47 protein-coding genes, 2 pseudogenes and 1 riboswitch (2 of these 50 running past the window's edge) are annotated in these 57103 nt (G+C 71.1%); of the genes and pseudogenes, 26 read left to right on the top strand and 23 right to left on the bottom strand.

Annotated elements, in window-relative coordinates:
• From ACZ4VF_RS02045 to ACZ4VF_RS02070, 6 genes are all read right to left on the bottom strand, one after another.
• Positions 1 to 1057 carry the 5' portion of an SDR family NAD(P)-dependent oxidoreductase gene (locus tag ACZ4VF_RS02045; RefSeq protein ID WP_467922554.1) on the bottom strand. The gene continues 461 nt to the left of window position 1, outside the view, so the window shows 1057 of its 1518 coding nt (coding positions 1-1057); its start codon is at positions 1055 to 1057; its stop codon lies beyond the left edge, outside the window.
• Between the two features lie 361 nt (positions 1058 to 1418).
• A complete protein-coding gene (locus ACZ4VF_RS02050) occupies positions 1419 to 2750 on the bottom strand; it encodes a wax ester/triacylglycerol synthase family O-acyltransferase (protein WP_467922555.1) in 1332 nt (443 codons plus the stop codon).
• A gap of 147 nt (positions 2751 to 2897) precedes the next feature.
• Positions 2898 to 5219, bottom strand: a complete 2322-nt coding sequence (locus ACZ4VF_RS02055; RefSeq protein ID WP_467922556.1) for a GH92 family glycosyl hydrolase — start codon at positions 5217 to 5219, stop codon at positions 2898 to 2900.
• Positions 5220 to 5438: 219 nt separating this feature from the next.
• Positions 5439 to 6659, bottom strand: coding sequence for a glucose-1-phosphate adenylyltransferase (gene glgC, locus ACZ4VF_RS02060; RefSeq protein WP_467922557.1), 1221 nt, complete (start codon positions 6657 to 6659; stop codon positions 5439 to 5441).
• A gap of 50 nt (positions 6660 to 6709) precedes the next feature.
• Entirely contained in the window at positions 6710 to 7861 is a 1152-nt protein-coding gene (gene glgA / locus ACZ4VF_RS02065; RefSeq protein ID WP_467922558.1) for a glycogen synthase, read from the bottom strand.
• A gap of 40 nt (positions 7862 to 7901) precedes the next feature.
• Positions 7902 to 8690 carry a (2Fe-2S)-binding protein gene (locus ACZ4VF_RS02070; RefSeq protein WP_467923747.1) on the bottom strand — a complete coding sequence of 263 codons (789 nt, stop codon included), beginning with the start codon at positions 8688 to 8690 and terminating at the stop codon, positions 7902 to 7904.
• 229 nt (positions 8691 to 8919) lie between these two features.
• Between ACZ4VF_RS02070 and ACZ4VF_RS02075 the strand changes: the two genes are divergently transcribed.
• Positions 8920 to 10197, top strand: coding sequence for a DMT family transporter (locus ACZ4VF_RS02075; protein WP_467922559.1), 1278 nt, complete (start codon positions 8920 to 8922; stop codon positions 10195 to 10197).
• On the opposite strand, the gene ACZ4VF_RS02080 is transcribed toward ACZ4VF_RS02075, so the two are convergent.
• Positions 10187 to 11341: a transglycosylase family protein gene (locus tag ACZ4VF_RS02080; protein ID WP_467922560.1), complete on the bottom strand. Its 1155-nt coding sequence runs from the start codon at positions 11339 to 11341 to the stop codon at positions 10187 to 10189. The genes ACZ4VF_RS02075 and ACZ4VF_RS02080 overlap by 11 nt on opposite strands.
• A gap of 272 nt (positions 11342 to 11613) precedes the next feature.
• Here ACZ4VF_RS02080 and gndA point away from each other — a divergent pair, with 272 nt between their 5' ends.
• On the top strand, positions 11614 to 13053 hold the full coding sequence (gndA, locus tag ACZ4VF_RS02085; RefSeq protein WP_467922561.1) for an NADP-dependent phosphogluconate dehydrogenase: 1440 nt from the start codon (positions 11614 to 11616) through the stop codon (positions 13051 to 13053).
• Between the two features lie 866 nt (positions 13054 to 13919).
• Here the strand turns inward: gndA and ACZ4VF_RS02090 are convergent.
• Together ACZ4VF_RS02090 and panD are read right to left on the bottom strand one after the other, a co-directional pair.
• Positions 13920 to 14264 (bottom strand): GNAT family N-acetyltransferase, encoded by a 345-nt coding sequence (locus tag ACZ4VF_RS02090; protein ID WP_467922562.1) that lies wholly within the window; start codon positions 14262 to 14264, stop codon positions 13920 to 13922.
• 52 nt (positions 14265 to 14316) lie between these two features.
• Positions 14317 to 14736: an aspartate 1-decarboxylase gene (gene panD / locus ACZ4VF_RS02095; protein WP_467922563.1), complete on the bottom strand. Its 420-nt coding sequence runs from the start codon at positions 14734 to 14736 to the stop codon at positions 14317 to 14319.
• Positions 14737 to 16006: 1270 nt separating this feature from the next.
• On the opposite strand from panD, the gene ACZ4VF_RS02100 reads away from it, so the two are divergent.
• The 11 genes from ACZ4VF_RS02100 to ACZ4VF_RS02150 all read left to right on the top strand — a co-directional run bounded on the left by ACZ4VF_RS02100 (position 16007) and on the right by ACZ4VF_RS02150 (position 29128).
• Positions 16007 to 16306, top strand: coding sequence for a hypothetical protein (locus ACZ4VF_RS02100; RefSeq protein WP_467922564.1), 300 nt, complete (start codon positions 16007 to 16009; stop codon positions 16304 to 16306).
• A gap of 107 nt (positions 16307 to 16413) precedes the next feature.
• Positions 16414 to 17484: a hypothetical protein gene (locus tag ACZ4VF_RS02105; RefSeq protein WP_467922565.1), complete on the top strand. Its 1071-nt coding sequence runs from the start codon at positions 16414 to 16416 to the stop codon at positions 17482 to 17484.
• A gap of 83 nt (positions 17485 to 17567) precedes the next feature.
• Positions 17568 to 17846, top strand: coding sequence for a hypothetical protein (locus ACZ4VF_RS02110; RefSeq protein WP_467922566.1), 279 nt, complete (start codon positions 17568 to 17570; stop codon positions 17844 to 17846).
• A gap of 209 nt (positions 17847 to 18055) precedes the next feature.
• Positions 18056 to 18343 carry a hypothetical protein gene (locus tag ACZ4VF_RS02115; protein ID WP_467922568.1) on the top strand — a complete coding sequence of 96 codons (288 nt, stop codon included), beginning with the start codon at positions 18056 to 18058 and terminating at the stop codon, positions 18341 to 18343.
• 56 nt (positions 18344 to 18399) lie between these two features.
• Positions 18400 to 19554, top strand: coding sequence for a thiopeptide-type bacteriocin biosynthesis protein (locus ACZ4VF_RS02120; protein WP_467922569.1), 1155 nt, complete (start codon positions 18400 to 18402; stop codon positions 19552 to 19554).
• A 16-nt stretch (positions 19555 to 19570) separates the two neighbouring features.
• Complete coding sequence (locus tag ACZ4VF_RS02125) at positions 19571 to 22237, top strand: lantibiotic dehydratase (RefSeq protein ID WP_467922571.1); 2667 nt, start codon at positions 19571 to 19573, stop codon at positions 22235 to 22237.
• Complete coding sequence (locus tag ACZ4VF_RS02130; protein ID WP_467922572.1) at positions 22234 to 24327, top strand: B12-binding domain-containing radical SAM protein; 2094 nt, start codon at positions 22234 to 22236, stop codon at positions 24325 to 24327. Before ACZ4VF_RS02125 ends, ACZ4VF_RS02130 begins: the two co-directional genes overlap by 4 nt.
• Entirely contained in the window at positions 24324 to 25904 is a 1581-nt protein-coding gene (locus tag ACZ4VF_RS02135; protein WP_467922574.1) for an MBL fold metallo-hydrolase, read from the top strand. The genes ACZ4VF_RS02130 and ACZ4VF_RS02135 overlap by 4 nt, the downstream gene beginning before the upstream one ends.
• A gap of 12 nt (positions 25905 to 25916) precedes the next feature.
• Positions 25917 to 26894 (top strand): prenyltransferase/squalene oxidase repeat-containing protein, encoded by a 978-nt coding sequence (locus tag ACZ4VF_RS02140; protein WP_467922575.1) that lies wholly within the window; start codon positions 25917 to 25919, stop codon positions 26892 to 26894.
• A gap of 62 nt (positions 26895 to 26956) precedes the next feature.
• Positions 26957 to 28210, top strand: a complete 1254-nt coding sequence (locus tag ACZ4VF_RS02145; RefSeq protein WP_467922577.1) for a tryptophan dimethylallyltransferase family protein — start codon at positions 26957 to 26959, stop codon at positions 28208 to 28210.
• Positions 28211 to 28975: 765 nt separating this feature from the next.
• Entirely contained in the window at positions 28976 to 29128 is a 153-nt protein-coding gene (locus tag ACZ4VF_RS02150) for a hypothetical protein (protein ID WP_467922579.1), read from the top strand.
• Between the two features lie 68 nt (positions 29129 to 29196).
• Here the strand turns inward: ACZ4VF_RS02150 and ACZ4VF_RS02155 are convergent, their stop codons facing one another.
• Positions 29197 to 30459 (bottom strand): vanadium-dependent haloperoxidase, encoded by a 1263-nt coding sequence (locus ACZ4VF_RS02155; RefSeq protein WP_467922580.1) that lies wholly within the window; start codon positions 30457 to 30459, stop codon positions 29197 to 29199.
• Between the two features lie 59 nt (positions 30460 to 30518).
• Positions 30519 to 30593, bottom strand: a complete 75-nt coding sequence (locus tag ACZ4VF_RS02160; protein WP_467923748.1) for a putative leader peptide — start codon at positions 30591 to 30593, stop codon at positions 30519 to 30521.
• Positions 30594 to 30771: 178 nt separating this feature from the next.
• Positions 30772 to 30881: riboswitch (SAM riboswitch) on the top strand.
• A 66-nt stretch (positions 30882 to 30947) separates the two neighbouring features.
• Here ACZ4VF_RS02160 and ACZ4VF_RS02165 point away from each other — a divergent pair.
• The 4 genes from ACZ4VF_RS02165 (at position 30948) to ACZ4VF_RS02180 (ending at position 33891) form a co-directional block, all read left to right on the top strand.
• Entirely contained in the window at positions 30948 to 31031 is an 84-nt protein-coding gene (locus ACZ4VF_RS02165; RefSeq protein WP_467923749.1) for a putative leader peptide, read from the top strand.
• A 198-nt stretch (positions 31032 to 31229) separates the two neighbouring features.
• A complete protein-coding gene (locus ACZ4VF_RS02170; RefSeq protein ID WP_467922581.1) occupies positions 31230 to 32054 on the top strand; it encodes a DUF1684 domain-containing protein in 825 nt (274 codons plus the stop codon).
• 47 nt (positions 32055 to 32101) lie between these two features.
• Positions 32102 to 33142 carry an LLM class flavin-dependent oxidoreductase gene (locus ACZ4VF_RS02175; RefSeq protein WP_467922582.1) on the top strand — a complete coding sequence of 347 codons (1041 nt, stop codon included), beginning with the start codon at positions 32102 to 32104 and terminating at the stop codon, positions 33140 to 33142.
• A gap of 491 nt (positions 33143 to 33633) precedes the next feature.
• A complete protein-coding gene (locus ACZ4VF_RS02180; RefSeq protein ID WP_467922583.1) occupies positions 33634 to 33891 on the top strand; it encodes a hypothetical protein in 258 nt (85 codons plus the stop codon).
• Between the two features lie 194 nt (positions 33892 to 34085).
• On the opposite strand, the gene ACZ4VF_RS02185 is transcribed toward ACZ4VF_RS02180, so the two are convergent.
• From ACZ4VF_RS02185 to ACZ4VF_RS02210, 6 genes are all read right to left on the bottom strand, one after another.
• Positions 34086 to 34328: a DUF5302 domain-containing protein gene (locus ACZ4VF_RS02185; RefSeq protein WP_467922584.1), complete on the bottom strand. Its 243-nt coding sequence runs from the start codon at positions 34326 to 34328 to the stop codon at positions 34086 to 34088.
• A gap of 211 nt (positions 34329 to 34539) precedes the next feature.
• The gene (locus tag ACZ4VF_RS02190) at positions 34540 to 35955 is read right to left on the bottom strand and encodes a DEAD/DEAH box helicase (protein WP_467922586.1); all 1416 of its coding nucleotides are present in this window, start codon (positions 35953 to 35955) and stop codon (positions 34540 to 34542) included.
• Between the two features lie 285 nt (positions 35956 to 36240).
• Positions 36241 to 37338, bottom strand: coding sequence for a metalloprotease (locus tag ACZ4VF_RS02195; protein ID WP_467922587.1), 1098 nt, complete (start codon positions 37336 to 37338; stop codon positions 36241 to 36243).
• Positions 37339 to 38817: 1479 nt separating this feature from the next.
• Positions 38818 to 39225, bottom strand: coding sequence for a TipAS antibiotic-recognition domain-containing protein (locus tag ACZ4VF_RS02200; protein WP_467922588.1), 408 nt, complete (start codon positions 39223 to 39225; stop codon positions 38818 to 38820).
• A gap of 167 nt (positions 39226 to 39392) precedes the next feature.
• On the bottom strand, positions 39393 to 39530 hold the full coding sequence (locus ACZ4VF_RS02205) for a hypothetical protein (protein ID WP_467922590.1): 138 nt from the start codon (positions 39528 to 39530) through the stop codon (positions 39393 to 39395).
• A 249-nt stretch (positions 39531 to 39779) separates the two neighbouring features.
• A complete protein-coding gene (locus tag ACZ4VF_RS02210; RefSeq protein WP_467922591.1) occupies positions 39780 to 40313 on the bottom strand; it encodes a MarR family winged helix-turn-helix transcriptional regulator in 534 nt (177 codons plus the stop codon).
• Positions 40314 to 40643: 330 nt separating this feature from the next.
• Here ACZ4VF_RS02210 and ACZ4VF_RS02215 point away from each other — a divergent pair, with 330 nt between their 5' ends.
• Positions 40644 to 40823 (top strand): hypothetical protein, encoded by a 180-nt coding sequence (locus ACZ4VF_RS02215; protein WP_467922592.1) that lies wholly within the window; start codon positions 40644 to 40646, stop codon positions 40821 to 40823.
• Positions 40824 to 40907: 84 nt separating this feature from the next.
• Here ACZ4VF_RS02215 and ACZ4VF_RS02220 read toward each other — a convergent pair whose 3' ends face one another.
• A complete protein-coding gene (locus tag ACZ4VF_RS02220; RefSeq protein ID WP_467922593.1) occupies positions 40908 to 41921 on the bottom strand; it encodes a YihY/virulence factor BrkB family protein in 1014 nt (337 codons plus the stop codon).
• Between the two features lie 1303 nt (positions 41922 to 43224).
• Complete coding sequence (locus ACZ4VF_RS02225) at positions 43225 to 43494, bottom strand: thiamine pyrophosphate-binding protein (protein ID WP_467922594.1); 270 nt, start codon at positions 43492 to 43494, stop codon at positions 43225 to 43227.
• Between the two features lie 226 nt (positions 43495 to 43720).
• On the opposite strand from ACZ4VF_RS02225, the gene ACZ4VF_RS02230 reads away from it, so the two are divergent.
• Positions 43721 to 43927 carry a hypothetical protein gene (locus tag ACZ4VF_RS02230; RefSeq protein WP_467922595.1) on the top strand — a complete coding sequence of 69 codons (207 nt, stop codon included), beginning with the start codon at positions 43721 to 43723 and terminating at the stop codon, positions 43925 to 43927.
• Here the strand turns inward: ACZ4VF_RS02230 and ACZ4VF_RS02235 are convergent.
• A pseudogene (locus ACZ4VF_RS02235) lies at positions 43928 to 44668 on the bottom strand (sigma-70 family RNA polymerase sigma factor); the annotation flags it as partial.
• Between the two features lie 967 nt (positions 44669 to 45635).
• Here ACZ4VF_RS02235 and ACZ4VF_RS02240 point away from each other — a divergent pair.
• The 3 genes from ACZ4VF_RS02240 (at position 45636) to ctaF (ending at position 49831) form a co-directional block, all read left to right on the top strand.
• Positions 45636 to 47417: a glycoside hydrolase family 15 protein gene (locus ACZ4VF_RS02240; protein ID WP_467922596.1), complete on the top strand. Its 1782-nt coding sequence runs from the start codon at positions 45636 to 45638 to the stop codon at positions 47415 to 47417.
• 306 nt (positions 47418 to 47723) lie between these two features.
• Positions 47724 to 49442, top strand: coding sequence for an aa3-type cytochrome oxidase subunit I (ctaD, locus tag ACZ4VF_RS02245; protein ID WP_467922597.1), 1719 nt, complete (start codon positions 47724 to 47726; stop codon positions 49440 to 49442).
• Positions 49439 to 49831 (top strand): aa3-type cytochrome oxidase subunit IV, encoded by a 393-nt coding sequence (ctaF, locus tag ACZ4VF_RS02250; RefSeq protein WP_467922598.1) that lies wholly within the window; start codon positions 49439 to 49441, stop codon positions 49829 to 49831. The genes ctaD and ctaF overlap by 4 nt, the downstream gene beginning before the upstream one ends.
• A gap of 122 nt (positions 49832 to 49953) precedes the next feature.
• On the opposite strand, the gene qcrB is transcribed toward ctaF, so the two are convergent.
• Complete coding sequence (gene qcrB / locus ACZ4VF_RS02255; RefSeq protein ID WP_467922599.1) at positions 49954 to 51576, bottom strand: cytochrome bc1 complex cytochrome b subunit; 1623 nt, start codon at positions 51574 to 51576, stop codon at positions 49954 to 49956.
• Positions 51577 to 51804: 228 nt separating this feature from the next.
• Between qcrB and ACZ4VF_RS02260 the strand changes: the two genes are divergently transcribed.
• Entirely contained in the window at positions 51805 to 52365 is a 561-nt protein-coding gene (locus ACZ4VF_RS02260; RefSeq protein WP_467922600.1) for a hemerythrin domain-containing protein, read from the top strand.
• 120 nt (positions 52366 to 52485) lie between these two features.
• On the opposite strand, the gene ACZ4VF_RS02265 is transcribed toward ACZ4VF_RS02260, so the two are convergent.
• On the bottom strand, positions 52486 to 54582 hold the full coding sequence (locus tag ACZ4VF_RS02265; RefSeq protein WP_467922601.1) for a SpoIIE family protein phosphatase: 2097 nt from the start codon (positions 54580 to 54582) through the stop codon (positions 52486 to 52488).
• A gap of 391 nt (positions 54583 to 54973) precedes the next feature.
• Between ACZ4VF_RS02265 and ACZ4VF_RS02270 the strand changes: the two are divergent.
• Together ACZ4VF_RS02270 and ACZ4VF_RS02275 are read left to right on the top strand one after the other, a co-directional pair.
• Positions 54974 to 55063, top strand: a pseudogene (locus ACZ4VF_RS02270) (hypothetical protein); the annotation flags it as partial.
• A gap of 459 nt (positions 55064 to 55522) precedes the next feature.
• Complete coding sequence (locus ACZ4VF_RS02275; protein ID WP_014670069.1) at positions 55523 to 55726, top strand: cold-shock protein; 204 nt, start codon at positions 55523 to 55525, stop codon at positions 55724 to 55726.
• A gap of 551 nt (positions 55727 to 56277) precedes the next feature.
• Here ACZ4VF_RS02275 and ACZ4VF_RS02280 read toward each other — a convergent pair.
• Positions 56278 to 56748, bottom strand: a complete 471-nt coding sequence (locus ACZ4VF_RS02280; protein WP_467922602.1) for an RICIN domain-containing protein — start codon at positions 56746 to 56748, stop codon at positions 56278 to 56280.
• Positions 56749 to 56939: 191 nt separating this feature from the next.
• Between ACZ4VF_RS02280 and fxsT the strand changes: the two genes are divergently transcribed.
• Positions 56940 to 57103 carry the beginning of an FxSxx-COOH system tetratricopeptide repeat protein gene (gene fxsT, locus ACZ4VF_RS02285; RefSeq protein ID WP_467922603.1) on the top strand. It continues 2110 nt past the right edge of the window, so 164 of the gene's 2274 nt are visible here — the first part of the coding sequence; its start codon is at positions 56940 to 56942; the stop codon falls past the right edge of the window.

The raw sequence follows: 57103 nt of genomic DNA on the forward strand, positions 1-57103 counted from the left end.
AGATCTGGTCGATGGTCTGCACCCAGGTGTTGCTCTCGACGACGTCGGGGACCAGGCCGCCCGCGTCGATGGCGGTGCCGTCGAGGTGCCGGGCCACGCTGGCGTTGCCCGCGACGAGGGCGAGGTCGGCGACCTTCTGGGCGTCGAGGCCGCTGGTGCCGACGGGCAGTGCGGCCAGGCCGTCGACCGCGCCGGAGTTGAAGGCGCCGATCACGTGGTGGGCGGGCAGTTCACCGGCGGGCAGCGGGGCGCTCTCGCCCTCGACCAGGGCGGCGTAGGCGGAGGGCAGGCGGCGTACGGTCTGTGTGGCGTTGTTGACCAGGATGTCCAGGGGGCCGGCCTCGGCGACCTGGTCGGCCAGCGCGACGGCCTGGGCCGGGTCGCGCAGGTCGATGCCGACGATCTCCAGGCGGTGCATCCAGTCCGCCGAGTCCTCCATCGCCTTGAAGCGGCGGATGGCGTCCTTGGGGAAGCGCGTGGTGACGGTGGTGTGCGCGCCGTCCCGCAACAGCCTGAGCGCGATGTACATGCCGATCTTGGCCCGGCCGCCGGTGAGCAGGGCGCGCTTGCCGGTGAGGTCGGCACGGGCGTCGCGCTTGGCCCGGTTGAGACGGGCGCAGTCGGGACAGAGCTGGTGGTAGAAGTAGTCGACTTCCACGTACCGGGTCTTGCAGGTGTAGCAGGAGCGCGGGCGCTGGAGTATGCCCGCGATCTTGCCGGTCTCGACCTTGGAGGAGGGCAGGATGCCCTCGGTCTCGTCGTCGATGCGCTCGGCGGACCCGGTGGCGGTGGCCTCGGTGACGGCGCGGTCGTGGGCGGTCTTGGCGGCGCGGCGCTCCTGGCGGCGGCGCTGCTTGACCACGCGGTAGAGGTGCGCGGTGGCCCGGCGCACCGTGATCGCGTCGGGGTGGTCGACCTCCAGCCGGTCCAGTTCCTCCAGCACGCTCAGGCAGACGGCCAGGCGCTCGGGGTCGATACCGGGCCCGTGGACCACCTCGTCCACGGAGGTGTCCGTGGGCATGTCCATGGACGCCGAGCCGTCCTCTGTCACCGTCATCGCGCTGCCGCTTCCCTGATACCCGCGCAGCGCTCCGACTCGCGCCCGCTTTCGAACAGCGGATTTTACGGACCTCGGCCCCCGGGAACCAAACCGCTGCCCCGACAGCCGGCGGTCTCCATGGCCGACGGGCGGGGACGGCCTCCCCGGAACGCGCCCGCCGGTGGGAGGGCGGCGCCCCATGGGGGGACGGCGGTGGTGGGACGGCTGTGGCGCACGCGCCGGGAGTGACGACTCCCCACCCCCGGCCCCCCATCCCCTCCCCCACGCGCCCGCGGCCGGCGAGCGCCCTTCGCAGGGCCCACCCGCGCCCGGCGCCGCAGTGGCACCGGGGGACGGATGGGCGCCGCGGTTCCCGGGCTCAGCCCTCGCACACGGTCAGCAGGGTCCGCACCTCCGCCGACACCGCGTACGCGAACCGGTCCAGGTCGGGTACGGCCTCCGCGTCGGCGACCAGGCCGTAGTGCACGCGTCCGCGGTACGTGGAGATCGCGACGGCCAGTGCCTGGCCGGGGGCCAGGGGCGCCAGGGGGTACACCTCGGTCAGCTCGTGGCCGCCGAGGCGCAGGCCGAGCCCGGGCAGGGGCACGCTGCTGACCAGGATGTCGAACCACAGCCGGGCCGCCTGGCCGACCAGCGGTCCGCCGAGCCGGTGGCCGAGCGCCGGTACGTGGTCGGCGAGCAGCGCGACCGCGCCGGCGCCCCGGTTCGGCCCCGCGTCCTTGTTGCGGAGCATCGCGGTCCGCACCGTTTCGAGGCGGCCGAGGGGGTCGGGCTCGTGGACCGGGAGCCGTATCAGGTAGCCGGAGAGCCGGTTCCCCTGGGGCTGGGCGGTGTGCGGGCGGCGCCGGGAGACGGGGATCAGGGCGCGCGGCGCCACTCCCTTGCTGCCGTCGCCGCGTTCGTCCAGCCAGCGGCGCAGCGCGCCGGCGACGACGGCGATGAGGACGTCGTTCACGGTGCCGCCGGCGCTCTTGCGCACCCGGTGCACGTCGTCGATGTCGAGCACGACCCCGGCGGTCCGGCGGGTGCCGCTGGGCGCGGAGGTCAGCGCGGCGGTCGGGCGCATGCCGAGCGTGGACAGGGCCAGGGAGGCGCCGATGTCCAGGGCGCGGCCCATGTCGGACAGTGCTCCCCGGACCAGCCCGGGGACCAGTGCGGGCAGCCGGCGCACGTCGGAGAGCAGGCTCTGCGGCGGCTCGGCGGCGCGGGGCGCGCGCTCGGGCAGGTCGACGGGGTCCAGGACCCCGGCGGCGAGCTTCAGGGCCCGCAGCCCGTCGGCGAGGGCGTGGTGGAACTTGAAGAGGACGGCGAAGGACGTCCCGTCCTCGCCGGGCAGGACGTGCGCCTCCCACGGGGGCCGGCCGCGTTCCAGCGGACGCTCCATCAGCCGGCCGGCGGCCGCGTGGAAGTCGTCGGTCGGGGCGTGCAGCCGTACGTGGTCGAGCGGGTCGAAGTCCGGGTCCGTCTCGCGGGCGGCGCCGCCGAAGGCGAGCGGCTGCCAGAGGTCGCGGATGCGCATGCGCAGGCCCGGGACGGCGGCGGCGCGGGCGGCGAGCAGGTCGGCGGCGTGGGCTCCGGCGGTGGGCGAGTGCGCGGCGAAGACGCCGAGCGCGCCGAGGTGCATCGGGTGCCGGTCGGACTCCATGTTCCAGAAGGCCAGGTCGAGGGGAGCGAGCAGGTCGGAAGTCAAGGGCTTGCCTCACGCGTCGACAAGGGGTGGATCAGCAGTCAATCCCCGCTGGGCGATTACGGTCAAGTACGATCAGGCTACGCTCAGTTAAGGTCCGGTTAAGTCCCGCCGCCGGTGACGGAGACGGGACGCGGGCGACGACCGGGGTCACCTCAGGACGGGCGGCGCCGCTTCGGGTGACGTACCCCACTCCGACGGGCGCGGGCCGACCGTGAAGGCGAGGGAGCGCACGGAGCGCAGGGCGCCGGTGGTCAGGTAGGTGCGGCCGTGCGGTCTGCCGTCCGTGTGGACGGCACGGACGTAGCGGTCGGCGGCCGAGGTGCCGGGCGCGGTCACCGTCAGCCGGCCGGCGGGCCAGTAGCGGCGGTCCAGGTTCAGGTCGACGCGGTCGAAGACGGGGGTGGTCAGGCCCCAGGTGTCGTAGCCGGGCTGGACCGGGAAGAGGCCGATGGACGACAGGACGTGCCAGGCGGACATGGTGCCCAGGTCGTCGTTGCCGGTCATGCCGGCCGGGCTGTCGGTGAACAGGCCGAGTGCCGCGTGCACCACGTCCGTGGTCTTCCAGGGCTGGCCGGTGGAGAGGTAGGTGTAGGGGGCGATGAGGTCCGGCTCGTTCATCGGGTTGTACACGGCGGCGTTGTAGTAGGCGTACGGGTCCCCGTGCACCCACACCTCGCGGGCGGTCCGCTCCGGGTCGGCGAGCAGCCGGTCGTAGGCGAAGAAGGCGTCCAGGCGGGCGTTGGCCGCGCGGGTGCCGCCGATCAGGCCGACCATGCCCGGGATGTCCTGCGGGACGAGCCACTGGTACTGCCAGGCCGTGCCCTCGTGGAAGCCGGTGCCGCGGGCCGGGTCGGGCGAGCCGGTGAAGGCGCCGGAGGTGTCGCGGGCGCGGAAGAAGCCGGTGGCGGGGTCGAAGATGTTCCGGTAGTTCCGCGAGCGGGCGGCGTACCGGGCGGCGTCGTCCCGGTGGCCGAGGTCGCGGGCCATCTGGGCGAGCATCCCGTCGGCGAGCGCGTACTCCAGGGTGACGGAGGCGCCGTGGTGGTAGTCGGAGTCGCCCATCTTGGCGTACGGCCGGTCCTTGTCGAACGGCGCGAAGCCGTGCGCGATGTACTCGGCGTTGGCTTCCCGCCCCACGCCCGGGTACGCGGCGGGCGGCACGCCGTCGGCGTTCTTCCGCAGTGCCCGGTAGGCACGCTCCTCGAAGCCCTTCAGCAGCCCCATCCGGTAGGCGGTGGTCAGGAACGGGGTGACCGGGTCACCGCTCATGATGTTCGTCTCGACCGGGCCGTAGCCCCACTTGGGCAGCCATCCGCCGTCCTCGTCGACCGCGACCACCGACCGGGCCATGTCCCGTGCCTCGCGCGGGGCGAGCAGCGCGAGCAGCTGGGCCTGGGTGCGGTAGGTGTCCCACAGCGACCAGTTCTGGTAGTAGGTGAAGCCGCGGGCGCGGTGGGTACGGCGGTCCCAGCCGAGGTAGCGGCCGTCGGCGTCGCTGCCGATGTTGGGCGCGAGGTACGACCGGTACAGCGAGGAGTAGAAGGTGCGCCGGAGCGTGGGCGTACCGCCGCGCACCCGGACGGCGGCGAGCCGGGCTTCCCACTCCTCGCGGGCCCGGTGGCGTACGGCGTCGAAGGACCGGCCGCCCTCGGCGCGCAGGTTGCCCTCGGCGCCGCGCGCGTCGACGTACGACAGGGCCGTGGTCGCCTCCACCGTGCGGTCCCGGGTGGTGTCGAAGCGGACGTAGGCGCCGCCGGACCCGCTGCGGGCGCCCGGGGTGACCGTGCCGCCGTCCCAGGTGCCGTAGGCGGTGAACGGCCGGCTGAAGCGGGTGATCGTGTGGACGGTGTAGGGGCCGGTGTCCCGGCAGAAGCCGTGGCCGGTGATCTCGGTGCGCACGGTGCGGTCGTCCAGGATGCGCACCGTGCTGCTCACCGGCTTGTGCAGCGACTGCGCGGCGTTCAGCAGGACGTTGGCCCGGTCGGTGGCGGGGAAGGTGTAGCGCTGCACGCCGGTGCGGGCGGTCGCGGTGAGCTCGGCGCGGATGCCGGAGTCGAGGCCGACCCGGTAGTAGCCGGGGCTCGCCTCCTCGTCGTCGTGCGAGAAGCCCGCCGCGTACCGGGCGTAGTCCGTCCGGGTGACGTCGCCGGTGGTGGGCAGCACCGGCAGGTCCCCGCCGATGCGGCAGCCCACGCCGGAGAGGTGGACCAGGGAGAAGCCGCGGACACGGTTCTGCGCGTAGTCGTAGCCGGTGCTGTGCCCGGTGTCCGGGGAGAGCTGCACCATGCCGAAGGGCACGGCCGCGCCGGGGAAGGTGTTGCCCTCGTTCTGGCTCCCGATGAACGGGTTGACCAGGTCGGTGAGGTGGCCGTCGGTCCGCTCGGCGGCCCGTGCGGCGGGGGTGGCGATCAGCGCCGACGCTGCCATCACCCCGGCCAGGCAGAGGCGCGTGCGCCGGGTCCCTCTCATGTCGGATGACCTCCGCAGGTTGGACATCGATGGCTGCATCCTGGACGGCGGAGGCCGAAAACCCGGGCATTCGTGGATATTTCCATGGAGCGCGTCGCGCGCGGGCGCGGGATTCCCGGGCTGAGGGGTGGTCAGAGGGCAGACACGTCGGGGCCCTGCGGGGCGCCGGACGGAACACGAGTGCGAAGGCGGCGGACGTGCCGTCGGCCCCACGGCCTGCTACGGCACCCGCTGACCCTTGCCCAGCGCGATGACACCCCCCTTGGAGACGGTGTACAGCTCGGCGTCGCGCTCCGGGTTGACACCGATCGTCGCGCCGGGCGGCACCTCGACGTTCTTGTCCAGCACGGCACCCCGCACGACCGCGCCCCGGCCCACGTGCACGTTGTCGTGCAGCACCGAGCCCTGCACGACCGCGCCGGGGTCGACCCGTACGCCCGGTGACAGCACGGACCGGGTGACCTGGCCGCGGATCAGGCAGCCCGCGCTGATGATGGACTCGCTCGCGATGCCGCCCGCGTTGAAGCGGGCCGGGGACAGCTGGTAGGAGTGCGTGTAGATGGGCCACTGACGGTTGTAGAGGTTGAACGCGGGGCGCTCGGCGATCAGGTCCATGTGCGCCTCGTAGTAGGCGTCCAGGGTGCCCACGTCCCGCCAGTAGCCCTGGTCGCGGCTGGTCTCGCCGGGCACGTGGTTCTCGCTGAAGTCGTACAGCTGCGCCTCGCCGCGCGCGGTCAGCTGGGGCAGGATCGAGCCGCCCATGTCGTGCACGGACTGGCTGTCCTCGGCGTCCCGGTGCAGCGCCTCGATCAGGGCCTTGGTGGTGAAGACGTAGTTGCCCATCGAGGCGAACACGCACTCCGGGTCGTCCGGCAGGCCCGGCGGATCGGCGGGCTTCTCCAGGAAGCGCTCGACGGTACGGCCGTCCGTGCCCGGTGTGATCACCCCGAAGGAGGAGGACTCCGCGCGCGGCACCCGGATGCCGGCCACCGTCACCCCCGCACCGCCCTCGATGTGCTGCGCGAGCATCTGCCGCGGGTCCATGCGGTAGACGTGGTCGGCACCGAACACGGCGACGTACTCCGGCTGTTCGTCGTGGACCAGGTTCAGGGACTGCAGGATCGCGTCGGCACTGCCCAGGTACCAGCGCGGGCCGAGGCGCTGCTGGGCGGGGACCGGGGTGACGTAGTTGCCGAGCAGGCTGGACATCCGCCAGGTGGTGGTGATGTGCCGGTCCAGCGAGTGCGACTTGTACTGGGTGAGCACGCAGATGCGCAGCACGTCGGCGTTGACGAGGTTGGACAGGACGAAGTCGACGAGCCGGTAGGTGCCGCCGAAGGTGACGGCCGGTTTCGCACGGTCCGCGGTCAGCGGCATCAGGCGTTTGCCCTCACCGCCCGCCAGTACGATCCCGAGTACGGAAGGCCCTCCACGACGCATGCCCGCTCCCCTCACCGTGGTTGAACCATGGTTGCCCCGAGCAGACCGGACTAAGCCTGCTTGAGCACCTCCTCGTACAGCCCCGCCGTGCGGCGGGCCACCGCGTCCCAGCCGAACTCCCCCACCGCGCGGGCCCGTCCGGCCTCCCCCATCCGCCGCGCCGCCTCCGGATCGGCGAGGACGGTGTCCAGCGCCCGGGCGAGCCCGGGGACGAAGTCCTCGTCCGCCTCGACCAGCAGGCCGGTACGGCCGTCCGCCACGACCTCCGGTATACCTCCCACCCGGGACGCGACGACCGGTGTGCCGCAGGCCATCGCCTCCAGGTTGACGATGCCGAGCGGCTCGTACACCGAGGGGCAGACGAACACCGCAGCCCTCGTGAGGAGTTGGATCACCTCCGTGCGCGGCAGCATCTGCGGGATCCAGAACACGCCCTCCCGGACCCGGCGCAGCTCCTCGAACAGCTCCTGGAACTCCCGGTCGATCTCCGGGGTGTCGGGTGCGCCCGCGCACAGCACGACCTGGGCGCCGGGGTCGATGTCCCGTACCGCGCGCAGCAGATGGGGGACGCCCTTCTGCCGGGTGATCCGGCCGACGAACAGGACGTAGGGACGGCCGGGGTCGATGCCGTGCCGGTCGAGCGCGTCGGTGCCGTGGTCGGGCCGGTACAGCCGGGTGTCGATGCCGTTGTGCACGACGTGCACCCGCGCCGGGTCGAGGGCCGGGTAGCAGGCGAGGATGTCGTCCCGCATGGCGCCGGAGACGGCGACCACCGCGTCGGCGGCCTCGACCGCGGTCCGCTCGGCCCAGCCCGACAGCGCGTATCCGCCGCCGAGTTGTTCGGCCTTCCAGGGGCGCAGCGGCTCCAGCGAGTGGGCGGTGACCACGTGCGGGATGTCGTACAGGAGCTTGGCGACATGGCCGGCGAGGCCCGCGTACCACGTGTGGGAGTGGACGAGTTCACGGCCTTCGAGGGCGGCGGCCATGGCGAGGTCCACGGAGAAGGTGCGCAGCGCGTCGTTGGAGCCGTCGAGGACGGACCAGGGGCGGTGGCGTACGACGCCGACCCCGCGGCCCTCGCCCCAGCAGTGCACCTCCAGGTCCACCAGGGCGGCCAACTCGCGGGCGAGGAACTCCACATGGACTCCGGCGCCGCCGTACACGTCCGGGGGGTACTCCCGGCTCAGCAGTCCCACTCGCACCCGGCAACCCCTTGGTTTCGGCGGCAGGTCCCCTTCATGGTCACCCAGATGCGCCGCCCGGGGAAGAGCGCGGGAAGGAGCGGGGGGACGTGCGCGGGGCGGGGCGGGGCGGGCGGGTCAGGCAGCAGTCGCCGCAGAGCCCGCCGCCGGGGACGCGGTAGTACAGGCAGCAGCTGCGGCGCCGGAAGGAGGTGCCGGTGCGGGTGCCGGTGGCGTTCAGCAGGGGGTGGGCGAAGAGTTCGGCGGCGAGGGCGCGGGCGCGGGCCGCGACGTCGGTACGGCCGTGGGCGCGGGCCCAGCGGCCCAGCTCCCGGGCGGTCGCGGCGAGCGCGGAGCCCGCGTTGCCCCACAGGAGGCCGGCCGGGACGCCGTAGCGGGCGGTCAGCGTAGCGGCCAGCGGCTCCAGATGGGCGTGCAGGACGGTGGCGGTGAGGGTGGCCGCGTTCCCGGGCAGCGGGCGCAGCCCGATGAGCCACAGGTCGTCGGGGGCGGCGGCGCGGGCGTCCCAGCGCAGCAGGCACGGGTCCAGGTCGGGCTGCCGGCCGTACAGGGCGGCGCAGCCGAGGGCCACCGACCAGAGCCGGGCGGCCAGCCCCTGGTGGGCGAGGGAGGCGGCGACCCGCGGCTCGGCGGTGCGCAGCCGCTCGGCGACGGTGGCGACGCGCGAGGCCACCGGATCGCCGTGACCGTCCCGGGCGCCCCCGGCATAGCCGTCCGCGAGGGTGGGCAGCCGCGGTGGCCCGGCGGCTCCGGCCGTCTCGGGGAGGGTGCGCAGGACGAAGAAGCCGCCCAGCGGGCGCAGCGCGGTGAGTTCGGGATCGAGGTCCACGACAGGTACTCGTACCAGGTGCTTCGCGGGGACGGCCGGGCGGGTGCCCGCACGGCCGTCCCCCCTCCTGGGGATGATCACCTGGCCGGTGTACTCCATCGGCAGTAGGACGCATTGCGTGCTCAGGGACGACGACGGGAAGTGCGCGGGCGGGCAGAGTGTTGGCCATGGAAGCCGACCGCACGCCGCACCGGGCCCAGGACGCCCGGCGCACGCAGAGGAGACACCGATGAGCGCCGTGGCGTTGTCCGTGCTCCTGTCGTTCGTCTCCGCCCTCGCCTACGCGGGCGGAGCGATCGTGCAGGAGCAGGTCGCGGTGTCCGGACCCGACAGCGGGTACCTTCCGCTGCGCCGGCCCGGCTGGTGGGGTGCGCTCGCGCTGAACGGTCTCGGCGGTGTGCTGCACGTCGTGGCACTCGCCTACGGTCCGCTCAGCCTGGTGCAGCCGCTCGGCGCGCTGACCATCGTCTTCGCCCTGCCGATGGCGGCGCTGTGCGTGGGCCGCCGGGCCGGCGCGACCGCCTGGCGGGGCGCTCTCATGGCCACGGCGGGGCTCGCCGGTCTGCTCTCCCTGGTCGGCTCCTCCTCCGCGCACTCCCTCGACCCGGCCCAGCGGCTGGTGGTCGCGCTGGCCACCGGCGGGGCGGTGGCGGCGCTGATGTGCGCGGGCCTGGCCGTGCACCGGCATCCTGCGGTGCGCAGCGTGCTGCTCGCCACCGCGTCCGGCATCGCCTTCGGCATGTCCTCGGTGTTCACCAAGACCGTGGCCGTCGACTGGACCGAGGGGATCGGCCTGGGCGGTCTCTCCTCGCTCGCGGTGATCGGCGCGTTCGCGGCGGCCGGCGTGCTGCTGTCCCAGGCCTCCTACCGGGGCGGCGGCCTCGCCGCCCCGCTCGCCACGCTGACGGTGGCCAACCCGGTGCTGGCGGCGGCCGTCGGCATCCTCATGTTCGGCGAGACGTTCCGCTACGGCGGCACGGGCACGGTCCTCGCGCTGGGCTGCGGAGTGGCGGCGGCGGGCGGACTGGTCATGCTGACGACCGAGCGGATGGGACCCGCGGGGACGCCGGCGGCCACCGCACCGGTCCCGGTCGCCCCGGTCACAGCCGTCCCCGCTCCGGCCGCGGTGGAGGCGGGTGCGGCGCCTGCCGTGCTCTTCCCGGCCGGCGCCTTCGCCGTAGCCGACGGGCCGGCGGTTGCCGAACCGTCGGCCGCACGGGGCGCGGCGGCGGGGCCACGCACCGCCGTGCCCAGGCAGCGCGGGGCCGCGCACGGCGCGGCGGGCCGGGCCGGGGCCGGCGCCGGGGCGGGCGCGGAGGCGGGTGCCGGGCCGGCCGCGACGGTGCCCGGCGGGACCGCGACGGTGCTCGGCGAGCTGCTCCTGCCGGCCCCGGCCGGGAGCGGGGCGGGCGCCGCAGCGCTCCCCGCTCCGTACATGCCGCTGTCCGCGAGCTTCCACGTGCCGCTGCCGGTCCGGGACCGGCGGCGCGCCCGCGTCAGATCCTGACGCCGCCGGCCCGCAGGTAGGCGAGCGGGTCGACGTCCGAGCCGAAGCCGGGTCCCGTCCGCACCTCGAAGTGCAGGTGCGGACCCGTGACGTTCCCGGTGGCGCCGGAGCGGCCGATGCGCTGGCCCGTGGCGACGGTCTGGCCGGCCCGTACGGCGATGGCGGAGAGGTGGGCGTACTGCGTGTAGCGGCCGTCGGAGTGCCGGATCACCACCTGGTAGCCGTACGAGCCGCCCCAGCCCGCGGCCACCACCCTGCCGGCCGCCGCGGCCTTCACGGAGGTGCCGGTCGGCACGAGGAAGTCGACGCCGGTGTGGTAGCCCTTCGACCAGTGCGAGCCGGCGACGTGGTAGCCGGTGCCGACGGACGCGGTCACCGGGGCGACGAGGGCGTGCCGGGCCGGGGGCGGCGTGCGGTGCGTGGTGGGGTGCTCCGAAGGCGTCTTCTTCTTCGGCGACTTGGGGGGCGCGGTGCGGGTGTGCGTGCCGTTCAGGCTGAGCCGCTGGCCCGGCAGGATCATGTCGGGGTCGGCGCCGATCGTGGCGCGGTTGCCCGTGTACAGCGCCCGCCAGCCGCCCGGCACACGGTGGTCGCCGGCGATGCCGGAGAGGGTGTCGCCGTGCACCACCGTGTACATCTCGGCCCGGCCGGCCCGGGACTGCGGGGTGGTCTGCGGCTGTACGTCCTTGACCGAGCGGGACCGGGCGGGCGCGGACTCCGCGGCTCGCGTGGCGGTGCTCTCGGTGTGCACGTCCGGGGCGCCGCCGCCCCGGGCCAGCCCGGCCCGTCCCGAGCACACCGGCCAGGCGCCCGGCCCCTGCCCGTCCAGGACCTTCTCGGCGACGGTGATCTGCTCGGCGCGGGTGGCGAGGTCGGCGCGCGGCGCGTACCGGGTGCCGCCGTACGCCTCCCAGGTGGACTGGGTGAACTGCAGCCCGCCGTAGAAGCCGTTGCCGGTGTTGATGCTCCAGTTGCCGCTGGACTCGCACGCGGCGACCTTGTTCCAGGTGGCCGCGTCGGCGGCGTCCGCGGTGCCGGCGGCGACCAGCGGCAGCGCCAGGCCGGCGCCGCCCGCCGTGACGGTGAGTGAGGCGCGGTTGATCCTGTTCGGCTGGTACCGGCGATGCCGGCCGCGTACGGCCATGTCCGAAATCCCCTCGGCATGCGTCAGGAGCGGCAAAAGTAAGCGCCACGAACAGGCCATGACAAGACGGAAAACCGGCCTGGCGCCAGGACCAGTTGGCCGGAAGCGGCCCCTGCCCGAGCCGACGGGCCGGTGACTGAGGCGGAAGGCGGTCGCGCCGCGTACTCATGCGTGGCGGGTCGGATGTGCGCTCGCCGTAGCGGCACGTCAGGATGGGCGAGGACCCGTACTGACGGAGTCGTAGGACACGAGGCAACCAGGGAGCAGGCGGTATGAGCACTTCAGCGCAGATCGGCGTGACGGGCCTCGCGGTCATGGGCCGCAACCTCGCCCGGAACTTCGCGCGCAACGGCTACACGGTCGCCGTCCACAACCGTACGGTGTCCCGGACGAAGGCGCTGGTCGAGGAGTTCGGGCACGAGGGCGACTTCGTCGCGGCCGAGACCGCCGAGGAGTTCGTGGCGGCCCTGGAGCGTCCGCGCCGCCTGGTCGTCATGGTCAAGGCGGGCGGGCCGACGGACGCGGTGATCGAGGAGTTCGCCCCGCTGCTGGAGCCCGGCGACATGATCATCGACGGGGGCAACGCGCACTTCGCGGACACCCGGCGCCGGGAGCGGGAGCTGCGCGAGCGGGGCATCCACTTCGTCGGCACGGGCATCTCCGGCGGCGAGGAGGGCGCGCTGCACGGCCCGAGCATCATGCCGGGCGGTTCGACGGAGTCGTACGACTCGCTGGGCCCGATGCTGGAGAAGATCTCCGCGAAGGCCGCCGACGGCGCGCCGTGCGTGACGCACGTGGGCCCCGACGGTGCCGGGCACTTCGTGAAGATGGTCCACAACGGCATCGAGTACGCCGACATGCAGCTGATCGGCGAGGCGTACCAGTTGCTGCGCGACGTCGCCGGGTACGAGCCCGCGCAGATCGCGGACATCTTCCGCACCTGGAACACCGGCCGGCTGGACTCCTACCTCATCGAGATCACCGCCGAGGTGCTGTCCCACGTGGACGAGGCCACCGGCAAGCCGTTCGTGGACGTGGTGGTGGACCAGGCCGAGCAGAAGGGCACCGGCCGCTGGACCGTGCAGATCGCGCTGGACCTCGGCGTTCCGGTGTCCGGGATCGCGGAGGCGGTCTTCGCCCGTTCGCTGTCCGGCCACGCGGAGCTGCGGGCCGCCTCGCGGGACCTGGCCGGGCCGAAGCCCGCCCCGCTGAGCGAGTCGGAGGCGGCGGCCTTCGCGGACCGGGTGGAGCAGGCGCTGTACGCGTCCAAGATCGTGTCGTACACGCAGGGCTTCCACGAGATCGCCGCGGGCAGCGAGGAGTACGGCTGGGACATCGACCTCGGCGCCGTCTCCTCGATCTGGCGCGGGGGCTGCATCATCCGCGCGGCCTTCCTGGACCGCATCCGCGCCGCGTACGACGCCCGGGGCGACCTGCCGAGCCTGCTGTCGGACGAGACGTTCGCACGGGAGATCGCCGAGGCGCAGGACGACTGGCGCGAGGTGCTGATCGCCGCGACCCGGCAGGGAGTACCGACGCCCGGCTTCGCGGCGGCACTGGCCTACTACGACGCCCTGCGGGCGCCGCGCCTGCCGGCGGCCCTGACACAGGGCCAGCGGGACTTCTTCGGTGCGCACACCTACCGGCGGGTGGACCGGGACGGTTCGTTCCACACGCTGTGGGGCGGGGACCGCTCGGAGGTGTCCGCCTGAGGGCGCGTGGCGAAGCGCTCACGAGGCCTCACGAGGCCTCACGAGGCCTGACGAGGCCTGACGGGGGCGGGACCGGGGCGGACGCGTCCGGTGGGAGGCGTCCGGCCGGCGGGGCGTTGCCCAGACGGGGCCCTGTCGGGGTGTGATGACGTGCGGGGGGGCGACCGCCGCCGGTGTCATGGTCACGTGGCGGGGAGGACGACCGCCGCCGGTGTCACGGTCACGTGGCGGGAGCGCACATCGGCACGTCACCGCGCCCCTTCCGGGCAAGCCGGTCGTGTCGGTGAGGTGGAGCGCGGATCCGGTCGGAGGCGAGCGCCGGCGGGCCTCCGGGAGCGCGACGGGGTGCGGGGCGGGGCGGCTGCTCCTGTCACGTGGCCGAGCAGCGCATCGGCACTGCCCCGCCCCCTTTCGAGCACGCCCGTCGTCTCAGGTGAGGGGCGGGCCCGGTTCCGGATCGGGTACGGGTTCGGGGCCCGGCGGGATGGGCGAAGGCGAGGGCCCCGGCGGTCCGGGGTGCGGCGGGACCGGCGGCGGAGCCGGGGCGGGGTCCGGCGGGGGCGGGGTGGGCTGCGGGCCCGGCTCCGGCGGCGGGACCGGCGTGGGGTACGGGTCCGGCGGGGTCGGCTGTGGACCCGGGCCCGGTGTCGGGCCCGGCGGGACCGGGTCGGGGTGCGGGTTCGTCATGGTGTCCTCCAGGCAGTCACGGGACGTCGCCACTGGATCACTCCCCCGCCTACCCTTCGGCCGCGCGGCCACTCACCCGACGGCGGCACCGAACGGGTCCAGGCGGGTGGCCCGGCCCCCGTGGGTCGGGCGACACCGAGCCGGGGCGGAGGCCGGGACCGGGAGCACCGTCCGCGCGCTCAGAACCGTTCCGGGTGGGCGCGCAGCCAGTCCTTGGCGGCCGACAGCAGGGCCGGGTCGGCCGGCGGGGCCTCCTCGGGGTGGCGTTCGGCCCACTTCACGACGTACGGGCACAGCGGGGCCACCGGGACGCCCTCGCGCTCGGCGAGGGCGTAGAGCTCGCGGGCGAGCGACCCGGCGATGCCCTTGCCCTCGTGGGCGGGCTCGACGACGGTGTGGACGGGGACCAGGGCGCGCGCGGGCGCCTCCAGCACGAAGTACTCGATGCGACCGACGACTTCACCGCCGTCGACGGCCTCCAGACGGCCCGCCGCCCGGTCGTCGCGGATCTCCGTCTCGCTCATGGCACACACGCTCCTGGTCCTGTCGCTGCTCCACCGGCCGGCCACCCGGCCGTCAGGCCCCGACGGCCTGCGGACTGCGCTGCTGGTCCGACCCGGGCACCGGCTCGGACGGGTCGGCGCCGAGGGACACGATCCGGTTCTCGGCGTCGACGTGCACGACCCGGGGCCGCAGCGCGCGGGCCTCCGCGTCGGTGACCTGAGCGTAACTGATGATGATCACGAGGTCCCCGGGGTGCACCAGGTGGGCCGCGGCCCCGTTGATCCCGATCACCCCGGACCCGCGCTCGCCCTCGATGACGTACGTCTCCAGCCGGGCCCCGTTGGTGACGTCGACGATGTGCACCAGTTCCCCGGGCAGCAGGTCGGCCGCGTCGAGAAGGTCGGCGTCGATGGTCACGGATCCCACGTAGTGCAGGTCGGCCTGGGTGACGGTGGCGCGGTGGATCTTGGACTTGAACATGGTGCGCAGCATGTTGAACTCCTGGAAGACGGCTCCCTGCCTGCTTTGTGCAGGTCAAGGGCGGTCTTCACTGTACACCGGCACGCTTCGAAGTCGATGTTTGTGAGGAACATCGCTTTTCATTGGTGACAAGGCTCCTGCCTGGGCTTCGGCGCCAACCAGGCTGTTGTGGCCCCACCGACCAGACGCCCGTTCGGACAGCCTCTCAGGATGTTCGGGAGCTGACGCTGACCAGATGCTGACTTGCCTGACGATGTGCCAGGTGTGCGCTTCGTCGAGCATGGAACCACCGCCCGCATCGACCTAGAAGTCGTTCAACGCGCCCGGCAGCCCGGTCAGCACCCGCTCCCGGCTCCCGCCTGTGACCGATCGATCGTGACCACTGCCACCTGGTGAGCCGTTGCGTTCCGGCCGCCTGCCCAGACTGCTACGCCAAGCCGCAAGGCAACAGAAGGACATACCGGATGCGAGGCACCGTGCCCTCCCGCGGGGGATCTACGCCGACGCTCCAACCCGGACGGACTATCGTGTACCCCACCCACCCGACTGACAGCTCCGCCTCGGGGCACCCATCGGACGGCACCTGCTGAAGATGAGGGGCACACTCACCAGCAGCCGTACGGATCGTGTCACCTTCATGTATGAGTCACTGACCAGCGACGGGTCCATCTGCCACCCGTCCCATGATCATCGATTGCACCTCCGCCGCCGATGACCGAGACGGAGCGGACGAAAAACCACGACTAGGGCGGGCGTTTTCGTCGACCGAGGCGCTCTACCAGGACGGTCTGACAATCCAGGGGCGCCAGGTATCAGATTTCGCCGCGTTAGCGATGCTATCGGAGCCGCTTGTCATCCGCCCCGCTTCCTACCTCCGCAGTGCCGACGGCGAGCAGCCAGACCAAAGCCCTTGCATAACTATGCGCGCACATGGCTGGATTCCGTCCACACGGTCATCGGGAAACCTTCCCCAGCCTCAGCCTTGTCGGTGTCACAAGGCACCAAGGGGGAGGGGGACAGACGTGGTCGCTCTCGCTGCGGCGGTGCACACGCTGTTGGAGGATCCGGACGCACCTGTGGACGTGGAGGTCGCGACGCCGGAGGAAGCGGCGCGCGCCGTCCGGCTCTTCGATCAGGGGCTGCGCAGCGGGCGTGGGGTCCACCGCAGGATGGCCGAGGGCGCGTTGCACGGCGCCGAGACGCTCTCGACCGACCGGCACCAGGTCCTCTCCGAGTTCGTCCAGAACTCCGACGACGCGGGAGCCGGACACTGCGCGTCCTGTTGCGGTCCGACGACATGCTGGTCGCCCACGACGGGGACGGGCTGCGGCTGGCCGATGTGCTCCCGCTCGGCATGCCCTGGCTCACCGACAAGGCGGCCGATGCCGCGGCCACGGGCCGGTTCGGCATCGGACTGTCCACGCTGAGGGCCCTCTCGACCGTGTGGGAAGTGCACTGCCACCCCTTCCACGTGCGCTTCTCCGGGACCCAACTCGATCCCGCGCCGGCGCCCGAACTCCCCGACGAGATCTCCGGACCCGAGTGGACCGTCTTCCGTGTCCCGCTGGCCCCGGGAAGCTGACGTCGGCCCAGCTCCTCGCATGGTTCGACGACTGGAACGACGCTTCCCTGCTCTTCCTGCGCCATCTCCGCGCTCTGGAGGTGACGGCCGGCGGGCACAGTACCGGAATGACCCTGGCCTGGGCTGACGTGGCGCGGCATCGGCTGATGGTCCAGGGCGTGGAGCGCGAGGTGGAGGTGCGGCACGCCCGGACGACCGACGGAGCGGTGTGGCGTGTGTACACGACGGAGGTGGAGGCGCGGCCGGAATGGGAACGGAGCCACAAGGCACTGGGTTCGGTCGTGCCCGTGGGCGTCGCGCTCCCCCAAGCCGCCGTAGGCGACGTCCTGGAGAGGGTGGATCCCACGACGTGGCACCTGGTTCCGCTTCCCCGCCCGGCGGGCCCCGCACCGGCGCAACCGCTCCAGGACCGGATCTGCGCCGAACTGCTCGCGCGCGCCCGGCGGTCCCTCGCCGCCCAGCTGGCCCTGCCGGTCGCGGAGGGCGGTCCCGCGGTCCCCCGGGACAGTGACGGCCGCTGGCGGAACGTCCTCGCGGACTGGCGTGCGGCGGGCGCCGCGTCCCTGCGCGCGGAGGTGCGCGTCATGGACGCCCTCGCCTTGTTCTCCGACGACGCGTGGCAGGTCGTGACGCGGTTCGTACGGCTTGCCGCGGTCGCCCTCGAGGCGGGCCACAAGTACGTGCTGGCCAGCCGGACGTGCCTGGTCACCGCCGACAGGCGCCGCCTTCGGCCGCAGGCCGCGGGGTACGCGTTCGCGGACCCGTCCGGCGGGGCCGGAGGCCCCCTGGACGTGCTGGGCGCCGTGCTGGATCTGCAGCCCGCCTACGCGGAGGACACCGTCTGGGCGAAGACCGTCACCGCCTGGCTGCGTCGGCGGGGCGGTCCGGTGCGCCGCGACGACACGGCCGCCGTCCTGCGGATCGTCTCCTGGCTGGGAGAAGCCGGGAGACGGCTTGCCGACGGCGACGAGGCAACGGAGGCCGCCCGGCTCGTCGCCCTGCAGCAGGCGCTCGGTGAGCTGCCCAAGAAGCAGAGCGACCAGCTCGGTCCGGGTATCGGACAGGCCGTTCGTGCGGCCCGGCGCCGCCCAGGCCATTCGACAGGGCCCCGGAATCGGGGTCCTGACGGTGAAGGCGCGAAAACCCCCACGGTGGCAGCGGAAGCTGCAGGCAGTTGAGTGACACGTCGGGGAGAACGTTAGTTCCCCGGTCCTGCTGCCAACAGTGAGGGAGACGAGTAGAGATTTCCAGGAGGTGCGCCATGGCAGGTATGGCGGACGACGAACACGCGTTGGTGGTTTCCGACGCGCAGGGAAACTACTACTACCTGAGGCCCGAGATCCTCCACGCCTGCAAGGTGCCGGACGCGGCGATCGAGGCCGTTAGGGAAGCGGCTGCGGCCGGCCGGAGCCCGCGGTCAACGAAGGCGACCCGTGCCGAGGTGGTCGGATCGCTCCGGGTCGAGACGCCGCTGGAGGAGCTCAACCCAGAGGTGGCCGGGTCATTGAATACGGGGCGCACCACGATGTGCCCTTGGTAGTGGACCGTGCCGCGTGCGGTCGGCAGCGCTGGCCCTCCGCCAGGGGCCCGAAACGAGGCTTGTGGCCGAGGAGTTTAGTAGACGAGTGAAACTCCCGTGGATGGCCGCGGAGGCGAGGCAGTCGAGTGATACGTCCGGGAACACGTTAGTTTCCCCCTTGCTGCTGTCAACAGTGAGGGAAACGAACGCCGATTTCGAAGAGGTACACCATGGCAGGTAAGTCGGACGACGAACACGCGCTGGTGGTTTCCGACGCGCAGGGAAACTACTACTACCTGAGGCCCGAGATCCTCCACGCCTGCAAGGTGCCGGACGCGGCGATCGAGGCCGTTAGGGAAGCGGCTGCGGCCGGCCGGAGCCCGCGGTCAACGAAGGCGACCCGCGCCGAGGTGGTCGGATCGCTCCAGGTCCAGGTGCCGTTGGACGAGTCCAACCCGGAGTTGGCCCAGGCGCTGAAGGCTTCCACAGCGGTGAACACCGTCATGTGCCCTTGGTAGGGGAGCCGTGTCGCTGATGGTCGGTGGCCAAGGGCAGTCAGCCGGGAGGGGCGTCCATGGATAACCTGCTGGTGAGCCGTAAGAAGGTGCTTCTGCGGCTTCTTGCACGGCGGGAGGCGCAACGGTTGGGCATCGCTCCCACCTCTGCTGAGACCCAGGCGACGCTCGACGGTTTCCGCAGGGAGTTCGGTTTGCTCAGTGCCGACGAGATGGCGGACTGGCTTGAGTCGCAGCGGCTGACCACGGAATCCCTCGGACACGCCATGTACGACTTCACCCTAATTCGGAAGCTGGAGGAGTTGTACGGCCAGGAAATCGACCTTGAAGTGGCGGACCACGTAAAGGTCAACTCGGCCCGGCCGACAAACGGTGGACCCCCGGAATTTCGCACGTCCGGCTGGCTACAGGTGAACGTGGGGCTGTCACGAGACGGCCGGACAGCCGGGGAAAGCGCCCGGCAGCTGTTCGCCCGGCTCTCTCCCGCGCTCGCGGGATGGCGCGAGAGCGGGGCTCTGGAGTTGTTCTTCTTCATGCGTAAGACGCCGGATGTGCGGCTACGCTTGTTCGGTTGCGCAGTGGAGTCGACTGTGCTCCCGGCCCTTGACGAGCTCCTGTCCCAACTCGTAAAGGAAGGCTTCGTCACCCGGTTCTTCGAAAGCGTTTACGAACCTGAGATCTCCCTCTTCGGCGGCCGTGCGGCGATGAGCCAGGTCCACGCCCATTTCGACGCAGACACCACGACATGGACGGCCTTCAGCCAACTCGTCGCTGATGGCGTGCAATCACTCTCGGCCGAGACGCTCATGACGGCAGCACTGAACGACCTTTTCCTGCGTACCCTGTCCTGCCCCGCCGAGGTTTGGGACGTCTGGTGCCGACTCGCGGAGCTGTACCCGGCTACGGACCCGCACCCGGCACCCGAGGAGCCGACGGCCCGACCGGACCTCATCGAGTCGCTCCTTTCGCGGGCCTCCGCATGGGAGAGCACAATCCTGCGCGACCGCGTGCGGACCAACCAGGAACTGGCCGACGGACTGCGCGAAGTCTGGAGCCGTGGCGAACTGCAGGGCGGGCTCCGGTCCTTGCTGGGGACCATCGCGGTGTTCGACCTCAACCGGCACGGGCTGAGCGGTTTCCTGCCAACCATGGCCGACGGCATGCGGCAAGGCTGGGACCCCCGGCGCCTCCACACCCCCATCGGGACCGCCTGACATGGAAGACGGCCGCATGCGGCACGTGGACCTGGGTCCGGTGATCGCCCGTGTAGCTGGCTGGCCGATCGAGACCGTCGCTGAGTTGCACTCGGCGTCTTTGACGGTGCGCGTGGACCAATGGCTTCAGGCCGAGCAGTCCGTTCGCGCCCAGACCGCGGCCCTTTCCGAGGCCCTCTACGCCGTCGTTCCGACGATCTCGGACGCGGCGACGCGTGCCGACGTGCTGTTGCTCCGGCGTCACGTGCACAACTCCATGTCCCCCCTGCCTGACCGTCTGGTCACGGCCGTGACCTCGGCCGTGACAGGCCGACCGGCAGCAGAGCTGATCTGGCGGGAGAGCCGGGCACGGACCGCCCTCGCAGCCGGGTGGCGGGACCTAGAGACGGCCTACATGTCGTCGCTGGCTGCCGAGCAGGCGGAGCTCTATCGGATCGCCGAGCAGCCGACCTTCAGGAAGGCGCTGTTCATCGCGAGCCCTGCGGCGTTCGACGCAGTGGTGCGAGGGGAACAGAACGCCGGCAAGCCGAACCGGAAGTTGGTTGCCACCCTGCACTCCTATGTCATGCGCTCCGTCGGCCGCGCCACGCCCAACGGGCTATGGGCCGGCGTGGCCGCCGGGTCCTCCTGCCATCCGACGGAGGCCGCAACGCCACCCGTTCACGTGACACCGGGCACCGCCCGGGCTCTGTTCACGGTGGACCTGAGTCCCTTCGGCCGGGCTCTGCGGGCGCTGGCGTGCCAGAAGCCGTGGGCAACGATGCCTCTCCGACTGCATCCGAAGCTTATGTGGGGGGCTGCTGCAGCGCGGGACGTCCGCGATCGCCTCGGACGGGAACACGATCGGTCGCACATCGTCGACGAGACCCTCGTGACTCAGCTGGGGACTCTGTTCGACGCATCGCCCACCCGGCTGACGGAGGAAGTGCGCGACCACCTCCACGCCTGCAACAATGGCTGGCTCATCGAGCAGGCGGAGGACGCTGTAAACCGTCTGCTGCAAACCGGTCTCCTGTGCACCGCCGTCGAGTTCCCCAGCACCTATGGTGACGTCTGGGCCGCTCTCGACGGTCTGCTGAGCCAGGTACCCACAGCCGAACGACCGCATTGGGCGCGTGCAGTGCGCAGACTCAAGTCGCTCTGTGCCGGGCTCACCGGCGACTGTGACGCGATTACCCCCGACGAGCTCCAGACGGCCGCTGCAGCTGGCCGGGACTGCGTTAACGCTCTCTTGCGGCGCTACGGGGCCCCGCCCGTACCCGAAGACACCCACGTGCTGGTCGTCGACATGCATGCTCCGTTCCAGTTCTCCCTCTCGCCTGAACTGCAAACCCAAATAGGGCGATCGCTGCGCAGCTACTGGGACTTCGACTGGTACGGCATGGGAGAGCTCGGCGCCGCCATCGATCGGCGACGCTTCTTCGGGCCCTTTCGCCCCCACGAGGAAGTACCGCTGCAGGACTTCGTCCGGCGCCTAGAGGGACACCGCGCCGACCCCGCAGACCAGCGTCGGCACGCCGGTCCCGGCCCGCGTACCTCGGCCCGCGCTGGCGTCACCGCCGCTTGCTGGGAGGATGTGCTGCGTGCGACGGGCAACAGGACGCTCCAGTCGAAAGTGCAGTCAGGGTTCCAGCGGTGGTACGGCGAACTGAGTGGCGTGCATGACGACGAACGGTATCGGCTGCAGTGGCGCTCGGAAGGCCGTCCGACCACACCGCTGCCGCCCGGGTCCGGGCTGCTGCGGTTGGGGCGAGACGGGCAAGGCTGCGAGATCCGCATCGGTGCCGTGGTGCCCGACCCCTTCCTATTCTCCTCCCGCTTCGCGCCACTGCTCACGGGCGGGACCGACCGACGGGATCCCTGCACCGCATGGTGGCACCGGTCCCTGCACGGCCTCGGGCCGCTGTCACGACGACTGCGCTTCGTCGACCTGCCGGTCCGAGGCGCGACCAACCCGAACGCAGCCAGTCGACCAGACGTGTCCCATCGGTTGATCGACCCCCTCGACCCGGCCGACAGGGTGGCATCGAACGTTCTCATCAGCGTCGACGACGCGGGTTTGCCGAGCCTCCGACTCGTCGGCTGCCGCAGCCTGTTCATGCCCCTGCTGCGGTCCGCCGTGCTACTGGACGGTGCGGATCCGTTGACCAAGTGCCTGCAGGACATGTCGGCCCTCCAGGGGCGGCCGAGCCTAATGGCCCCCCTCCCGAGGTTCGCCGCCGAGACGGAGCGCTGGCACCACCTCCCCCGGCTGTACCTGGACGAGTCCACCGTCGTCAGCGCGCGTCGCTGGACGCCGACGACCGACACCGTCGCAGAACTGGCCCGCCGTTCCGGCCTCGACGCCTTCATCGCCTGGCGGCGCTTCGTGCGCCACGCCCGCCTGCCCCGGTACGTCTATGCGCGGTACGGGCCCCGCTGCACCGAAACACTGCTGTCCACCGACAGCGTCCTGGCCGTCGAGCAGCTGTGCCGGGTGCTGGCCGCGCACGGCGGCACGGCACTGTTCCAAGAGGCCTTTCCCCATCCGAGCGAGTCCTGGTTTCGGGACGCGGCGGGGCGGCACTACGTCGGCGAATTCGCTGTCGCCTGGCAGGGAGACACCATGTACTGGCGGCAGCGCCTGGACGAAACCGGCCACGGCGCGACCCATCTTCGATACGCAGGTGAGGAACGGAAATGAAAGCGACACTCATCTTTCCGCCCGCGACGGATCCGCGCGGCCCTCACCTCGCTCTGCCCTGCCTGGCCGCCTCGCTGCGCCGTGCCGGCGTGGAAACGGAGCTGCTGGACCTTGATATCAGTGGCATGCTGGCCGTCCTGCGGCCCGATCATCTCAAGGAGGCGGGCGCCCGACTGCGTGCCGGAGCCGTGCCTCCGTCGACCCGTGGGCGCGACGACCTCAGACGCATCACCGAACTGTCGGAGATACTGCCCGAGCGTATGGACGACGCCCTGGCCGTCCTCCGGGACCGGGAGAGGTTCTACGACCCCAACACGTTCAACAGCGCACGTGAGACCGTCTGTAATGGTCTCGACCTGGTGTCGGCGGCCTGCCGGTCCGGTGTGCGCTACAACATCGCGCCGATCGTCTATGACGTCAAAGGAGTCGACGTCCAGTCGCTGTCCGACCTTATCCGGGCAACGTCGGACGACGCCGGCGGTCTGTTCGACGACTACTGGGACACCCACGTGTTCCCGAGGCTCGATGCCCGCGGGCCAGAACTGATCGGCATCACGATCACCAATCGGCAGCAGATCCTTCCCGGACTGCGAATGGCACGCAAGCTGAGACGGCGCGGGCACTTCGTGGTGCTCGGCGGAACCGTCTACACCAAGTTTACCGAACAGCTGTGCAGGCTACCGGATTTCTTCGACCACTTCGCTGACGGAGTCGTCGCGTACGAGGGCGACACCGCGCTGGTGGAGCTCGTTCACCAGCTCAACGGGCCGCGCGACTTCACAAAGGTCCCCAACTACCTGTACGCGCACAACGGCGTGGTGCACATGACACGTGCCCACGTCGAGAACGTGGCCGCCTTGCCGACACCCGATTTCGAGGGCCTTCCGCTGCGGCAGTACCTGACCCCGGAGCCGGTCCTGCCGTTCTTCTACGGCAAGGGCTGTTACTTCAATCGATGCAAGTTCTGCGACATCCCCTACATCAACAACATCTCCAAGAAGGCGTATCGGGTCCGCCCGCCGGAACTCGTCGCCGAAGACCTGGTGCGCCTGCACGACCGTTTCGGAACACGGCACTTCGTCTTCACCGACGAGGCCCTGGCCCCGAGGCTCCTGGAGGGCCTGGCCGACGCACTCGAACCCCATAGGCAGCGAGAACTGCGGTTCGTCGGTTACGCCAGACTGGAGCCCGCCTTTACTCCTGAACTCTGCCAGAAACTGGCAGGGATGGGCATGAGCAAGATGTTCTTCGGTCTTGAGTCTGGGACTCAGGAGACCATCGACCACATGGACAAACGCATCAAAATCGATAAAGTCCCCGAGGTGCTCAAAAATTGCCGGGATGCCGGAATCCTTTTCCACCTTTTCTCGATCGTGGGCTTTCCAGAGGAGACCGAAGAGAGCGCGCGTGGAACCTACCGGTTCTTCGCGCAGAACGCCTCCGTGATCGATCATCCGGGCAACAGCTTCGACATCCACTCGTTCGGTCTGGACCTGAGGACGCGATACGCCGAGGAAGCCGACGCTCTCGGTGTACTCGTGCCTCCGGAAGCACTGACCAAAGAGTTCGTGATCGGCGTGGAGGAATGGACGAACAGCCGCGGTTTGAGCCGCGAGCGGGTCGAAGCGTTGCTGAGTGAGTTCCACCTGCTGCTGCGCAGTACCTACCGCAACTTCCACGCGTCCGCGCAGCAACTCTGGCCGGGCTTCGAGGAATTCGCGGTCCTGTACGCCGATCGCTACCGGGGGTCGGAGTTCCTTCATCGGACGTCACTGCCACCGCCCGACGACCATCGGGGCTACCGCCTGCGGTGGAACCCGTCATCACTGGTGGAGCACGTGAACGGGAACATGGTCATCATTAGCTCGCGGTACGGCCACGCGGTGCTGGAACGCAGCGCTTATGAACTGCTCGAGGGGGTCGAGTGGCAGTCGGGCGTAGACATCTTGGCCGAGAGCGGCGGTGGCGGTCATCAGACCCCGGTCACCGCGTTCCTGACCCGGCAGAGGATCGGGGAGCTGATCGAGAAGGCTCTGCTGCAGCTCGTGCCGCTGCAGGCAGGGCGAGACCCGCAAGGAGCTCCGTCGTGATCGTTCCGAGGCTCGCTGCCGAGACCCGTCTGTCAGTGGAGTACCGCGACGACACGCCGTTCGGGGCGCCGATGTCGCCGAAACTCGAAACCAACCTCCGCAGCGTGTACCGCACGGTCTTGCAGGCAGGCGAGCGGGACGGTCCGGTCGACGTCGTGCGACGGGCGCCGACGTTGCTGCAGGAGGTACGGGCGCAAGAAGGCTACCTACGCCTCCTCGACGGGCCCACGCTCAGGCACCAGGTGCTCTATCCGGACACCGATCTGGTGAAACCTTCCGCGCTGACCTTCAGCAAGGGACAGGCACACCCCGAGCTCAGGCTCGAGTTCCATCCCGAACTCCTGCCCGTGCTCCATGACATCGTCGCGGCCTTGTCCGGCGACGGAGGCGGCCTTCTGGAGCCCATGCCCGTGGGCATCAAGAGCGTCTACGACACCGTGCTGAGGGAACTCGAACAGCGCGACATGCTGGTGCGGGTGCCCGAGCATGAGGAGGTCGACCGGACTGTCCGCCGCCAGGGCGATGCGACGTTCGTCGGACACAACACGGTGGTGGTGCGGTCGGACACCACCCAGGTCGTCATCGATCCCTGGTTCCTGCCGACGGCCGTACACTACCCGGTCGACTACCAACCGGTATCGCGCCAGGAGATCGGCCCAGTCGACGCGATTCTGATCACGCATTCCCACCCGGACCACTTCGACCTCGGCAGCCTGCTCCAGTTCGGTTCCCACGTGAAGGTCTTCGTCCCGTACGTCGAGCGAGAGTCGCTGCTTAGCATCGACATGGCGCTTCGCCTGCGGCAACTGGGTTTCCAAGACGTACGGCGGATGCGCTGGTGGCAACGGGAACGGGTCGGCGACATTGAAATCGCAGCGCTGCCCTTCTATGGTGAACAGCCGACCACGAGCGAACAGCTATGCCCGGAGGTCACGAACGCCGGCAACGTCTACCTATGCCGGACCGCGCGCTTCTCGTGCGCCGTCCTCGCCGACTCCGGAAGGGACCGCCGAGGAGACGTGCGGGAGGTAGCACGCGAGGCGCACCGGCGCTGGGGGCCGATCGACGTCCTCTTCGCCGGGTACCGGGGATGGTCGCTGTACCCGGTCCAGTACCTCAGCTCTTCCGTACGGCGCTATCTGCTGTTCGTACCGCCGGACCAGTACGGTGTCCGGCAGACGATCATGAACTCCGCGGCCGAGGCCGTGGACACAGCCGAGAACTGGCACGCTGGTTATCTGGTGCCCTACGCCGACGGAGGGGCGCCGTGGTATTGGGAGGCCGGCCTGGGACCCGCGCTCGATGCAGACGGCCGGGAGCTCCAGGGGTGCGTCTACTTCGATCCGTTCCCTGAACGGTGCCTGGAAGAGCTGCGGGTGCGCTCAGCGCCGAGCCCCGACACGATCGTCGGCTCGCCCGTCGCGCCACTTCTGCTGAGACCGGGGCAGTCCGTGCACCTGCGCGACGGCATGGCCGGCGTCGTCGAAAGTGCGCGCCATCGGTGGCCCTGGGGCACCGTCCTTCTGGCACGACCGGGACAGCCCGACCCGCTGAAGGCTTCCGTGCCGATCTCGTGAAGGCGTATCTCCATGCAGCGACAACACAGGCACAGCACCCGCACGGGAGCCGACACGCCACTCGCGCTCGCCATCGAGCGGGGCGTCCGTTTCTTGCTCACGGCCCGGTCCCCCGACGGTGCCTGGCGCGATTTCCAACTCCAGCCCGGTGTGTCGGACAGCTGGGTCACCGCCTATGTCACCTCGTGCCTACTGCACGCCCTGCCCAGCACGACCGATGCAGCCGTGTCGCAATCCACCCTCGGCCGGTCACGGGACTGGCTGCGCCGGGCCGTCCAAGCGGACGGCGGATGGGCGTACAACGACCGCTGCCCCGTCGACAGCGATTCGACCGCGCACGCCGTGCTGTCACTCAGCGAGTGCGGGGACCCCGTGCCCGATGTCTGCTACGAACGGCTCCTCACCTTCCAGAAGCCCGACGGCGGGTTCGCCACCTTTGACCCGCGCACCCGCCACGACGCGTGGGGCATCAGCCATCCCGACGTGACCCCCGTGGTCCTCCGGGCGCTGCTGACCCGGCTGCCCCTGCCGGACCCCCGGATCCAGCGGGGGCTCCGGTACGTGGTGTCGCAACTCCAGCCGAGCGGACTGTGGCACTCATATTGGTGGACCACAGCCCTCTACAGCACCAGCGTGAACGTGCGGCTCCTGGAACAGACCGGCACTGCGTACGATAGGGAAAGGGTCGTGGCCGCGGTCCGGGCCCTGACCGCGCAGGATGATCCGTTCAGGTCGGCTCTGGTGGGCAACATCGTCTCCCACGTCTGCTCGGACAGCTCCCCGGCCGGGCTGATCAGCGATGCCCTGATGCGGTCACAGCACGCGGACGGCAGTTGGCGCGCCCTCACGCCGACGCTGAGGGTGACGTACGCCCGCTGCACGGAGCCGTGGGCCGCGGACGGATACGTCGGCTGCTCGACCGTCGACCACCGTCATCTCTTCACGACCGCCACGGTGCTGCGGTTCCTCGCCAGCCTCCGGCGGTGGTGACGGCCGGAGACCGGGAGAGATCGCCTTGGTCATCGCAGGAGTGAGTGTGAGAGGAACGCGCCATGTCGAGTGACACCGAGCCGTCGGCATCTGAGAGGTCCCGCGGCGAGGGCCAGTCAGTCGAGGAGGCACAGAACGGCTGCGACCTGCTCCGTCCCGAGAGCGTTGAGGCGCCCCCACTGCTCTCGCCCTCCCGTCCCCTGGCATCAGGCACCGTCTACGAATTCGGGTCCGTTCAACTGCGGCGACTGTGCGACGCCACCGGTCTCGACGAGCGGGCGGACCAGATCCTCGCGCTCTTCCGGGATCTGGTGAACCTGTGCGACGACCGCGACATCGGGTTGCCTCCGCGGTGGTCCGCCGTGGGCGCCGACTGCACGCCGTACGAGTTCTCGCTGGAGATCCAACCGGACCGGCTGGGCCTACGCTTCCTAGTCGAAGCCCAGGCCGACCCGGCATCGCCGCAGACCTACTGGTCCGCCGCAGACAGGCTGAACGCGTGGCTCGCCGAGAACTGCGGGGTTGACCTCGGCCCGCTCCGCCTCGTCGAGAACCTGTTCGCCCCGGTCGACGACGCCTTGCACGCGGCCACGGCGCACGCCGTCGGATTCGATGTCGACAGCCCGCCGCTGTTCAAGCTCTACCTCAACCCCCTGGCTCGGGGCCGGACACGCGCCGCGACGACGGTTTCCGAAGCCCTCGGCCGCCTCGGTTTCGACGCCGTGGTGCCGCCCCTACTGGCAATGTGCGGCCCCGAGGACGTGTTCAGCCACTTCTCGCTCGATCTCTTCGCCGGGCCGACAGCGAGAGTGAAGATTTACATCAAGCACTTCAACGCGACGCCGACGGAACTCGACGCCCGATGCGCGGCGGTGGATCCGTCCACACGGGGTGAGTGGGCGGCCTTCGTCGGAGCAGTCCTAGGCGAACAGACTTCCCTGTCGTGGCGCCCGGTCTACAGCGCCTACCACCTGACCGCGGAGGATCCCAACAGGCTGCAGCGCACCGCTCTGCACCTGCCGATCCAGCCGTACATCGACAACGATCTCATTGCCTACCACCGCATCAGGGACTTCCTCGTCCGGAGCGGTTTGCCGACCGAAGCGTACGAACAGTGCCTGAACGCCCTCGCGAGCCGGCCGCTGGAGCGCGAGCAGGGCATCCACAGTCACGTTTCCTACCAGCGGATGCAGGGCAGTCCCCGAGTCGCCGTCTACTTCGGCTCGCGGGCATACCACGACCGCTACGGCTGGCTCTCACTGGACCCGCAACGCCGCTGGCCGGAACTCTGTTGGCCGTCGCCCCTCCGCGCCTGACGGGTAAGGCGTCAGGCCCTAGCCTCGCGCTTTCACGACATGGCCTTCCAAGGCATGATCTCGGCATCCAGATCCGCACCCTCCCCGAGGTCATCGACCACCTCGGCGCCAGCGGAGAGACCGGAATCAATGACGGCACCGGGATCAGGACGTCCGTGCGCCGCTTCGCCCGACCGGGAAGCCGACGCGCTATAGCGGGTGGGCGCTCACCTAGTGACGGGTCGGCCACGTTCGAGTCCTCTCGCCCAGCGAAACACTCCTGCCGACGCTAGGAAGTTTGAGGTCGGACTGCTTCGGGCTGCGTGGCAGAGGTTGTCATGGCGCACCGGCAAGCCGCCTGTGTCAGCACCATGCGCGACCGCCAGCTGGTATGCCTCCACGAACAACCCAAGAGGCTGATGCTGACCGTTTGCTGACCAAACCCCGTCTCCACGCCACTGACTCGCGCAAACGTCCAAATGCTAGATCTTGGACTTGAACATGGTGCGCAGCATGTTGAACTCCTGGAAGACGGCTCCCTGCCTGCTTTGTGCAGGTCAAGGGCGGTCTTCACTGTACACCGGCACGCGTCGGAGTCGATGACTGTGAGGAACGTCGCTCCACTCGGGCAAGCAGGCTCCGGACCTCGGCCGCCGACCTGACTGACGCGGCATCAGGGGCACGAACGCCGGCAGGTCACTTCCCGGCACACAACCGGCGCCGGCAGGTCCGGGCGGCGATCACCGGTGACACCCTGCTGGGCACCAGCCGGGTCCTGTTGACCTGATGTGTACGACGCGTACGGAGCCCCTGCACGAGACGGACGCGGGCGCTCTCCGTCCCAGCGCCCCCACCGCCCGCCTCGCGCCCACCGCCGAACGGGGGCCGCGCCGGCGCTTCGCGCTCGCCGTGGACGGCGCCGAACGCGCCGCACCGTGACCGGTCCACCAGCTCGTCGAGTAACGAGGTGCGGGTCGGGGCCGCCGGGTGGCCGCATCCCGGATCGTTCACGACACGCCGAACAGACGTTCCGCGTTGCGCAGCGCGTGCCCTGCCACCCGCTTGCCGAGGGCGAGGCCGGCCACGTCGGCCGAGCGGGTGTGGATGCCGGAGTAGACGCGGGCGTCCTCGTTGTCCTGGGACAGCTGACTCCAGGCCGTGTAGGTGCGCGTCACTCCGGGGGCGGTGGGGCTGGTCAGCTCGAACGGTGCGGTCCGCGGCCCGGTGAGCTCCGTGAGGATCGTTTCCGCCGCGCCCGCATAGGTGTTGTGGCCGCTGGGGTAGTCGGGGTGGGCCGGCGTGACGTGCAGCGGCGTCCAGTCGGGGTCGGGGTCGATCGTGCCGGCGCGGACGGCCGTGACGGGGCGCCAGCGCAGGTACGCGTACTTGGTGTCGGAGGTGGCGATCTGCGTGTCCACCAGGGCGATGTGGAACAGCGCCACCAGCGCGGCCCGTGCGGGGACGGAGCGTGGCGACCGGGCCAGGGCCACCCTCAGCGGTTCGGTGTACAGCGTCAGTGAGGAGCCCAGCCAGAAGGTGGCGGTCTCGGTCTGCAGCGCTGTGCGCACGGTGCTGTCCACGGCCCCGTACGCCCGCACCTCGGCCAGGTCGGCACGGTAGCGCGCGGAGTCCAGGGCGGGCGGTGCGGGCAGCCGGTACTGGTCGGGGCCGTCCAGCAGGAAGGGTCTCGCGAGCCGGTTGCCGTACTGTGCGGCGGGGGCATAGGCGGGCGGCGTCGGCTGCCACACGCCGGGAGCCGCGGGCGGCACGGTGAAGGGCGCGTTGACCGAGGCCGGGTCGAGACCGTCGCCCTCGCGGGAAGCGAGGGCCAGCCGTGCTTGGCGCGCACCGGCCGCCACACCCTTCGACTTGGCCGACCCGTCCGGGACGCGGTCCAGAGTGGTTCGCAACGCGGCGTCCAGGTCCTGGGCGCGGGACGGGACCAGGGCCAGCAAGGCGTCGTGTACGGCGGACGCCAGGGCCGCGTCCTGGAAGTCCCTCCGGTCGACGCCGGGCGGCACCTCGCGGGTGGCTCGGGCCGCCGCGAGCCAACTGATGGCCCAGGTACGGTTGTTGGTGATCTGGGTGGCGGCGCCGGCGGCCGCGATGGTGGCGGCCGTCAGGTCGTACCAGTCGAGCGCCACGGACGGGCGCGAGGTGCGTTCGCCCGCCACGGCAGCCGTGGCGGACGGGACGGTGACGAAGGCGGCCAGCAGGGCGGCCGAGCCCAGCGCCCTCAGGGCGGAGCGGCGGGTGGTGAGCGGGTGCACGGGTACTCCCTCGCGGATGTGCGGTGACTGCTGTTGACCGGGGCGCAGGTGAGGGACAGTCAGTTACACAGCGCGGCGGCGACACGCAGCAGATCAACGGCGCGCCGCCGGGTGAACCGCAGGGAGATCGGCATGCCGGGGACGCTATCCACGCCCCAATCCCCGGTCAACAGAAGGAGATCGCCTCCCTGACATTGCAATCACGGCTTCGCGTCCCCGCCATACGCCCGTTACCGAGTACCTGTCGGGACGAAGTGACGGCTCGTCTCTCGGCATTGACGGGCCGCGACGGCGATGGGTAGCTTTTCAACCGGCATCGAGTGTCAGCGTCAAGCCCTGGCTTGCTGACCGGCAACCCTCCGGCGCGGTGGGGTGCTCCAGGTGAAAGCCCGGCCGGGTCGCCGATCCGGCAAGCGCGTGGCGCCGTGGCAGGGGCCTGGGACAGAGGGGTGAGCGTGTTGTACAGCAGCGTCCCCGGTCCCTCCCTCGTGTGTGCGGCGGCTTTCTCCCGGTTCTCCCGCCGACGCCACATCGATCTGCAGCGCATCACCAGCTGTCTGTGTCATGGCTGACCGCGTCCCGCCGGCTGTCTGAGGACGTTCAGCGCTGTTCGACGCCCGCGGCGCTCTTCTGTCGTGCCCGCCCCGGCCCCACGAGGGCTTTCGTGTTCACCCACCTCCGCCACAGCGACATCCGCGAGCTGCTCGCGGTGGTCCCCGCGGCCGCCATGCCACGGCCGCATCCCCGCCGATGCAAGCAAGGGAGCCCGCATGACCGTTCACGACACCACCGCAGACCTGTCCGCCTTCACCCGCGACTGGCAGGAATGGCACACGAGGCAGGAAGCTGGACTCGCCGCCCCGCACGGGTTCCTCGCGATCACCGGGCTGCACTGGCTGGGTGAGGAGCCGCAGCGTCTCCCGGACGCTCCGGGCGCCTGGTCGACCGGGGCAGACGGGGTCGTCGTCATCCTCGACGACGGTGAGGAACTGGTCGTGGACGGCGCCCCCGTCCGCGGCGAGCACCGCTTCGGGGTGCTCCCGGAGCGCGGCGGAGTCAACGCGGTCTGGGGCGACGCCGTGATCGAGGTGGCCAAGCGCGGCGGACACGACATCGTCCGTCCCCGGCACCCGGACAACCCCTTGCGCACCGCCTTCACCGGCACGCCCGCCTATGCCCCGCATCCCCGCTGGACGGTGACCGGCCGCTACACGGCCTTCGACGAGCCACGACCGACGACCGTGGGCGCGGCGGTCGAGGGCCTCGAGCACGTGTACGACGCGCCGGGCCGGGTCGAGTTCGAACTGGACGGGCGGTCCCACGCCCTCACCGCGTTCCCCGGACACAGCCCGGGGAGTCTGCTGGTGCTGTTCACCGACGCGACGTCCGGGGTGACCACCTACGCCGCCAACCGGGCCCTCGCCTCGCCCCCGCCCGCCGCCGACGGCACGGTCGTCCTGGACTTCAACCGGGCGGCGAACCTGCCGTGCGCCTACACCGATCTGGCCACCTGCCCGCTGCCGCCGGCAGAGAACCGGCTGCCCGTGGCGATCGAGGCCGGGGAGAAGATCCCCCGTGAGCGGGGCGGCTCCTGAACACCTTGCGCCACCGAGGGGACCACGACGTAGAGGGCGGACACCGCATGAGCACACCCACGATCAGCTCGCTGGCCTTTCTCACCCCGGGCAACTTCGCCGATGACGACCCGTACACCGGCCTGGAGGAAACCCTGCGGCTGTTCGAGTACGGCGAACGGCTCGGCTTCGACGGTGCCTGGATCCGGCAACGCCATCTCGAACACGGTGTCGGCTCGGCCGCGGTGTTCCTCGCCGCCGCCGGCCAGCGCACCGAGCGGGTCGAACTGGGGACCGCGGTCATCCCGATCGGGTACGAGAACCCGTTCCGCCTCGCCGAGGACCTGGCGCTCGCCGACGTACTGTCCCGCGGCCGCCTGCAGGCCGGCTTCAGCACCGGCATGCCGCACGCCGAACTCCTCGGTGACCTGGTCCACGACGGGGACTGGCACAGCTTCGACCTGTCGTACGGCAGGATCGCCCGTGTCATCGACCACCTGCGCGGCGACTATCTCGGCGACCCCGACACGGTCATCCGGTCGCCGGGCAACACCCAGCGGCCGCGCCTGCAGCCGCACGCCCCCGGCCTGGTGGACCGGGTCTGGTACGGCGGGGGAAGTCTGCGCTCGATCCGCTGGGCCGCCGAGCACGGCCTGAACCTGCTCAGCGGCAACATCGTGACGGGTGAGGGCACCGACGACTTCACCACGGCCCAGCTCGCCCTGCTCTCCGAACACCGGCGGTTGATCACCGGCGACCGCTCTCCACGGGTGGCGTTGGGACGGGTGATCGTGCCGTTCGACAGCGCGGACGCGACGACCCGGGCCCGCTACCGTGAGTACGCGGCCAGTCGGCACGCACGCACCCTGGCGCCGCAGGGCCCGAAGCGCACCCTGTTCGCCCCGGACGTGGTGGGAACCTCGGACCAGATCCTGGAGCAGCTGACCGCTGACCCCGTGGTCGCGGCCGTCTCGGAGCTGCGCCTGGAGCTGCCCTACGAGTTCGAACGGGCCGACTACGAGCAGATCCTGCACGACGTACGGCACTCGATCGCGCCCGAGCTGGGCTGGCGGCCCGCCTCCGCGCTGCTGCACGAGGCGGGCCGATGAGCCCCGGTCCGCGGGAGCCGCCGTGAGGCATGGGATCCACACCCGGGAGCCGTTTCGCCGACGGCCACCGCTTCCGCCGATGCCGGGGCGTACGAGGTGCCGGTGTGCTGGGCGGCTGCCGGGGCAGTGCTGGACCGTGCTCCATGCGTCCCGACGAACGACACTGGGGTGCCACCTCTTCGGCCGCAGAGCGATCAGGTCGCTGCGGAAGCCTGCCTGCCCGACGCCCTCGGCATCGACCGCTGGGCCCTGATGGCCGGCCGCACCATGGACGGCATGCACGGAAACTGGTGCAGCGCTTGGACGCCGGCAGCTGTGCGGTGCCGGCGGACGCCATGAACACCCACCACACGGGCCGCGGTCGCGGCGGTACGCGTCGACGCTCGTGCCTTTGACGCGCGCGTCAGGGATTAGCGTCTGGGCGCCGACAGCCGGAGCGGTCCGGCCGGCACGGCCCACGCTCACCCTCGAATCCGTTCAGGAGCCCCGACATGGCCGCTGTCCTGCCTTCCACGACCCGCGAGATCCTGCTGGCCGACCTGCCCGGCGGGCTGCCGGGGCCCGAGCACCTCACGATCACGGGGAAGCCGGTCCCCGTTCCCGGTCCGGGACAAGTCGTCGTCCGGAACCGGTACTTCCTCGTGTTCCGGGGCTGCGCGCGCCCGGCGCCCCCGGTCGGGCTGTCCGAGGCAGGCACTGCGCCGGCGCCTGCCGACGACGAGTCCCGCGTCGGCGGCCGGAGGTGCTGACCGGCAATGGCAGTGCGGCGGCGCCATCGACCCGCGTCAGCCGCCATGGGGCCCGTCCGCGGGCGAGACCGCCGGCTACGCCCCGCCCGCGACCCGCGCATGGACATGCGCAGGCCGCGGGCCACGGCACCGGACGCGCGAGTGGGCGGCGCGCAGAGTGCCGGTGAGGCGGCCGGAGGGCGGAACCGGCCGGCTCAGCCGCCGCTCTTACGCCTGAACGATCGCTGGTTCGCAGCCGGTCCGTGCGCTGCACGCACCTTGGACGCATCCGGGTTGGCGGCGACGTCGGCCGCGTCCGCCTGCGCACCGCGCTTGCGCGCCAGGGCTTCACGGAACTTGCGCTTGAGGTCGTAGTTGCCGTCGCTGTCCGGCGACAGGGGGGACGTCTCGGGGACTGCCGGCTCCGAACCTTCCGTGATGACGGGCTCTTCAGTCATGGTGACCTCCTGGGTTCGGGGGTGGGCCAGCACAGCTTGTCATGCCGGGCGGGGTGCGGGACGCCGGCACCGTCGTCCAGCTCCGTTTTGGCGGGTTTCCCTGTCGCGGCCGAGGGCGTTCGTTTCGTGGAGGGCACACAGGACGGGCTCAGGCCCGGGCCGGGAGCTGTCGATCCCGCGGCCGGGAGAGGCGCTGACGGAACACCGGCTCTCAGCCGTTGCGACGTACGAGGGCGGCCTTGCGGGCCTCGGCGAGCTTGCGCGCCTCGCCGGCCTTCCGGGACTTTCCGCCGACACCGCGGGGAGTGCCCTTGCTGGTGCCGAGGCCGCGGAAGGGAGCGTTGCCGTTCTTGGGCCGGGGGACGGCGGGGCCGCCGTCGAGCGGGGTGCCGGAGGGAGCCTTGGCGCCGGTGATCCGGCTCAGTTCCGCCTCGCCCGAGCGCACCTTGGTGACGGTCGGCTCGATGCCGGCTTCGGCCAGCATGCGGCTCGTCTCGCGGCGCTGGCCCGCCAGCACGAGGGTGACCACGCTGCCGGACTCACCCGCGCGGGCGGTGCGGCCGGCCCGGTGCACGTAGTCCTTGGGGTCGGTGGGCGGGTCGACGTTGACGACGAGATCGAGGTCGTCGACGTGCAGGCCACGGGCCGCCACGTTGGTCGCCACTAGCACCGTGATCTGACCGTCCTTGAACTGCGCCAGGGTCCGCGTGCGCTGTGGCTGGGGCTTGCCGCTGTGCAGGGCCCCGGCGTGCACCCCGCTGGCCCGCAGATGGCGGGTGAGCTGGTCGACGGCGTGCTTGGTGTCGAGGAACAGCAGTACGCGGCCGTCGCGGGCGGCGATCTCCGTGGTGACGGCGTAACGGTCAGGACCGTGGACGACCAGAACGTGGTGCTCCATCGTCGAGACCGTGCCCGCGGACGGGTCGACCGAGTGGACGACGGGGTCGTGGAGGTAGCGGCGGACCAACTGATCGACGTCGCGGTCCAGAGTGGCCGAGAACAGCATCCGCTGACCGTCGGGGTGCACCTGGTCGAGCACGTCGACGACCTGCGGCAGGAATCCCAGGTCGCACATCTGGTCGGCCTCGTCCAGCACGGTGATCCGCACCCGTCCCAAGCGGCAGGCGTTGCGCTCGATCAGGTCGTGCAGGCGTCCGGGGGTGGCGACGAGCACCTCGGCTCCCTCGCGCAGCGCGGTGACCTGTCGGCCGATCGACATGCCGCCGACGACCGTGGCCATCCGCAGCCGCAGCGCCTCGGCGTACGGCGCCAGCGCCTGGGTGACCTGCTGGGCCAGCTCCCGCGTGGGCACGAGGATCAGGGCGAGGGGCTGCTTGGGTACCGCGCGCCGCCCGGCCGTACGGGTCAGCAGCGGCAGGCCGAAGGCGAGCGTCTTGCCCGATCCGGTACGTCCACGCCCCAGGACGTCGCGGCCCTCCAGAGCATCGGGCAGTGTGGCGGCCTGGATCGGGAAGGGCTCACGCACCCCGAGCCCGCTCAGTGTCCGCAGCACCTCCGCCGGCAGTTCGAGATCGGCGAAGGAGGGGACCGGCGGATGCGCCGGAGTACCGGTCGCGTGCCGGGCGGGACCGCCGTGAGCGATGCCGGAGTCGTCGGGATGCTTCATGAACAGCCTTCCGCAGGGAAACGTACCGAGGAAGGCCCGGCAGGTTCGCACGGCCCACGCACAAGCGGAACCGAACAAGCAGAATCGCCCACCGCGACGACCACGCAAAAGCATGACCCTAACACATGGCACTCCCATGATCACGAGGGGCGGTCGCCGGTCCGGCACCGGACATCCGCCGCCCCTGGCCGACTGGCCCCCTGACGCAGCCCTGGTCTGCCTGGGACCGGGCGTCGGCAGGCAGGCCAGGGCGGTCCGCAGCCGGTACCGTGGCCGGCTGCCGCTTCAGTAGCCGATGGTGTGGCTGGCGATGATGTCTCTGGCTGTTCCCGTGGTACTCAGGGGAGGCGAGGCGGTGGGCCGGTCGGTCAGGAAGTACTCCCGGAAGTCCGTGCTGGCGTTGTCGGTCATCAGGCGGATGGTGCGGTCCCAGTTGCCGCCGTCGGGTCCGTTCGCCGCCCACAGGTCGAGCAGGGAGCTGCCGACCCGGCCCTGAACGGTGTCACCGGCGTCCCAGCCGGGGGTGGAGCGCCCGTTGGCGAAACTGGCGGAATTGCCATCGGGGTAGACGAAGCGGTAGTCGCCCAGAACGTAGGCGGCCACCGCGTCGGCGAATCCCTCGGTCCAGGCACAGGTGGTGGAGCTGCTCCTGTTGATGTAGTGCGGGTTGCAGTTGGTCACCTGGGGGAACCAGCGGTTGTACAGCTGCCACTGCAGCCAGTGGCCTGCCTCGTGCAGGACCAGGTGATGGGAGTCGGGCATGTCGCCGGCGAGGATGACGTACTTGGTGTTGCCGTAGTCCCAGTAGCCGCCGTCGCTGGTGTTCGGATCCCAGACCACGGTGAGCTGTTCGCAGGCACCGTTCGCCTGGTGGCTGGTCCAGCATCCGGAGACGGGATTGCTGCGGTTCCAGTACAGCAGGTTGAGCGTGTCCTCCACGTTCCAGGCGCCCTGCATCGAGGTGGGCACCTTGACCGTTCCCAGGTCCCGGCTGGAGGAGACGCCGGTCAGTGATGCGGTGGTGAACGAGTACGGAGTGCTCGACTGACGGTCCGGGATGACGCGCCAGGTCTGTGTGCTGGCGGAGAGGAACCTCATGTGGAGCTCGGGAAGGGGGCCGGTGGCCTGGTAGCAGGCGTTGAATTCCCCGCCGCCGACGCCGGTGATTCCGGCAGCCAGCAGGCGCGAGGCAGACCCTGGTGAAGTCTGGCCCCACAGTTCCCAGTTGGCATTGCGTGCCGGTGAGGTGACCCAGGGCTTGGCGGTCCCGGCCTCGGCGTCGCGGTGGTCGAATGCCAGCGACCCGGTCAGGCAGATGGGGGACGCCGCAGCATGCGCACGCGAGGTGGCCACAGGGGCGATGGCCAGGAGCAGACCCAGCACTGCGGGAGCCAGGCCACGGACGAGGACCCGTGTGCTTCGACGCCTGGTGCGGAAGGGAAGGGACCGATCCGCGGTGTGGGGCGCAGGGCTGGGTCGCGGTCTCCAAGGGGGTGGCAGAGCGGCGGTCCACGAAGAAGAGGACAGGTGGGGCATGTGGGGGTCCTCCTTGCAGTTGAGGAACGGAGGCGGTGCGTACCTGCACGCAGGCGGCACGGGTCGAGCGGACGAGCGGAGGCGCACGGTCTGCCGGTCACCCACCGATGACACGGAGGAGCTACGGCCCGGAAAGGCAGGCAGGCGGGCGGCCAGGGGGGAAGGGATCGCCTGCTCGCTGCGCGACGCACTGTTGAGCGGGTCCCTGAAGCGGTCGCGGGAGCGTGGGCGTGCGGCCGTCTACCTCCTTGTGGCCGCTGCCGGGGTTGCACAGGTGCCCGGGACGACTCCGGCAGGGAGAAATCACAGCGCACGCCGATATCCAGGCAAAGTGCCTGCCGGCACATCCTGGCCGATTGCGCGTGACCGGTTTACCTGGCACATGCCTGAAGCCCGACCGGGCGCTGTCCCTCTGCACTCCGGCCGCACACCACTCGGAACGCACGTGCCCCGCCACGACCGACCGTCTCACCGTGAACGACCGGAAGACCACCTCCGATGCGTCCGATGCATCATCCGCAGGAGGGAACAGCTGCTCTGCGAGTTGACGAATGCGCAGCGGCCGGACCGCGCGCGGGTCATGGTCGAGGCAAGGAGGTCGGCACCTGGTGGCCGCTCCGGGAAGAGGGCGCGGGCCGCTGCCGGTCCGGCCGCGTTCCGTTCGGCGTCACGATGTGCGGGGACACCACGTTCCACTTCGCCGACGGCGCCCCGGCCACGGTCCTCGCATGCACGGTCGCGTCTGATCCGGGCAGTGGCCTGCCGTCGGCGGTCCCGTGTCCGCAACCACCGTGGCCCCTGGGGGGTCGGCCTGACACGACGGGCGCCCCCGGGGCCAGGGCCGCGCCTCCATCAGCACCGGCGGGACATCTCCACGGTCCGTCCAAGTCGCTTTCTGCGGACGGCAGTCGACAGACAGTACCGATCACGGCGACGCCTTGCCCAGCCCGGCCACCCGGGGCGTGAGCACGTGACGGCCCCCGGGCCAGTGCGGAACTCGTGCCATGGCAGACAGGTGTGTGCGATGTACGCGCGACGTGACGGTGAGGACTCGGCCGGTGGCCCTGATCCGTCGCCGTCCGCTAAGAGGCGACCGTCCTCGTCGCGACCGTTAACGAGTGGCTGTGACCCGCGGTCTCACGCAGCGGATCCACGTTCCACGCCGTGGGCAGATTACTCCCGCAGAAGACGCAGACGAAGTCGTCCTCCCGCACGATGTCGTCTCGGCACCAGCCCGAGACCCCGGTCTCTGCTTCCTCCTCCCAGGGGGGTGCGACAGCCCTGGGGCCCACCCCGTCCATGCGTGTCCTGGCCCGTGCCGCCCGACTACGCGGAAGCCTCGGCCCCTGCGCTGGGGGCGAAGCCGCTCCCCTGCTCGGCGAACACCTTGATCGCCGCGCCCAGGAAATCCACCATCCCGGGGTGGTAGGAATCGTGGAACGCCCTCATGGCCTCGTCCTCGGCGTAGAAGAGCGACATGCCGACGTAAGCCTCCCTGGAGGGGGTGTAGAACCGGCTAACGATGTCGAAGTGCCTGCGGACGAGCTCCTGGATCTGCTGATCCCCTGGCAGGGAGCCGCCGTCCAGGAAAGCCGTGATCTCCCGGTACAGGACGTCCCAGTCCCGGTGGACCCGCTCCCTGTCCACATGTTCCCAGTTGTCGGTCCCGGCAAGGCTCTTCGCCTGCTCCTCGGCCAATGACCGGCGACACTCGTCCTCGTAACTGTTCCCCATGGCACGGGTTCCCATCGTTTCGCCCCCTCTCCGGTGGATCCCCGAGAGGCCGCCGACATGTCGACATCGACCGGCCGCCGATGATCAACTGCCGGTCCAGGCCGAACGGTGACACACAGCCACCAGGTCGGCAAACCATTTCTTGGACCCTCCGGCGCTCGTCCCGGTCAGCAGGCGGCGGAAAGGCACAGCTCGAACGGCGAGCCGTCGGAGCGGGGCGTCCAGCCGCTCGACCGCGCGACCCGGAGTCCCGCGGCGTCCTTGCGCGGCAGGAGGAGCTCGGCCGGCACCGGGTCCGGTTCCATGACGGCCGGTCGAACGGTCTCCGCGACGGCAACACGGCCTAGCGTCAACTGCACCACGCCGAGGCCCGTTCGGGCACCCGGCGGCCGTAGACGGACCGCACCCGCCGCAGGAACGACCGCGCCGGCTCCCGCGCTCGCGCGATGCCGGAGGCACCGCCCTCGCAAGCGGCGGTCACTTTGCGCACCGAGCGGCAGCGCCCCTCCGGCGTCGCAGGCAACCGGCACCACATGCCGACGGTGCCGCAACGGTCACCCCTCCCGGCCCGCGGGGAGGTCCAGTGCCCAGCCGAGTGGGTGCGGATCCGCCCCTCCGGTCGGAGCGGGCGGCTCCCCGCCGGCCTCGTTGAAGGCACCCAGCGCCTCCACGAGCGCCAACCGCTGCGCCGGCCGTAGGCGTTGGACGATGGCGGCGATCTCAGTCCGGCGCCGAGCCATCGCCGTCTCGACCGTGCGCCGTCCTTCCTCCGTCAACCGCAGCATGGTCTCGCGGCGATTGGCGGGATTGTGCTGCCGGTCAGCGAGCCCCATCGCGATCAACCGGTCCACCATGCGCATGGCCGTCGACGGCGCGACCTGCAACAGCTCGGCCAGGTCGACGAGCTTGGTGGCGCCACGGCTCGCCAGCACGACCAACATCCTGAACTGCGGCAGGGTGACCCGTTCCTCGACCTCGGCGAGCGAGAGCGCGGAGACCGCCACGAGCAAGCGGGAAGCGGTCAGCACCGCTCGCGTGACCGCGTCCACGTCATCCAAGTCCCCTGCCGGGGTTTCAGCCTCCGCCATACTTCCTTTCTACCGCCCCAGGCTGCGGCCCCCGGCCCACGCTTCAGCATCACCGAGACCTGGTCACCGCGCCCTGGCGGTCCTCGCCCCCAGTCTCGGGGCGGTGACCGAGCGCATTCGGGCATGGCCTGGGTGGCAGCCGGTATCGGCGCGTGAACGATCATCGGCGGCTCGACCGCGCTCTTCTCGGTGTTGGCCCGGCGGACGGCCCGTGAGGCGGACTGGCGGTTTCGCGGTGCGGGGGCCCGGTGGGGTTTCAGCGGCGAGCCCGTGGATGTGGCGGCGCGTCGATGCCGGGTACTCGGCCGGTCACGAAGGAGGTGGTGAGGTATGGCGCAAGGAGACGACTTCTACAACCGGGACCGACCGGAGAACCCGAGCCTGCCGGAGGACCGGCCGCGTGGCGGCGGCCCGGAGAGCCGGCCGGCGACCGGGCACCGACACGTGGCGCTCTGGTGGCTCCTGGCGGCGGTGGTGATTGTGGTCCTCATGATCATCTTCTGGTTCTGAAGGGCCCGCGGGCGCCTGCCTGCGGCGGAGGCACGTGAGCGCACTCCGCGCGGGCCGCCCGAAGGCGGGCAGGGAAAGCCCCCTTCAGGGGGTGTCGTCCGGTGTCTCCCCGTGCACGGGCTTCGGTGGTTCGTCGAAACGCACCCTGATCTTCTGGAACCCCTTGAACGCCTCGGTGGCGGCGTAGGACTTGTAGGCGCGGCGGTCCGCGGGGCTCAGGTACACCCGGTCCGTGAACGGCGTCAGCAGACTGCGCGGCCACAGGCTCAGCACCCGGACGGCCGCCACTTCGGCCGCCGTGACGAAGATGAGCGCGCCGACGTACAGCCAGGCGAACAGACCCAGGACGATGCCGAACATCCCGTAGGTCGCGGTTGCGCCGCGCAGGACGTGACTGACGTAGTAGGAGCCCGCCCACTGCACCCCCTCCCAGGCACAGGCCGCGCCCAGCGCGACGCCGGCCAGCCGGCGCAGCGGGAGCACCCGGTGGGTCAGCAGCCGGTACCCCAGGAGGAGCAGAACGGCGTTCAGGCACACGGACGCCACGGTGGCGAAGATCCGGTTCGCACCCTTCAGCGGCGCCCCGAACAGGTAGCTCTGCGAAGCCGCCACCGACAGCAGGGTGAACCCGGCCAGCCCGACGGCGAGGAGCAGGAGGAACAGCAGGCCTTTGAGCCGCGAGTGGAACGGGTCGGGACGTGCGTGCCGGGGGACCGCCCAGATCTTGTTGAGCGCGTACTGCGCGGCCTGCGCCACGCCGAGGGACCCGTAGACGCTGCCCGCGATGCCCACGGCGAGCGCGGCCCCGCTGCTGTGGAAGGAGTGGATGTTGTGCCCGAGCTGGTCCCCGATGACCGGGAACTCGCCCAGTGCCGAGTCCGTGATCCGCTGGCGCAGAGCGGGATCGTCGCCCAGGAAGGTGCTCAGGACGGCGAAGAGGATCAGGAGCAGCGGGAAGAGGGAGAGAAAGCCGTAGTAGGTGAGGAGGGCCGCGAGATAGGCGGCCTGATCGTCGTAGAACTTGTACACGACGGCCACCGGCAGCCCGACCCAGCGGTGCCGTCTCTGGAAGGCGTCGGCGCGCTTGAGCAACATCATGGCCGGCTCTTGCGGGGTATCGGTCCAAAGGACTGCGATGGCATGGGAAAAGGTCCCTCCGACGGGAGCGTGATCAGTGGGGCGTCCGCCATCCAGCGTGTTCGTCGTGTCAGGCGGTGGCAGGTCTGATCTCCGTCTCCTCCAAGCCGGTCCGGCACTCCGGCTCCCCGAACGTGGGGGCCGGCGGGCCCCTGGTCAGGACGCGGTCGACCTTCGCCGCCCGGGGTTCCTCCGGTGTGGAAGGCCGGCACCGGCAGGTCTCCCTCGGCGCGGTGGAGTGCCCGCTGCCGTACGCCGTGACGAGCCGCAAGCGGTCGAGCCGTCGCCGCGCAGACGTCGCACAGCTCGGGACGGACCGCACGGACCCGCTTCTTCCGGCGCTTTCTCATCCCGTCCCGCCTCCCCGGGGATCATGTGTGCTGGGCGATGTCACATCCGTTCGTTCAGCCCGAAGGCGAGACCGAGGCTCACCCGGCCGGTCACCTCGATCCAGTCCGCAGGTGTGCTGTGGGGCTCCAAGGAACTCACCTGCCGTCCCGTGGAGGATCCGACCGCGTGCCGTGTGGGGTACCCGCACCGAAGCACACCACGCGATCCACGACGCCGGCACCTCGTGTGCCGACGGGCCGTTTGTGCGGGACATTCGGTGCGCGGTGCCGGGGTGGGGCATGCGGAGGGCCGAAGCCTGCGCCCCCACGGTGCCTGTTCCGCCCGTCGAGGACTACCTCGCGGTCAGGGAGCAGGGGACGGCCCTCACCGCGATGGGACGGCCCTCACCGCGATGGGACGGCCCTCACCGCGATGGCGGTCTCCGCGCTGGACGTGTGCCGGCCCGCCCCACGTGTTTCTCCGGCATGACGACCTGCCGGCCCGCGGCCTCGATCGCCGCCCGGTCAGGTGCGCTCCTCGGCCTGCGGCGCCGCAGGCGCGGTGGCGGCCCGTCCACTGATCAGCTGCGCCAGTTTCGGGGTCGACGCACGGGGCGGCCGAGACGTCCCCGTGGGTGCAGCCGAGGCCGCTGCGACCGCCGGCGTGCACCTGGGCCAGGACGCGGGCGGCTCCGGTCGACGCCGGAGAACACCGACCCGTGCGTCTCGGGCGGCGACGGCTCGGCGTCCTCCCCCTGCACATCGCCCGGGATGATGATCGTCGGCACGGACCGCATCGTGGGGACGGTCCTGAAGGCGCGGTCGACGACGTGCCGGGCCTGCACGGGACGCGTGATCATCCGGCGGAAGCCGGAGACGTCCGCGAAGAGCCGTTCGAGCCCGATCTCCTGGGGCCGGCCGGGGCCGGGCGTGGTTCACCTGGTCGACGGTCCGTACGACGCCAGGCCGGACCACCAGTCGGTGGTCGCCGTGGTCGGCCGGCAGAAGCGGTTCGGCCTGGGCGCGCACTCGCCGGCCAGGAAAGCGGCCATCTCCTCGTGCCGCGTCCGGATGAACCCCGGTCCCCCGTTCGCCCGGCCGAAGGCGCCGAGCAGCCCGTTGGTCCCGTCGCCGGGGCAGCCGTGGAAGCGCTCGATCCCCCACTCCCGCAGGCGTCGCGGTACGTGGTCGGCCGTCAGCGTCATGGCGTCCTCCCCCCGACGGGCACCTGTGGCATCCGCTGGAGACGACCTGCGGCCGTGCCGCGTGAAGGACCAGTGATCCCGCTCCCCCGTCCGGCCGACGCGGCGCTCGTCCGCAGGGCTCTGCCCGGCTCGGACGGCGAGGGACACCTCGCCCCGGGCGGAGGGGCTCCTGCCTCCCGGCGCGGCCTCCACAGGACCGAGAGGGCGTGCTCCGCTGCCCCTTGCCGTGGACGTCCTTGCGGACGGGCCCCTCGTCCCGCACTCGGCCGTGGCCGTGACCGCTGTCGGCCTGCGCGGGGACGTGCCCGGCCCCCTTCGCCGCCGCCTCCGGGCCGGCACGGTTCTCGGCGAGGAGCGAAGGATCGAGATGCCCGAGCGTCTCGCGCAGTTGGGCCAGGCACCGGGCGAGCAGGCGGGACACATGCATCTGTGAGATGCCCACCATGGCCGCGATCTGCTGCTGCGTCTGGTCGTGGAAGAAGCGCAGCACCAGGATGCGCCGCTCCCGCTCCGGGAACCGCCTCAACGCTTCGACGAGTTCCACGCGCAGGGCGACGGTCTCCATCCGGGCGTCCCGGTGGCCGAACACCTCGCCGAACGCGGGCAGGGCCCCCTCCCGTCCCTCCCACGGCGCGTCGAGCGACCGGGGCCGTGCCGCGCCCGGCGAACGGATGGCCTCGGCCACCGCGTCCTCGGACAGGCCGCAGGCCCGGGCGACCTCCCCGAGCGAGGGCGGGCGACCGCCACCCGACTGTTCGAGCTCCCGCCACACGCGCCGGACCTGCTGCCTGGTCTCCTGCACGGAACGGGGCAGTCGTACGAGTCCTGTCCGGTCCCTGAAGTGGCGCTTCAGCTCCCCGGTGATCGTGGGCACCGCGTACGACAGGAAAGCGTGTCCCTGGCCGGGATCGTAGCCGTCGATGGCCTTGACCAGGCCCACGCAGGCCACCTGGAAGAGGTCGTCCTGCTCCTCGACACCGGTGTTGCGGTACTTGGCGGCGATCCGGCGGGCCACGGGGATCAGGGTGCGGACGGCTCGTTCCCGGGCCGCCTCCCGCTCGCGCCCCGGAGGGTGCCGGCTGATCCGGCCGACGATCTCGTCGATACGCAGGGACGTGAGCGCGCCGTCTGGGTCGTGCTTCCGCGTCGGGCGGAGGGTGGTCGGCGGATTCATGTGAGCCTCTGCGCTGGAGGGTCTTGCCGGGCTGCACCATGGGTCCCCCGATTCCTTTGGCCTATGCAAAGATCACCCGCTCGGCGATGACTTCGGGTGGAGTCGCGGGTGGAACGGGTCATTCTGGTTTCGGGTGCCGGGGCGAGGTCGTGGGGCTGCCGCCGCGGAGGGATCTTCGTCCGTCCGGTGAGGGCCGGGTGCGTACGGCACGTTCCAACCGGAACGACACCCCCAGGCCCTGCCCCGGCCCCCTGCCGCAGGCCGAGCCCCGTCGTGACTGCGCCGACCTCACCGCACACGCGGTACGCGCCGAAGCCGGCCACGGGCCCGCGGTGTCGTCTCCGCGAGCGCCGGACGAGGAAGGCGACGACGGCCGCCATGACCGCGGTCCGTATCGCGTGGGCGCCACCCTCACCGCGTCTCCGGGCGCCGAGCCGCGTCGGTGCCCGCGCAGGCGGGCGAGTACGGCCGCGGACACCGTCGTACGGCTGCTGGGTGCCCGCCACGTCGTGCTGGGGCTCGGCACGGCCGCGGGAGTCGTGCCGGGCGCGTGGGCCGTGGTGCCCGACGCCCCGCACGCGGCCGCGATGGCCGGCCTGGCGCCGGGCGGCAGGCAGTGGCGCACGGCAGCCTGCGTGGACCTCGCGGCCGACGCGGCCGACGCGGCCTTCCCGGCAGACGGGTTGAGCGCCGCCCGGACAGTGTGCTGGAGACGCCTTCGAGGTGACTGCCTCGCCGCCGGCCATTGGACCCGTGCCGCACCCTACGGGCGGCCTCGGACCGGCCGGTGCCCCGTCGGCCCGCGGCACCCGGCATCCGGCACCCGGCGCCGGGCGGCGAGCCGAACGCCGGCCGTGCGGGACCGGCCGTGCGGTACCGACGGTGGCGCACCGTCCGACGAAGGCGCCGCCCGGCCGTCCCACGCGCCTTCCGTTTCCCGACAACGTGGCCGGGAAACTCCCGTGCCATGACTGAGAAAGCCGGCAAGCAGACAGAGCTGGCGGAGGGCGTCTGCCCGCCGTGGGTGCTGCGGGAGTACGCGATCATCGCCGACGGCGAACGCGGCGCCGTGGTGGATCCGGAGGGGCGGATCGTCTGGCTGTGTGCTCCGCGCTGGCACAGTGACGCGGTGTTCTCCGCCCTGATCGGGGGCGGCGGGTACTTCGGCGTCGAACCGGTGGACCGCTGGCACGTGTGGGGTGGCTACTACGAGGACGGCACGCTGATCCGGGTCAGTCGCTGGGTGACCGCCGACGCCGTGATCGAGTGCCGTGACGCGCTGGCGATGCCGGCCTCCGTGGACCGGCTGCTCCTGCTGCGCCGGATGCGCGTCGAACGGGGGGAGGCCGCGCTGCGGCTGACCCTCGACCCGCGGCCCGGCTTCGGTGCCGGCCGGGTGCGCGACCCGCGTCTGGAGGGTGAGGTGTGGACCGCGGACGCGGACGGTCTGCGGCTGCGGCTCGCCGGCGCCCACCAAGCCGCGTGGAACCCCGGGTCCGGGCTGCGCGGGGAGTTCCGGCTGCGCAAGGGCGAGCACCACGACCTGGTCCTTGAGCTGTCGGAGCGTGAGCGCACCGAACGTCTGGAGCCGGACCGGCTGTGGGAGGCGACGGAGGACGCCTGGCGGCGGGCCGTGCCCGACTGCTCCGCCCTGGCCGCGCCGCGCGACGCCCGGCACGCCTACGCCGTGCTGCGCGGCCTGACGAGTTCCTCCGGCGGCATGGTCGCCGCCGCCACCACCTCGCTGCCGGAGCGCGCCAACGCCGGCCGCAACTACGACTACCGCTTCGCCTGGGTCCGCGACCAGAGCTACGCGGGCCTCGCGGTCGCCGCCCACGGACCGCACGAACTGCTCGACTCCGCGGTGCGCTTCACCGCCGAACGGATCCTGGCGGACGGCGAGGGGCTGCACCCCGCGTACGACGTCGGCGGCGGACGGGTCCCGGGGGAGCGCGGGCTGTCTCTCCCCGGCTACCCGGGCGGCAAGGACCGGATCGGGAACCGGGCGGCCGAGCAGTTCCAGCTCGACGCGTTCGGGGAGGCGCTCCAGCTGTTCGCCGCCGCCGCGCACCACGACCGGCTCACCCCCGACGCCGAGGAGGCGGTCGCGGTCGCGGTGGACGCGGTGGAACGCAACTGGAAACGGCCCGACGCCGGGCTGTGGGAATTGGACGAGCGCTGGTGGACCCAGTCCCGGCTGAGCGTGGTCCGCGGGCTGCGCCGGGTGGCCGAGGTGTTCAAGGGGCGGACCGCGCGGAGCAGCGCCGACCTCGCCGAGGCGGTCTTCGCGGAGACCCGGCGCCGGTGTCTGCGCGCCGACGGCCGGTGGCGCCGGGCCATGGACGACGACGGTCCGGAGGCCGCGCTGCTGATGCCGCTCGCCCGGGGCTGCCCGTCCGCCGACGACCCGAGCAGCGCGGTCACCCGCCGCTTCGTCGAGGACGAGCTGGCCGAGGACGGCTACCTCTACCGCTTCCGCCGGCCCGGCATCCCCCTGGGCGAGTCGGAGGGCGCGTTCCTGCTCTGCGGGTTCACCATGGCGCTGGCCACCGACCACCTCGGCGACCGGACCGGCGCGCTGCGCTGGTTCGAACGGACCCGGGCGGCCTGCGGGCCGTCCGGGCTGTTCGCGGAGGAGTACGACGTCCGTCAGCGCCAGCTGCGCGGCAACCTGCCCCAGGCCTTCGTCCACGCCCTGCTCCTGGAGTGCGCCGTGCGCCTCAACGACGCGTCGACGCTGCCCCGCTGAGCCGGGGGCCGGGGCCGGCAGGGCGACGGCGGTCCCGCCCGCGCCGAGCGCGCGGGCCGTGGCCCGGCCCGCCCCGGCGCTCGTACCGGTGACGGCCACGACCGGGCTGCCCTGCGCAGCGCCACCGCGCTGCGGACCAGCTCACTTCTCCCTTCGGCCGGGAAGGCGGTGTACGGCAGAAGATCACCGAGTACGCCGGGTAGCACAGCCGGTGAGGCGGACAGGTTTACCGACACGGCAGGGCGGCTAACCCGCTCGGGTTCGTCACGCATGCCGACTCGTCGGCGCACCGCCTGGAGGGCGCTCATGTCGAAGACGCACCCGGGGCCGGGCCAGGAAGAAGGCACCGCCCGCGGCCCCCGCGTGCAGACGGGTGAAAGGATCAGGGACTACCTGACGACCACCGACCACAAGAAGATCGGCCATCTCTACCTCGTCACGTCGTTCGGCTTCTTCCTGGTCGCCGGAGTGATGGCGATGCTGATGCGCGCCGAACTGGCGCGGCCGGGTCTTCAGATCGTCACCGAGCAGCAGTACAACCAGTTGTTCACGATCCACGGCACGATCATGATGCTGCTCTTCGCGACGCCCACCTTCACCGGTTTCGCGAACGCCGTCATGCCCCTCCAGATCGGCGCCCCCGACGTGGCGTTCCCCCGGCTCAACGCCCTGACGTACTGGCTGTTCCTCTTCGGGGGCCTCACGGTTCTGTCCGGATTCCTGGTCGGCAACGGTCCGGCCGACTTCGGCTGGTTCGCCTACTCCCCGCTGAACGACTCGGCGCACAGCCCCGGCCACGGCGGTGACCTGTGGGCGATGGGGCTCGTGCTCTCCGGCGTCAGCACCACGCTCGGGGGCGTCAACTTCATCGCCACGATCGTCTGTCTGCGCTGTCCGGGCATGACCATGTTCCGGATGCCGATCTTCACCTGGAACGTGCTGTTCACCTCCATCCTCGTGCTGCTGGCCTTTCCCCCCTTCACGGCCCTCCTGCTCGCCCTGATGGCCGACCGCCGGTACGGTGCGCACATCTTCGACTCGGCCTCCGGCGGAGCCCTGCTGTGGCAGCACCTCTTCTGGTGGTTCGGCCATCCGGAGGTGTACATCGTGGCGCTGCCGTTCTTCGGCGTGGTCACGGAGATCGTGCCGGTGTTCAGCCGCAAGCCGGTGTTCGGCTACGTCGGCATGGTCGGCGCGACCATCGCGATCACCATGTTGTCGGCCACCGTGTGGGCCCACCACATGTTCGCCACGGGTGCGGTGTTTCTGCCGTTCTTCTCCTTCATGTCCTTCCTGATCGCCGTGCCGACCGGCGTGAAGTTCTTCAACTGGATCGGGACGATGTGGTCCGGCAGTCTCTCCTTCGAGACACCCATGCTCTGGTCACTGGGTTTCCTCGTCACGTTCCTTCTCGGGGGACTCAGCGGTGTCGTCATCGCCTCACCCGCTCTGGACTTCCACCTGACCGACACCTATTTCATCGTCGCCCACCTGCACTACGTCCTGTTCGGAACGATCGTCTTCGCCATGTTCGGCGGCTTCTACTTCTGGTGGCCGAAGTTGACGGGCCGGATGCTCGACGAGCGCATCGGCAAGATCCACTTCTGGACGCTGTTCGTCGGCTTCCAGACCACGTTCCTCGTCCAGCACTGGCTCGGCGAGGGCGGAATGCCGCGGCGCTACGCCGACTACCTGGCCGCCGACGGGTTCACCGCCCTGAACACCGTCTCGACGATCGGTGCCTTCCTGCTCGGGCTGTCCACCCTTCCGTTCCTCTACAACATCTGGAAGACCGCCCGGTACGCGCCGATGGTGGACGTGGACGATCCCTGGGGCTACGGCCGGTCACTCGAATGGGCCACCTCGTGTCCCCCGCCCCGGCACAACTTCACGGCGCTGCCCCGGGTGCGGTCCGACTCACCGGCCTTCGACCTGCACCACCCGGAGTTCATGGAACGACTGCCCCGGCAGCAGCACGGAGCCGTCGAGGCGACCCCCGACCCCGAAGGGAACCAGAGCGAATGAAGTCCGAGTCGTACCTCTTCGCCGGCGTGGCCCTCTTCTTCCTGGTCACCGACGTCGCCTACGCCTGGGTCGCACGGGAGCCCGTCGGCATCGCGGCACTCGGCGTCTCCTTCCTCATGGCGTCGGTGATCGCGTTCTTCTCGATGGTCAACCACCGGCGCAAGGGCTCCCGTCCCGAGGACCGTTCCGACGCGGAGATCCGGGAGCGCAGCGGCCGCATCGACTTCTTCGCGCCGCACAGCCGGCATCCGGTGGTGACCGCCGCCGGCGCCACACTGGTCGCCAACGGGATCGTCTACGGTGACTGGCTGATCCTGATGGGTCTCGGGGTCCTGGGACTCGGGGTCTTCGGCATGGTCTTCCAGTACGCCGGACGCGAGAGCGGGTGAGGCGGGCGGCTCACCGGTGGTGCCGTGGCCGCTGAGCGGCCCTGTCACCCGGCTTCACGCGGCGGCGCGGCATCCCCGCGCCGCCGGCTCGCCGCCCCGGGTACGGTGGCACCCGCCGCGGCTCAGCCCGTCTCCTCCTCGTCCCCGATGCCGCCCGCCACCGGATCGGCGGTGCGGGCGCCGGCCTGGAGGCGCTCCTCCGCCGTGGCCGGCATGTCGACTCGCTCACCGTAGTACCACGAGCTGAGGGACGCCTGGATCCTGTCCCGCAACGGCGCCCGCTCCCCCGGGTGTTCCACCGGCCGCGGGATGTCCCGTACCAGCAGCTTGTAGCGCTCCTCCACGTCCAGGGGTGCGTGCCGCTCGCTGATCCCGCCCGCCACGTCCTGGTACACCTCACCGGTCTCCTCACCCTCCTCCAGCAGCTGCCGGTCATGCCGTTGCAGGGCCAGGCAGACACGCTTGGTCACCAGGAAGGAAAGGACCGGGAGGACGAACACGGCGACCCGGAAGATCCATGTCAGGGCGTTGACGGAGATGTCGAACCAGACGGTCATCACGTCATTGCCCCCCGCCATGAGCAGCACGGCGTACCAGACGACGGCGGCCACGCCGAGTCCGGTCCGGGTGGGCCGGTCCCGTGGCCGGTCGCACAGATGGTGCTCCACCATGTCCCCGGTCACCCAGCGCTCGAAGAAGGGGTACATGTAGAGCACCAGGAACAGCAGGGCCGGCAGCACGACGGCGGGCAGCAGGACGTTCCACATGAACGTGTGGCCGGCGATGTTCCATTCGACGCCGGGCATCAGCCGCAGGGCCCCTTCGAGGAACCCCACGTACCAGTCGGGCTGGGCGTCGGTGGAGACCTGGTCGGGCACGTAGGGGCCGAAGAGCCAGACGGGGTTGATCTGAGCGATCGCTCCCATGAGGGCGATGACGCCGGCGACCATCAGCGACAGCCCGGTCGACTTGGCGACGAACGAGGGGAACATGGGCTGGCCGACGACGTTGCGGTTGGACTTCCCGCGCCCGGCCCAGTGCGTGTGCTTCAGGTAGACGACCATGATCAGGTGCACCGTGATCAGCGCGAGGAGCGCGCCGGGGACGAAGAGCACGTGGACGATGTACAGACGCCGGTCGATCGCGGTGCCGGGGAAGGGGCCGTCCCAGAAGAGGAAGCTCAGGTATGTGCCGACGACCGGAATGGACAGGACGATGGAGTTGGCGGTGCGCAGACCCGTACCGGACAGCAGGTCGTCCGGCAGCGAGTAGCCGCAGAAACCCTCCAGCAGGGACAGCAGGAACAGGGTCACCCCGATGATCCAGTTCCCCTCGCGGGGCCTGCGGAAGGCGCCGGTGAAGAAGACCCTCAGCATGTGCACGCCGATGGCCGCCACGAAGACGAGCGCCGCCCAGTGGTGCATCTGTCGGATCAGCAGGCCGCCGCGCACCTCGAAACTGATGTGGAGGGTCGACTCGTACGCCTTCGAGACGAGCAGCCCCTGCAAGGGCTCGTACGAGCCGCTGTAGGGCACCTCGGCGAGGCTGGGATCGAAGTAGAACGTCAGGTAGGTCCCCGTCAGCACGAGGACGATGAAACTGTAGAGCGCGATCTCACCCAGCAGGAACGACCAGTGGTCGGGGAACGCCTTGCGCAGCAGCCGGCCGGCCAGTTCCGACACCGGCGACCGCCGGTCGGCCGCGACGTACGCCCGGAAGGCCGCCTGCCGTGCCCTTCCCCTCATCCTCTCCCTGCGCCGCCGTAGTAGCACGCCCGCACCACTCCTCTTCCGCCCGGCACTTCGTGTGCGCCGCGCGGGCCCGACGGCTCGCGCGACGGGCGCTCGGATACCCGAAGGCCTCTTTCCTCAACCAGCCGCGCCCCCGTGCCCGGAATGAAACGGGGGTGGGGCGGGCATCCAGGACCGACAGCTGCCGGTGACCGCCGGCGCCTCACCTTTCAGGGAGTGCGAGTGGGGAGTGACAGCGGCATCATCGAACAGCTCGCGGCGGAGCACCGCGGGATCCAGAACCTTCTCGACCGGGTGCGGTCCGCTCCGCCGGGCACCGACGAGCGCGCCGCACTCGTGGAACAGGCCGGCAGCCGCCTGGTGAGCCACCTCGTGGCGGAACGGGAGTGCCTGTACCCGCTCGTGCACCGTTACGTCGTGGACGGTGACAAGGGGGTGGACGCGCTGCTCGCCGTCGACGAGGACATCCAGCGGACGCTGAAGTCCCTCGAAGCCGTTCCGGCCCACAGCGAACGGTATGTGCGCCTCCTGCTGTGCCTCGTCTCGGGTGTCACCGCGCACGTGGTCGGGTTGGAGCAGCGGCTGTTCCCCCGCCTGCAGGTCATGGGCCCCGCTGACGTCCTGCGTGCCGCGGGGGCGGGGACACGGCGCGCGGAAGCCGTCGGCCCCACCCGTCCACGCCCTGACGCGCCCGACTCGCCGGCCCTGACCAGGCTCACCTCCGCCGTCTGGGGGCCCTGGGACCGTCTGCGTGACCGGCTGGGACGCCGCGGGCTTCAGTGAACCGCCGGCTCCCGAAGAGCGGGGCCTGCCCTCTCTCCCCCGCTGGGTCCCGTAAGCCGTTCGCGGGGCCGGCATCGGTTTCCGAACGGCCCGGTGCGCCCTGTGGCGCGGGGTGGACCGTCACGCTCCGGTCCTACGGGTGGCCGGCTGCTGCCGTGCCCGTGCGATGAGCAGAGCGACGTCGTCGTGGCCGCCCGGGTGCCGGAGGTGTCGCAGCAGCCGCTCGCAGGTGTCTTCGGCGGAGTGGTCGTGCCGTGCCAGAAGACGGAGGAGAGCGTCCAGGCGTTCGTCGATGGGGTCGTTGCGGGTCTCGACCAGTCCGTCGGTGTAGAGGACCAGTTGGAAGCCGGGTTCCAGCTCGACGGTGGTGGTCTCGAAGTGGACGCCGCCGACGCCGAGCGGGGCGCCGGTGCGGAGATCGAGGAGTTCCGGTGGTCTGCCGGGGCGGGTGAGGACAGGGGGCAGGTGGCCGGCCGAGGCCACCTGCAGACGGGCGTGGTGGGGGTCGTACACCGCGTACACGCAGGTGGCGATGTACGGGTCCAGGCCGAGCATGATCTCGTCGAGGTGGGTGAGGATGCGGGCGGGGTCGAGGTCGAGCTTGGCGAGGGTCGAGGTGGCGGTGCGCATGCGGCCCATCGTGGTGGCGGCCTGGATGCCACTGCCCATGACGTCGCCGACGGTCAGGGCGGTGCGGTCGTCCCCGAGGGGGATGACGTCGTACCAGTCGCCGCCGACCTCGCTGAACGCCTGGGCCGGCAGGTAGCGGGCGGCGACCTCCAGGCCGGGGTGCCGGGGCGACAGCTGGGGGAGCAGGCTGCGCTGGAGGGTCTCGGCGGCGCTGCGGATGTGATGGTGAAGGACGGCGTTGTCGATGCTCAGCGCCGCGGTGGAGGCGAGTTCGCCGGCGAGGGCGACGTCGTCCTCGTCGAAGGGCAGGGGGTTGCGCGCGCGGGCCATGCCCATGACACCGATGATCCTTCCCCGGGCGATGAGGGGGACCGCCAGATCGGTGTGGACACCGGTCTCGGCGAACAGGCGGGCGGCCTCCGGGTCGGCCGCGATCCGCGCGTGGTCGCCGCTCTTCAGGTGGCTGATCAGGTGGGGCTCGCGGGTGCGGACGACATGAGCCGCCGGGTGGTCCGCGGGGTAGGTGACGAGCCGGCCGGGCGCCACGATCGCCTGGGCCGCGTCGGTGGGGTACGCGGTCTTCACCGCCATGGCGCGGAACAGGGCCGGTCCCTCGCCCATGTCCGGGCGGCCCGACTGCAGGAGCGAGTCCAGGAGGTCCACGGCGACCATGTCGGCCAGCCCGGGCACGACGACGTCGGCCAGTTCCTGCGCGGTCCGCTCCGTCTCCAGGGTGGTGCCGATACGGGCCGAGCCGCTGGCCACCAGGCGCAGGCGCTGCTGGGCCCGGTCGGCCTTCCTGGCCGCCTCGTACCGGTCGGTGACGTCCACCACCACGTTGGCCAGGCCCAGCGCCCGTCCGTGCTGGTCCTCCAGCCGGTAGAACGACACGGTCCAGGCGTGGTCGTTCTCCGGGTCGGCGCGGGTGCGGCCCACCATCTGCTCGTCCACCACGGGGACTCCCGACGCCAGCACCCGTCGCATCACCGCCTCCGCGGCCTGGAAGGCCGCGCCGGGCAGGATCTCGGTGAACCGGTGTCCCACGTGATCTGCCTCAGGTACGCCGTGCATCGCCGCCAGGGCCGGGTTGACCTCCACGTACCGCAGGTCCGTGTCCAGGATCGCGATCCCGATCGGCGCCTGCGTGACCAGCCGGGTGGACAGCGCCACCTTGCGCTCCACCTGCCGCAGCGTGGACCGGTCGGTCGCCAGCCCCAGAGCGTAGTGATCGCCGAGGTTGTCCGTGAGCCGCATGTTGCGGAACTCGACCAACCGGGTGCTGCCGTCCTTGTGCCGCACGGGGAAGGCGCCGGCCCAGCCCTCGCCGGTCTCCATGACCCGGACGAAGTGCGTGATCGCCGCATCCTGGTGCTCCGGATGGAGGAGGATCGGGGCCGCGTAGCGCCCGATCACCTCGGCACCGGTGTAGCCGAAGAGCTGCTCGGCCTGCGGGCTCCACATGTCGATCCGGCCGTCGGCCTCCAGCAGCACCGCGGCGACGCCCAGCAGATCCATCAAGCCGCTCGGGCCCGTGGCGGCGTCCTCCGGATCGCCCGGCTGGTTCGGACGCTGTTCCGCTGAAGTCATCGCACCGGCTCCCTTCGCCTGCCGTGTCGGCGTGGCCACGTGACCGCGGCGATCGGATGAAGCTGTCTTCCTGCAGGTCAGCGTCCCCATTCAGGATCCGGTACGGGCAGCGGGAGGGCCAGTGGGAGTGACGGCCCGGCAGGACGCGGGCCGAGGGTCCGCGCCCCGAGGGGGCGAGGGTCCCCTCGCGGTGCGACAGGGGACGGCGGGGGGCGCGTGTGCGGCGCACTTCCCGCCCCGTGGCCCGCACGGCGCTACGTGCCCCGTAACCCGCACGGCGCTACGTGCCCCGTGACCCGCACGGCGCTACGTGCCCCACGGCCCGCGCGGCGCTGCGTGCCCCGTCTTACCGTCCGGATGACGATCGTCCCGCTCACGTCTCGCACGGTGAGTCCAGTACGTCGCCGAGCAGCTCACCGGCTACCCCGCCACGCAGCATGGCTGGGTCCAGTCCTACGGCACCCGCTACGTCCGCCCACCGCGCCCCGACAAACTCGGGAGCCCGCGCCTCGCTCACCGCCATGACTCACGCAGGTCTTGAGGTGCTGCTGGCGCATGCAGAGGGCGACCGTCCTGCTCGCCGTGGAGGGCGGTGCAGTAGGGGTGGGGGGCGGCCGGGCGTGGCTTCGGGTCAGTGGCGGGTGAGGTGGAGAGGCGTCCGGCGGTCAGCTGGGCGCCCCGGCGTGGGCGGTTCGGTGTCTCATGTGGGGGACGGCTCGGCGGTGGCGGCTCCGGCCGAGCCCCACGGGATGCCGGCGCGTTTTCGCTAGCGGCTTCCGTCATGCCGTTATAGCGTTGTGATCAGCAGTCGTGGTTCCGAAGTTCCGTTCGCCCGTGATCGCCTCACGGGCGTTCTTGCTGTTCAGCGCCTCTCCGGACCAGGGCGATCACCTCCCGGTCGCGCAGCGTGCGTGCCCGGTTTCCCTCAAAGGAGACAGTCATGGCCAAGGGCACAGTGAAGTGGTTCAACAGCGAGAAGGGCTTCGGCTTCATCGAGCAGGAGGGCGGCGGCCCCGACGTCTTCGCCCACTACTCCAACATCGCCAGCCAGGGCTACCGCGAGCTGCAGGAGGGCCAGAAGGTCGAGTTCGACGTCACGCAGGGCCAGAAAGGCCCGCAGGCTGAGAACATCCGCCCCGCCTGATCGCGCCCCGGTGAGGGGGCCCGGCATCCCGGCTTCGGGACGCCGGGCCCCCCTTACCGTCGCACGACGGTTCATCTGACTACGGGGTGCGGCCGGGCGCCGCAGACGCGTCTTACGGCAGGTATGGCGCTGGGCCCTGTGCGACCAGTAGTCGTGGCCTTCGCCTGCGCGAAGTCGAACGCCTCTGGACGTGTCTGAGGCGACCCTCGGCGACAAGCGAGTCCGAGCTCGGCGTGGAGTCAGCGGGTCGAGGTGCGCCTGGCTCGCTACTGCTCGTCGGTGACGTGCCGGCGTCGGCTTCGGCCCATGGCCGCTCTCGCACGTCATGACGCGTTCGCGAAAGACGCGGCATCGATGACGAACCGGTAGCGCACTTCGGAGCGCGGGACTCGCTCAGCTGCCCCAATCCGCGGGAAGGTGGGGTAGGGCTTCCTCCGCCGTGTGACCCCCCGAGCCGGGGCGGAAGCCCGCCCGCGCGCTCTCGTGGAGGTTGGGAGGCGGCGGGCCGCCGGTGAGGGCGGCCCGCCCGGCTCACGGGGTCGGCCGACGGGTCATACCGGGTCGATCACCCAGCGGGACGCCGTGCTGATGGTGGGCTGGAGGACGACCGTGGCCCCCACCTGTCCGTTCGCGTCCAAGTACTTGCCGCTCCAGTTGTGCCGGATGGACTTCGGGCTGCCGGACGTGGTCGTCCACTTCTGGTACGCGCCGCCGTTGCAGGGGAATGTGTAGACGTCCGCGCCGTTCCCGTCGAGGCAGTGGCCCGAAGCCGGGTTCCTGAAGACGCCGCCGCTGATCTGCCACACCTGCTTCGCGCTGCGGTCGCAGGTGCCGAGGACCAGGTCACCCTTGCCGCCCGAAATGTTGACCTGGAGACAGGAGTTGCTGCTGTTGCCGTTGATCACCTGGTAGTTCACGGCCGCCGCCTGGGCCGAGGCCGTGCCGCCCACCAGCAGGGCCGAACCGCATGCGAGCGCCGCGCCCGCGCCCGCGAGTCGGGTGAGGCTTGCCTTGAGTTCCATGGTTGATCCCCTCGTAGTTCAGGTCGTTGGCGTGCTGTCCGTGCCGCCGTCCACGTTGCCGGGTGGCGCCGCTCGGGCACGGTGGTCCCGGAGGAGCCCGGATCCACTGGGCCTTTCCGCTGGACGCGCCGCGTCCGCGGGCTCCGGAGTCCGGACGGTTCCGGAGAGCGGAGCGGGGGAAAGCCGCGTACATGAGGGGACCTGGCTCACCACAAAGCTGGTTCGTCAACCGGTTGCAGCGGTTGCGCACGTCCGCGGGCTCACCGGCCCAGGCGCTGTTGCTGGCCCACGACGAGCACAAGGTCCTCACCCGGTCGTCGCTGTCGGACCTGCTGGCGGGCAAGTTCAGCAGACC

This window comes from Streptomyces sp. NPDC029151 (genome assembly GCF_055564315.1).

Excerpts from the sequence above, each read along its gene's own strand:
- ACZ4VF_RS02215 (WP_467922592.1), top strand. The coding sequence starts at position 40,644 with ATGGCGCAAGGAGACGACTTCTACAACCGGGACCGACCGGAGAACCCG.
- ACZ4VF_RS02265 (WP_467922601.1), bottom strand. The coding sequence starts at position 54,582 with ATGACTTCAGCGGAACAGCGTCCGAACCAGCCGGGCGATCCGGAGGAC.
- ACZ4VF_RS02080 (WP_467922560.1), bottom strand. The coding sequence starts at position 11,341 with ATGGCCGTACGCGGCCGGCATCGCCGGTACCAGCCGAACAGGATCAAC.
- ACZ4VF_RS02220 (WP_467922593.1), bottom strand. The coding sequence starts at position 41,921 with ATGATGTTGCTCAAGCGCGCCGACGCCTTCCAGAGACGGCACCGCTGG.
- ACZ4VF_RS02170 (WP_467922581.1), top strand. The coding sequence starts at position 31,230 with ATGACCGTTCACGACACCACCGCAGACCTGTCCGCCTTCACCCGCGAC.
- gndA (WP_467922561.1), top strand. The coding sequence starts at position 11,614 with ATGAGCACTTCAGCGCAGATCGGCGTGACGGGCCTCGCGGTCATGGGC.
- ACZ4VF_RS02190 (WP_467922586.1), bottom strand. The coding sequence starts at position 35,955 with ATGAAGCATCCCGACGACTCCGGCATCGCTCACGGCGGTCCCGCCCGG.
- ACZ4VF_RS02055 (WP_467922556.1), bottom strand. The coding sequence starts at position 5,219 with ATGAGAGGGACCCGGCGCACGCGCCTCTGCCTGGCCGGGGTGATGGCA.
- ACZ4VF_RS02110 (WP_467922566.1), top strand. The coding sequence starts at position 17,568 with ATGGCAGGTATGGCGGACGACGAACACGCGTTGGTGGTTTCCGACGCG.
- glgC (WP_467922557.1), bottom strand. The coding sequence starts at position 6,659 with ATGCGTCGTGGAGGGCCTTCCGTACTCGGGATCGTACTGGCGGGCGGT.
- ACZ4VF_RS02130 (WP_467922572.1), top strand. The coding sequence starts at position 22,234 with ATGAAAGCGACACTCATCTTTCCGCCCGCGACGGATCCGCGCGGCCCT.
- ACZ4VF_RS02200 (WP_467922588.1), bottom strand. The coding sequence starts at position 39,225 with ATGGGGAACAGTTACGAGGACGAGTGTCGCCGGTCATTGGCCGAGGAG.
- ACZ4VF_RS02140 (WP_467922575.1), top strand. The coding sequence starts at position 25,917 with ATGCAGCGACAACACAGGCACAGCACCCGCACGGGAGCCGACACGCCA.
- ACZ4VF_RS02090 (WP_467922562.1), bottom strand. The coding sequence starts at position 14,264 with ATGAGCGAGACGGAGATCCGCGACGACCGGGCGGCGGGCCGTCTGGAG.
- ctaD (WP_467922597.1), top strand. The coding sequence starts at position 47,724 with ATGTCGAAGACGCACCCGGGGCCGGGCCAGGAAGAAGGCACCGCCCGC.
- ACZ4VF_RS02225 (WP_467922594.1), bottom strand. The coding sequence starts at position 43,494 with ATGACGCTGACGGCCGACCACGTACCGCGACGCCTGCGGGAGTGGGGG.
- ACZ4VF_RS02210 (WP_467922591.1), bottom strand. The coding sequence starts at position 40,313 with ATGGCGGAGGCTGAAACCCCGGCAGGGGACTTGGATGACGTGGACGCG.
- ACZ4VF_RS02150 (WP_467922579.1), top strand. The coding sequence starts at position 28,976 with ATGTGTACGACGCGTACGGAGCCCCTGCACGAGACGGACGCGGGCGCT.
- ACZ4VF_RS02120 (WP_467922569.1), top strand. The coding sequence starts at position 18,400 with ATGGATAACCTGCTGGTGAGCCGTAAGAAGGTGCTTCTGCGGCTTCTT.
- ACZ4VF_RS02280 (WP_467922602.1), bottom strand. The coding sequence starts at position 56,748 with ATGGAACTCAAGGCAAGCCTCACCCGACTCGCGGGCGCGGGCGCGGCG.
- ACZ4VF_RS02125 (WP_467922571.1), top strand. The coding sequence starts at position 19,571 with ATGCGGCACGTGGACCTGGGTCCGGTGATCGCCCGTGTAGCTGGCTGG.
- ACZ4VF_RS02240 (WP_467922596.1), top strand. The coding sequence starts at position 45,636 with ATGACTGAGAAAGCCGGCAAGCAGACAGAGCTGGCGGAGGGCGTCTGC.
- ACZ4VF_RS02115 (WP_467922568.1), top strand. The coding sequence starts at position 18,056 with ATGGCAGGTAAGTCGGACGACGAACACGCGCTGGTGGTTTCCGACGCG.
- ACZ4VF_RS02145 (WP_467922577.1), top strand. The coding sequence starts at position 26,957 with ATGTCGAGTGACACCGAGCCGTCGGCATCTGAGAGGTCCCGCGGCGAG.
- ctaF (WP_467922598.1), top strand. The coding sequence starts at position 49,439 with ATGAAGTCCGAGTCGTACCTCTTCGCCGGCGTGGCCCTCTTCTTCCTG.
- qcrB (WP_467922599.1), bottom strand. The coding sequence starts at position 51,576 with ATGAGGGGAAGGGCACGGCAGGCGGCCTTCCGGGCGTACGTCGCGGCC.
- ACZ4VF_RS02075 (WP_467922559.1), top strand. The coding sequence starts at position 8,920 with ATGAGCGCCGTGGCGTTGTCCGTGCTCCTGTCGTTCGTCTCCGCCCTC.
- ACZ4VF_RS02180 (WP_467922583.1), top strand. The coding sequence starts at position 33,634 with ATGGCCGCTGTCCTGCCTTCCACGACCCGCGAGATCCTGCTGGCCGAC.
- panD (WP_467922563.1), bottom strand. The coding sequence starts at position 14,736 with ATGCTGCGCACCATGTTCAAGTCCAAGATCCACCGCGCCACCGTCACC.
- ACZ4VF_RS02105 (WP_467922565.1), top strand. The coding sequence starts at position 16,414 with ATGACCCTGGCCTGGGCTGACGTGGCGCGGCATCGGCTGATGGTCCAG.
- ACZ4VF_RS02175 (WP_467922582.1), top strand. The coding sequence starts at position 32,102 with ATGAGCACACCCACGATCAGCTCGCTGGCCTTTCTCACCCCGGGCAAC.
- ACZ4VF_RS02205 (WP_467922590.1), bottom strand. The coding sequence starts at position 39,530 with ATGGAACCGGACCCGGTGCCGGCCGAGCTCCTCCTGCCGCGCAAGGAC.
- ACZ4VF_RS02185 (WP_467922584.1), bottom strand. The coding sequence starts at position 34,328 with ATGACTGAAGAGCCCGTCATCACGGAAGGTTCGGAGCCGGCAGTCCCC.
- ACZ4VF_RS02275 (WP_014670069.1), top strand. The coding sequence starts at position 55,523 with ATGGCCAAGGGCACAGTGAAGTGGTTCAACAGCGAGAAGGGCTTCGGC.